43 protein-coding genes, 2 pseudogenes, 1 riboswitch and 2 other annotated features are annotated in these 48,374 nt (G+C 42.2%); of the genes and pseudogenes, 34 read left to right on the top strand and 11 right to left on the bottom strand.

All coding sequences use genetic code 11. From position 1 onward, the window contains the following. Positions 1-204 precede the first annotated feature (204 nt). The 3 genes from AB5Z52_RS04775 to AB5Z52_RS04765 all read left to right on the top strand — a co-directional run bounded on the left by AB5Z52_RS04775 (position 205) and on the right by AB5Z52_RS04765 (position 1,709). On the top strand, positions 205-774 hold the full coding sequence (locus tag AB5Z52_RS04775) for a TetR/AcrR family transcriptional regulator (RefSeq protein WP_005470091.1): 570 nt from the start codon (positions 205-207) through the stop codon (positions 772-774). A gap of 2 nt (positions 775-776) precedes the next feature. Continuing rightward, on the top strand, positions 777-1,235 hold the full coding sequence (locus tag AB5Z52_RS04770; RefSeq protein ID WP_005470093.1) for a low molecular weight protein-tyrosine-phosphatase: 459 nt from the start codon (positions 777-779) through the stop codon (positions 1,233-1,235). A 111-nt stretch (positions 1,236-1,346) separates the two neighbouring features. Further along, complete coding sequence (locus AB5Z52_RS04765; protein WP_368243550.1) at positions 1,347-1,709, top strand: hypothetical protein; 363 nt, start codon at positions 1,347-1,349, stop codon at positions 1,707-1,709. Positions 1,710-1,842: 133 nt separating this feature from the next. Here the strand turns inward: AB5Z52_RS04765 and AB5Z52_RS04760 are convergent, their stop codons facing one another. From AB5Z52_RS04760 to AB5Z52_RS04735, 6 genes are all read right to left on the bottom strand, one after another. Continuing rightward, complete coding sequence (locus AB5Z52_RS04760) at positions 1,843-2,205, bottom strand: iron chaperone (protein ID WP_003128121.1); 363 nt, start codon at positions 2,203-2,205, stop codon at positions 1,843-1,845. Positions 2,206-2,570: 365 nt separating this feature from the next. Further along, on the bottom strand, positions 2,571-4,076 hold the full coding sequence (locus tag AB5Z52_RS04755; RefSeq protein WP_003128122.1) for a helix-turn-helix domain-containing protein: 1,506 nt from the start codon (positions 4,074-4,076) through the stop codon (positions 2,571-2,573). 108 nt (positions 4,077-4,184) lie between these two features. Continuing rightward, positions 4,185-5,546 carry a branched-chain amino acid transport system II carrier protein gene (brnQ, locus tag AB5Z52_RS04750; protein WP_003128124.1) on the bottom strand — a complete coding sequence of 454 codons (1,362 nt, stop codon included), beginning with the start codon at positions 5,544-5,546 and terminating at the stop codon, positions 4,185-4,187. Positions 5,547-5,764: 218 nt separating this feature from the next. Further along, the gene (locus AB5Z52_RS04745; RefSeq protein ID WP_288551674.1) at positions 5,765-6,499 is read right to left on the bottom strand and encodes an amino acid ABC transporter ATP-binding protein; all 735 of its coding nucleotides are present in this window, start codon (positions 6,497-6,499) and stop codon (positions 5,765-5,767) included. Positions 6,500-6,511: 12 nt separating this feature from the next. Beyond that, on the bottom strand, positions 6,512-8,098 hold the full coding sequence (locus AB5Z52_RS04740) for an ABC transporter permease subunit (protein WP_137264623.1): 1,587 nt from the start codon (positions 8,096-8,098) through the stop codon (positions 6,512-6,514). Between the two features lie 109 nt (positions 8,099-8,207). Then, a riboswitch (Lysine riboswitch) is annotated at positions 8,208-8,380 on the bottom strand. 136 nt (positions 8,381-8,516) lie between these two features. Continuing rightward, positions 8,517-8,819, bottom strand: a complete 303-nt coding sequence (locus tag AB5Z52_RS04735) for a hypothetical protein (RefSeq protein ID WP_003128127.1) — start codon at positions 8,817-8,819, stop codon at positions 8,517-8,519. Positions 8,820-9,041: 222 nt separating this feature from the next. Between AB5Z52_RS04735 and AB5Z52_RS04730 the strand changes: the two genes are divergently transcribed. From AB5Z52_RS04730 to AB5Z52_RS04695, 8 genes are all read left to right on the top strand, one after another. Then, positions 9,042-9,740, top strand: a complete 699-nt coding sequence (locus AB5Z52_RS04730; protein ID WP_288551675.1) for an NAD-dependent protein deacylase — start codon at positions 9,042-9,044, stop codon at positions 9,738-9,740. A gap of 27 nt (positions 9,741-9,767) precedes the next feature. Further along, the gene (locus AB5Z52_RS04725; RefSeq protein ID WP_005470101.1) at positions 9,768-10,661 is read left to right on the top strand and encodes a chorismate mutase; all 894 of its coding nucleotides are present in this window, start codon (positions 9,768-9,770) and stop codon (positions 10,659-10,661) included. Further along, entirely contained in the window at positions 10,661-11,179 is a 519-nt protein-coding gene (locus AB5Z52_RS04720; protein WP_003128132.1) for a transcription repressor NadR, read from the top strand. Before AB5Z52_RS04725 ends, AB5Z52_RS04720 begins: the two co-directional genes overlap by 1 nt. A gap of 11 nt (positions 11,180-11,190) precedes the next feature. Then, complete coding sequence (locus tag AB5Z52_RS04715) at positions 11,191-11,712, top strand: isochorismatase family protein (RefSeq protein WP_003128133.1); 522 nt, start codon at positions 11,191-11,193, stop codon at positions 11,710-11,712. Between the two features lie 53 nt (positions 11,713-11,765). Next, positions 11,766-12,014 (top strand) — a binding site (T-box leader). 75 nt (positions 12,015-12,089) lie between these two features. Beyond that, positions 12,090-12,328, top strand: a binding site (T-box leader). 303 nt (positions 12,329-12,631) lie between these two features. After that, positions 12,632-13,708 carry a methionine ABC transporter ATP-binding protein gene (locus AB5Z52_RS04710; protein ID WP_005470105.1) on the top strand — a complete coding sequence of 359 codons (1,077 nt, stop codon included), beginning with the start codon at positions 12,632-12,634 and terminating at the stop codon, positions 13,706-13,708. After that, the gene (locus AB5Z52_RS04705) at positions 13,709-14,389 is read left to right on the top strand and encodes a methionine ABC transporter permease (RefSeq protein ID WP_003128135.1); all 681 of its coding nucleotides are present in this window, start codon (positions 13,709-13,711) and stop codon (positions 14,387-14,389) included. Positions 14,390-14,440: 51 nt separating this feature from the next. Beyond that, positions 14,441-15,274, top strand: a complete 834-nt coding sequence (locus AB5Z52_RS04700; RefSeq protein WP_003128136.1) for a MetQ/NlpA family ABC transporter substrate-binding protein — start codon at positions 14,441-14,443, stop codon at positions 15,272-15,274. Between the two features lie 99 nt (positions 15,275-15,373). Continuing rightward, complete coding sequence (locus AB5Z52_RS04695) at positions 15,374-16,576, top strand: M20 family metallopeptidase (protein WP_288551676.1); 1,203 nt, start codon at positions 15,374-15,376, stop codon at positions 16,574-16,576. Positions 16,577-16,647: 71 nt separating this feature from the next. On the opposite strand, the gene def is transcribed toward AB5Z52_RS04695, so the two are convergent. Continuing rightward, entirely contained in the window at positions 16,648-17,211 is a 564-nt protein-coding gene (def, locus tag AB5Z52_RS04690) for a peptide deformylase (protein WP_003128139.1), read from the bottom strand. 241 nt (positions 17,212-17,452) lie between these two features. Between def and AB5Z52_RS04685 the strand changes: the two genes are divergently transcribed. The 20 genes and pseudogenes from AB5Z52_RS04685 to AB5Z52_RS04590 all read left to right on the top strand — a co-directional run bounded on the left by AB5Z52_RS04685 (position 17,453) and on the right by AB5Z52_RS04590 (position 39,278). Then, a complete protein-coding gene (locus AB5Z52_RS04685; protein WP_005470109.1) occupies positions 17,453-18,526 on the top strand; it encodes a DUF871 domain-containing protein in 1,074 nt (357 codons plus the stop codon). Continuing rightward, positions 18,513-19,415 (top strand): N-acetylmuramic acid 6-phosphate etherase, encoded by a 903-nt coding sequence (murQ, locus tag AB5Z52_RS04680; protein WP_005470111.1) that lies wholly within the window; start codon positions 18,513-18,515, stop codon positions 19,413-19,415. The genes AB5Z52_RS04685 and murQ overlap by 14 nt, the downstream gene beginning before the upstream one ends. Positions 19,416-19,428: 13 nt before the next feature. Further along, on the top strand, positions 19,429-21,396 hold the full coding sequence (locus AB5Z52_RS04675; protein ID WP_003128142.1) for a glucose PTS transporter subunit IIA: 1,968 nt from the start codon (positions 19,429-19,431) through the stop codon (positions 21,394-21,396). Between the two features lie 290 nt (positions 21,397-21,686). Beyond that, positions 21,687-22,667, top strand: coding sequence for an LPXTG cell wall anchor domain-containing protein (locus AB5Z52_RS04670; RefSeq protein ID WP_003128143.1), 981 nt, complete (start codon positions 21,687-21,689; stop codon positions 22,665-22,667). A 279-nt stretch (positions 22,668-22,946) separates the two neighbouring features. Next, a complete protein-coding gene (locus tag AB5Z52_RS04665) occupies positions 22,947-23,636 on the top strand; it encodes a TetR/AcrR family transcriptional regulator (RefSeq protein ID WP_003128144.1) in 690 nt (229 codons plus the stop codon). Further along, positions 23,620-25,347, top strand: a complete 1,728-nt coding sequence (locus tag AB5Z52_RS04660; RefSeq protein ID WP_003128145.1) for an ABC transporter ATP-binding protein — start codon at positions 23,620-23,622, stop codon at positions 25,345-25,347. Before AB5Z52_RS04665 ends, AB5Z52_RS04660 begins: the two co-directional genes overlap by 17 nt. After that, positions 25,344-27,224 carry an ABC transporter ATP-binding protein gene (locus AB5Z52_RS04655; RefSeq protein ID WP_029486297.1) on the top strand — a complete coding sequence of 627 codons (1,881 nt, stop codon included), beginning with the start codon at positions 25,344-25,346 and terminating at the stop codon, positions 27,222-27,224. Before AB5Z52_RS04660 ends, AB5Z52_RS04655 begins: the two co-directional genes overlap by 4 nt. Positions 27,225-27,406: 182 nt before the next feature. After that, positions 27,407-28,555, top strand: coding sequence for an acetylornithine transaminase (locus AB5Z52_RS04650; RefSeq protein WP_003128147.1), 1,149 nt, complete (start codon positions 27,407-27,409; stop codon positions 28,553-28,555). An 82-nt stretch (positions 28,556-28,637) separates the two neighbouring features. Continuing rightward, positions 28,638-29,660, top strand: coding sequence for an N-acetyl-gamma-glutamyl-phosphate reductase (gene argC, locus AB5Z52_RS04645; RefSeq protein WP_003128149.1), 1,023 nt, complete (start codon positions 28,638-28,640; stop codon positions 29,658-29,660). Positions 29,661-29,704: 44 nt separating this feature from the next. Further along, on the top strand, positions 29,705-30,895 hold the full coding sequence (gene argJ, locus AB5Z52_RS04640; protein WP_003128150.1) for a bifunctional glutamate N-acetyltransferase/amino-acid acetyltransferase ArgJ: 1,191 nt from the start codon (positions 29,705-29,707) through the stop codon (positions 30,893-30,895). A 94-nt stretch (positions 30,896-30,989) separates the two neighbouring features. Further along, complete coding sequence (argB, locus tag AB5Z52_RS04635) at positions 30,990-31,748, top strand: acetylglutamate kinase (RefSeq protein WP_003128151.1); 759 nt, start codon at positions 30,990-30,992, stop codon at positions 31,746-31,748. Positions 31,749-31,938: 190 nt separating this feature from the next. Further along, on the top strand, positions 31,939-32,757 hold the full coding sequence (locus AB5Z52_RS04630; RefSeq protein ID WP_003128152.1) for a VOC family protein: 819 nt from the start codon (positions 31,939-31,941) through the stop codon (positions 32,755-32,757). Positions 32,758-32,879: 122 nt separating this feature from the next. Beyond that, positions 32,880-33,884, top strand: coding sequence for a serine hydrolase (locus AB5Z52_RS04625; RefSeq protein ID WP_003128153.1), 1,005 nt, complete (start codon positions 32,880-32,882; stop codon positions 33,882-33,884). A gap of 48 nt (positions 33,885-33,932) precedes the next feature. Next, complete coding sequence (gene manA, locus AB5Z52_RS04620) at positions 33,933-34,886, top strand: mannose-6-phosphate isomerase, class I (RefSeq protein WP_003128154.1); 954 nt, start codon at positions 33,933-33,935, stop codon at positions 34,884-34,886. Positions 34,887-35,060: 174 nt separating this feature from the next. Next, positions 35,061-36,200, top strand: a complete 1,140-nt coding sequence (locus AB5Z52_RS04615; RefSeq protein ID WP_003128155.1) for a cysteine desulfurase family protein — start codon at positions 35,061-35,063, stop codon at positions 36,198-36,200. A 220-nt stretch (positions 36,201-36,420) separates the two neighbouring features. Next, a complete protein-coding gene (locus AB5Z52_RS04610; protein WP_003128156.1) occupies positions 36,421-36,762 on the top strand; it encodes a DUF1831 domain-containing protein in 342 nt (113 codons plus the stop codon). Positions 36,763-37,121: 359 nt separating this feature from the next. Beyond that, positions 37,122-37,725, top strand: a pseudogene (locus AB5Z52_RS04605) (metallophosphoesterase). A gap of 204 nt (positions 37,726-37,929) precedes the next feature. Continuing rightward, complete coding sequence (amaP, locus tag AB5Z52_RS04600) at positions 37,930-38,493, top strand: alkaline shock response membrane anchor protein AmaP (protein WP_137264620.1); 564 nt, start codon at positions 37,930-37,932, stop codon at positions 38,491-38,493. 11 nt (positions 38,494-38,504) lie between these two features. Then, on the top strand, positions 38,505-38,699 hold the full coding sequence (locus tag AB5Z52_RS04595) for a DUF2273 domain-containing protein (RefSeq protein WP_029486300.1): 195 nt from the start codon (positions 38,505-38,507) through the stop codon (positions 38,697-38,699). A 54-nt stretch (positions 38,700-38,753) separates the two neighbouring features. Beyond that, positions 38,754-39,278 (top strand): Asp23/Gls24 family envelope stress response protein, encoded by a 525-nt coding sequence (locus AB5Z52_RS04590; protein WP_003128162.1) that lies wholly within the window; start codon positions 38,754-38,756, stop codon positions 39,276-39,278. 96 nt (positions 39,279-39,374) lie between these two features. Here the strand turns inward: AB5Z52_RS04590 and AB5Z52_RS04585 are convergent, their stop codons facing one another. Then, on the bottom strand, positions 39,375-40,097 hold the full coding sequence (locus AB5Z52_RS04585) for a C39 family peptidase (protein ID WP_288551794.1): 723 nt from the start codon (positions 40,095-40,097) through the stop codon (positions 39,375-39,377). 344 nt (positions 40,098-40,441) lie between these two features. Here AB5Z52_RS04585 and mnmA point away from each other — a divergent pair, with 344 nt between their 5' ends. Then, complete coding sequence (gene mnmA, locus AB5Z52_RS04580) at positions 40,442-41,560, top strand: tRNA 2-thiouridine(34) synthase MnmA (protein WP_003128164.1); 1,119 nt, start codon at positions 40,442-40,444, stop codon at positions 41,558-41,560. A gap of 115 nt (positions 41,561-41,675) precedes the next feature. Here mnmA and AB5Z52_RS04575 read toward each other — a convergent pair whose 3' ends face one another. After that, the gene (locus AB5Z52_RS04575; RefSeq protein WP_005470119.1) at positions 41,676-42,551 is read right to left on the bottom strand and encodes an AAA family ATPase; all 876 of its coding nucleotides are present in this window, start codon (positions 42,549-42,551) and stop codon (positions 41,676-41,678) included. 311 nt (positions 42,552-42,862) lie between these two features. Here AB5Z52_RS04575 and AB5Z52_RS04570 point away from each other — a divergent pair, with 311 nt between their 5' ends. Further along, on the top strand, positions 42,863-43,240 hold the full coding sequence (locus AB5Z52_RS04570; RefSeq protein ID WP_137264619.1) for a DUF1033 family protein: 378 nt from the start codon (positions 42,863-42,865) through the stop codon (positions 43,238-43,240). Continuing rightward, entirely contained in the window at positions 43,173-45,245 is a 2,073-nt protein-coding gene (locus tag AB5Z52_RS04565) for a DNA topoisomerase III (protein WP_005470120.1), read from the top strand. The genes AB5Z52_RS04570 and AB5Z52_RS04565 overlap by 68 nt, the downstream gene beginning before the upstream one ends. Before the next feature lie 130 nt (positions 45,246-45,375). On the opposite strand, the gene AB5Z52_RS04560 is transcribed toward AB5Z52_RS04565, so the two are convergent. Both AB5Z52_RS04560 and AB5Z52_RS04555 read right to left on the bottom strand, forming a co-directional pair. Next, positions 45,376-46,929 (bottom strand): response regulator, encoded by a 1,554-nt coding sequence (locus AB5Z52_RS04560; protein WP_288551793.1) that lies wholly within the window; start codon positions 46,927-46,929, stop codon positions 45,376-45,378. Beyond that, positions 46,907-48,341, bottom strand: a pseudogene (locus AB5Z52_RS04555) (histidine kinase). The gene AB5Z52_RS04560 and the pseudogene AB5Z52_RS04555 overlap by 23 nt, the downstream one beginning before the upstream one ends. Positions 48,342-48,374 lie beyond the last annotated feature (33 nt).

Genomic DNA, 48,374 nt, shown 5'->3' with positions numbered 1-48,374 from the left:
ATTCGTTTTCATAAATCTATTATAAAAGAAAAGACTGTAGACATCATCCATAAAATGGACTTTGTCTACAGTCTGAGAGCTGAAATTGTTTTCAGCTCTTTTTTTGATCCCAGCTAGTGAAATAGCTGGGATTTTTTCTGCAAGAATACTTTTTTAGTTGGAAATTTGGTATGATAAGGAGAGAATTTGAAAAAGAGGTGTACCATGGCAGAAGGGAATCAAACCAAAGCAGTCATTGGTCAAACATTCGTTGAACTTTGTGAGACAAAAGAATTAAACAAAATCAGCATTCAAGAGCTGGCTGAGAAGGCGCAGATCAATCGACAAACCTTTTATTATCATTTCCCGGATAAAAAAGCATTGATTCGTTGGATCTACAAAACAGATGCGCTGATTTATCTAACATCTGAAAACATTTCGCTAGACAATTGGGAAGAAGCAGCTTTGAAAATGTTGAAGGCGATGCGGCAAAACGGAACCTTCTATCGGAAATCTGTTACTTATGACCGGGATATTCTGATGAGTGAGTTTTATCAAATTACGGAGCCTTTATTTCAGCGCTTGTTTGATGAAGTCGATGAAGAGCAACAATTGTCGCAACAAGACATTGCTTTTTACAGCCGTTTCTTTTCTTATGGCTGTAGTGGAATCTTAGAAACTTGGATTCGTGATGATTTTCCGGAAATGCCATTAGAAATCGCGACCCAACTCTTTCGCTTGGCAAAAGATGTGGAATTTTTTTCTTATCAAATTTATCAAAAAGAGGAGCAATAATCATGACGAAAGTTTTATTTGTCTGTTTAGGAAATATTTGTCGTTCACCGATGGCAGAAGGGCTTTTCAAGCAAGCAATAGCAGAACGTCAATTGCCTTGGCAGATCGATTCAGCAGCCACTAGTTCATGGGAAGCGGGTAATCCGCCTCATCAAGGAACTCGTCAACTATTAGCAGATGCGGGGATTTCTTGGCAGAACATGGTTTCCCGCAAGATCACTTCTGAGGATTTTGAAACCTATGACTGGATCATTGGCATGGATCGTAACAATTATGAGGACCTTTCAGCAATGGCTCCAGCAGGTATGCAGCATAAGCTTTACACGTACTTAAGTGTCGTTCCTGGAGAGGGAGAAGATATTCCAGATCCTTATTACACAGGAGATTTCAACCAAACATACCGCTTGATTCAAGCAGGACTGCCCCTTTGGATAGAAAAAATAAAAAATGCTGCCCAATAAAGGGAATGTTCGCTTGTTTTTTCCTCAAAATTTGTTAAAATAAAAGCAATAAACGAGAACGTATGTGCGGTTTTAGAGAAACCCGCTGCTGTTAGCAGAAAGGAAAGACCAATGGAAAAGAAATCATCTCCCATCAGACAGCTGGGCAAGTTGATTGTCATGACTTCGACAACCTTGTTGGATACTTTCTTCAGTGACAATGCCGATAAAAAAAATCAAACTGAAAAGATCAATGAGATTCGGCAAATTTTGCAAAAAGCGGCCAGTGACAAACATCTGGTCGTCTTACAAGTGAAAACCGAGAAGGTTGGCAGTTTTGAAACCATTACCGGTTGGATCGTTGGAAAAACGGTTGCGAAAGAACAAGTCGTTTTGAAACTGCAAAGTGATCGGCAACAAATTCGTATGATCCCTTTAGCCAGCGTTTTAAAGGTCAGCACATTAAAGGTCAAAGCAACGCGGCCCGAAAAGTAAAAAAAGTCTGTGACGTAAGTAAAACAAGAGACCAAAACAGCAGATAGCAGCCATGTAGGCGGAAGAAGCAATCAAGCTGATCTTAGGACGTTGTTTTATTACACTCACAGACTTTTTTGTTACACTTTTTTAGTTAATCGGTAGTTGTTTTCGCTAAAACTTCTTGCAAACGCCAAGCGGTTATTCGAGCAATCAAATCATAAGGAATAGGTTCTGTAAACGAAAAACGGATTGTTCCTTTACTGGTCTTATAAGACTGCCATTCTTTTTCAAAAGCAAGAATGGCAGAGGGTGTTGGATAAAATCCTATGTGCTCTTTTGCACAGGCAAAGTGGACGATATTCTCTGTTTGGAAATAGGTTGGCATCTGATAACGAATCCGCTCTTCGGCATCCGGCAGGACTGTTTTGATCAAATTTCGGACCTCCTGCAATACAGTGGAATGATCCGGAAAGCCAGCAATATACTGATCAACCGTTTCAATGGTGTTTGTCATAAAGCTCCCCTTTTTGTATTGATTGTACTACAGAAAGGAATTTTACAAAAAAAGGAGCCTGTCAGTGGGTGGCTGACAGGCTAGGAGTTAAAAATGAAAAGTGTTAGTTAGGGTTGTTTGTTGGTATGCTTATACTATAGTCGGCAAATGTGAATTTTTTGTGGAGAAAAGCTTGGAAAGTTTTAAAGATTGCTTTCTAGAGAAAAAGAGACAAAAAATTACCCGCCGGTGGGTGGCCGGCGGGAAGGAGTTAAAAATGAAAAAGTGTTAGGGTTGTTTGTTGGTATGCTTATACTATACTAACTAAATATGAATATTCTGTGACAAAAGTTTTCGGAAGTTCTTAAGAAAAGATAACGATTCGGTTACACGTGCTGATTTTTTTCATTGAAGTATTTTTTCAACGTACGATAAAGATCGATGTATTGAGCATCAGCAGCTGCATAATCCCATAGATAAGTTGCCATCGTTGGGTTCATTTTTTTCATCAATTGATTGGAACTAATCACTAAATCATAGGGTTCCTTCAATTGCGGATCATAAGGATCCGCTTGCACAAAGGTCAGATCTTGCAGAAATTGATTCAAGGATTGGACAAGTAAAAAGTTGTCTTCCAAAACGACACCGACATGCAGCCGATTGGCGTAGCGGATCTTATCATAGAATGGTAACAAGACGTGAGTAAACATCGCTGCTAACTGTTCTTGATTGGTGTCATTGATATAGTCTACATTATTGGAAGAGCGATAGTCGGTAAAGAATTGATCGATATGCTGATGCAATTGTTCCTGTGGCAGACCATGTCCCATGGAAAGGGTGAGCAGCCGGTAAATATTAGGAAACGGTTGTCGAAAGACGTAGTTGCCAAAGGTCGCATTGATTAGATTACCAATCAAGATAGGATCATCTAAAAGTTCCTGCTGTCCAGCAAAATAGGTCTGTTTCATTTGGGCAAGGAAATCAAAAACTAACGGATAGATCGGATTCTGTTTAGTCGTATAGAATGTCAATGTTTGTTGCAAGGAAGGATCTTCCTCAGACAAGTAGAAGGGTAGCATTTGGGAGAGCAAATAGATAAAACTTGATTCTCCTTTAAGCTGTTTTTCTGTTAATTCAGTATCGGCAGTCAACGTGGTACGCAAGCGATTGAAATCATAATAGCGATTGTTTTTCATCAAAAAATTATAACGGCGGTCGTATTTTGCAAAATTCGCTTTTCTAATGCGTAAAAGGACCAACGCAGCAAAATATTTTAACTCTAGCTTCCCTAGATAAGAACGAGAGATAGGAAAATAGCTAGCAAACTCATCGACGAAAGCTTCTGCATCAGACTCAGAAACGGCAAAAGGCCATTTGATCCCCCGGACGCCTAACCAAATGATATTGAATAAGGAAAGACGCACTAAGCGCTCGTCGCCAACGAGATTCGATTCTGTATAAGTAAAACGCAATTGAAACTGCTTCAAATGGTTTTTTAGATGTTCGAATTTTCGGGATACTGTTGAACGGCTGACATCATATTTCTTGCAAAAATCCGTAATGGTAGGATTTTCTTCATTCAGCATATAAAGAACATATAAGAATGGTACGCTCTTGTTCAAAAGATAAAACCGGTACTCATCAATCGTTGCCGCAATATTTTGGGGCTGCAGCTTGCCACCACGTCCAAGTATTGACAAGTGATCCGGGGTCAACTCGTGTAAATCTTGATCGATCTCAGTCAACTCAATGAATGTTTGCTGATAGCTCAAGTCCATTTCTTTGGCTAATTGCGCGATTGGATGATTTGGATTTTGTAAAGTAAGCATGCGCCGGAATAATTTAAATTTGATCAACGTTTGCGGATCCATCATAAGTTCTTCGTAAAACATAAATATCCTCCTTTAATGGGTCTATTGTACCTGTTTTTGTTTCAACTGTCAGTCTTTTATCAAAAAAAATGGCCTACCTTTCAAAAATGGTAGGTCATTTTTTTTGAATTAATGATTTTTGACGGATTTCGGTTCTTTTTTGCACCAAGCCCAAACGAGACCTATGATGAAACCGATGATTGCAGGTGCCAGCCAACCCATGCCGATTTTGAAGAACGGCAAGTATTGCTCTGCAAATTTCAATAACTGCTGAACGACAGCAGTGTCTCTAATCAATGCCGGGCAAGCATTTAATCCGTCAATAACGGCTGCCACCAGGGTGAAATAAGTGGTCATACGGTACACACTGGCACGATGCTGGAACAATGGACTAATAATCGCCAACAAAATCAATGTAATGGCCAGCGGATAGACAAACATCAGAACAGGAGTTGAAAACTCAATGATTTTCGTCAGACCGATATTTGCAAAGATCGCTGGTAGAATGCTGGCAACAGCACTGAAAAACAAGTAGCTTCTTGCAGGAAACAATTCTGCAAAGGTTTCGGCAAATGCGGTGATCAATCCGATCGCAGTTTTCAAACAAGCTAAAATGACGATCAATGCTAAGAGCAGACTTCCAGAGCGGCCTAAGTAATGGTTGGCTACTTGTGCTAAAGCGATCCCACCATTGGCACTGATCGCAAATTTTCCTAGGCTCATCGCTCCCATGTAGGAAAGCAATGTGTAGATGATCCCCATCAGAAAGATACTGATAGAGCCAGAAAGAATCGTATCTTTCGCGATTTCGGAAGGTTTCGTGATACCCATGTTACGGATCGCAGTCACAATAATGATGCCAAAGGCTAATGAGGCTAGTGCATCCAACGTATTGTACCCATTTGTGAAGCCGGTGAAGAAGGCGTGTTCTTGGTAAAGCGGAGAAACAGGCGCCTCTTGGATTGTACCCATTGGCTGCGTAAAAGCAAAGACTAAAAGTAAGCCAAGCAATACCAAAAAGAGGGGATTCAAGAATTTTCCTACGTAATCCAATATCTTACTAGGCTTGCGTGAGAACCACCACGCAGCCCCAAAGAATAATAGTGAAAATACGGCCAACAAGGGTGCTTGGAGATCTTGGGAAACAAAGGGTACAAGTCCGATCTCAAAGGAAGTTGTGGCTAACCGAGGGAGTGCAAAAAAAGGACCAATCACTAAATAAAGCAACACAGTGAAAATAATGGCATAACGGCGGTTGATCCGTGAAGCTAATTCGAAGACACCCGTACTTTGGGAAAGACCAAATGCGATAACGCCTAAGAATGGTAACCCAATTCCGGTCACTAAGAAACCTAAATTGGCAAGGGCTACATTACTACCAGCTTCTTGTCCCATATGCACTGGGAAAATCAAATTTCCCGCACCAAAAAATAGACCAAACAACATAGAACCAACATACAAATAGTCTTGAATACGTAACTTTTTCTTCATATCAACTTACTCCTATAGTTCTCTAGTTTTAAAAAAAATAACAAAAAAATGATCAAATAGCAACTCTTAGTTGACCAAGGCCAAAAAAAGAAACCAGGGAACAAGCGACAAGAAGATGATTCGGTAAGGACAAGCAATGCCCTCTTGTAAGACAGGAAGGCACTGACTGTTCGTCTAAATCATTTTGTCTGCAACTTGTACCCTAGTTCAGCACAGGATCAATTAAGTACCCGCGATAGAAATTCTTTCGTCCGCTGTTCTTTTGGATGGATAAAGATTTCTTCTGGTGTGCCTTCTTCAGCGATCACACCTTTGTCCATGAAGATCACTCGGTCAGAGACTTCTTTAGCAAAGCCCATCTCATGGGTCACGATGACCATAGTCAGCCCAGTATGAGCTAACGCATTCATCGTTTTCAAAACTTCTCCGACCATCTCTGGATCAAGAGCTGAAGTTGGTTCATCGAATAACATCACATCAGGATCCATTGACAATGCCCGGGCAATGGCTACCCGTTGCTTTTGTCCACCAGATAATTGAGCCGGTTTTGCTTTGGCGTAGCGGCTCATGCCGACTTTTTCCAAATTCTCCCGAGCAATTTTTTCTGCTTCGGCGCGATTTCTTTTTAGAACAGTGACTTGGCCCGTGACACAATTTTCCAGAACATCCATGTTATTAAAAAGGTTGAAGGACTGGAACACCATCCCTAAATGAGTCCGATAGTTTGGTAAGCTGTATCCTTTTTCTAGGACATTTTCGCCCATATAAATGATTTTTCCACTGGTTGGCTTTTCTAAAAGATTGATACACCGAAGCAGTGTGGATTTCCCTGAACCGGAGGAGCCGATAATCGTTACGACTTCACCTTTATTGACCGAAAGACTAATGTCTTTCAAAACGACATTGTCGCCAAAACTTTTCTTTAAATGATCGATTTCGATAATTGCTGACATCTGTCTTCCTCCTTATTCTGGGTTGATATCTTCTAGTTTGACATAAGAACTAGGACCATCCATTTTGCGTTCAACAAAACGTAAAATTTGAGTCGCAGAGATTGTCAAAACGAGATAGATTGCACCGATGATCGCAAATGTTTGGAAGTATTGATAATTTGTTCCGGCAGCCGATGTTCCTTGGAAGAAAAGATCGGCGACACTGATTACGCTCAACACGGCAGTATCTTTGATATTGATGATGATTTCGTTACCTGTTGCTGGTAAGATATTTCGCATAACTTGTGGCAAGACAACTTTGAACATCGTTTGCCAGTGAGTCATTCCAATTGCTTGTGCTGCTTCAAATTGACCATCATCCACTGCAAAGATCCCGCCACGGACGATTTCAGACATATAGGCTCCTGTATTGATAGAAACGATCAATAATGCCGAAATCGTACGATTCATGGAAACACCAAATGCTAGAGCAGTCCCATAAAAAATGACCATAGCTTGTACCATCATTGGTGTGCCACGGAAAACTTCAATATAGATCGTCAATAATGCATTGATCAATTTTTGGAAAAAGCGACTTACAGGATTTTCAGCAGCTGGCAGCGTCCGAAAGACACCGACTAATAGACCAATCAATAATCCGACGACAGTAGAAACGATCGCAATGAAAAGCGTCAATCCTGCCCCTCGTAAAAATAGAGAACCATAGTCATCGATGATTTTTTTGAAATCGGCCAGCAGACCTTGATTCGCTGAATCTCCGCTGGTGTCCGCAGGCTGCTCTTCGATAGCCGCATCCATGAGTTTCGTGCGTTCACTTTGAGGGATCGTCGCTAGAATCTCGTTGACCTTTTGGACATCGGGGTCACCTTTGCGCATACCAACGGCAACTTGGACATCCTCTGGGTTGGTTTCAAAACCTTGACCTTCGGCAAATTCGATCATCTTCAGATCAGGATTTGCCCCTGTAGCAGTGACGCCTTCAGGACGTTCGCTGACGTACCCGTCAATGATGCCTGAAGCCAACGCGACGCGCATGGAAGAAAAATCTTTCATGGCTTGTTCTTTTTGTACTTCTGGAATTTGATCGATCACTGTGTAATGGAATGTATTTAATTGGGCGGTGATTTTTGCACCTGTCAAATCAGCTAAACTTTTCGCATTTGCGAATTTACCATCTTTTTGAACGACAACGACTAAGTTCGATTCGTAGTAAGGATCGGTAAAATCGATTTGTTCCCGTCGTTCGGCTGTAGGGGACATCCCAGCGATTACCGCATCAATGGTCCCTGATTGTAATGCAGGTGCCAGGCCATCCCATTGTGTTTTGACGATCACTAATTCTTTGCCAAGACCATCAGCGATTTTCTTCGCGATTTGAACGTCATAACCGCCAGCATAGGCAGACCCTTTCTCGCCAGAAATAGGTACCGCTCCATGGGCATCGGTGGTTTGGGTCCAGTTGAAAGGGGCATAACCCGCTTCCATCCCCACTCGAAACTGATCAGCTGGAGTTTGATCATCTGCATGAGCAGTCATCGATACATTGACAAGTGTGAAACAGAGGGCGAAAAATGCCCAAAACCAATTCATTTTCTTCATTTTCTCTTTCCTTTCACGAGTGGCACTACAGACAGGCAAAGGTAACAAAAAAACAGCCGTACTCCATGATTGGAAAACGGCTGTTGACAATTTCGTCGACAAACCTTTCACAAAACATAGCGCAACTTAGCCAAGCTAAGACAGTACGCAAGTTGTTCACTTGCGTCCCAACAAAATAATTCAAGCAAGAATCAGTTTGTTTCGGCGATGTTCCCTAGCTCTGCTTTTGACGTGTTGCTTCACTCAGCAGGATTAATGAACCTCGCGACCTCTACCTAAATGTTAAAGGATACTCGTATTTGATTATGATACTTAATCGAGTGTAGAAGAAAAAGGTGGATTTGTCAATTCTTTTCAACAAAAAAAGCAGTCTCTTTTCTTTGGAAAAGGGAACTGCTTTTCTTTACTTTCGGCTACTTTAAGCAACTTTGGCTTTTGGTTCGCGGCCTAAGACAGCTTGAATAACTGTCAGACCTAGTAATAAGCCTAGAGCTAAATAAATGAGACTTGAGTATTGTGTAACGCCCCAGTCTTGACCTAATGTACGATAAACCAATAGAACGAGTGCTTGAATGATTGCTGTGATGACATTTAAGAAAGCAAACGCCCATAGATTTCCATTTTCTTTACGAGATAAATAGAAAATAGAGAAGTATAAGCTAACTGCCAACCAGCCGAAACTGATGATGATCATTGCCCAATAAATAATAGATGCTACCAATGTATTTCACCTCACTTTGATTCGTGAATAGTTTACCACGTTTTTTGTAGAATGTCATGAAAGAATCAATGAAATGAGCTGAAAATTCCAAGTGAAGATTTCCTTCCTGTTGAGGCTTTTTCAAGGGAAGGTTTGTGAAAAATCGCGGATGATGGTTATAAAAAATGGGGAAATTAGGTATACTATTAAAAAGTAGAACAATCACGGAAGGAGTTCAGCAAAATGTTAGTATCGATTGAAACAGCTGTCGAAAAGATTCAAGCTGCCGAGTCTATCACTTTTTTGACAGGAGCGGGCGTTTCAACCCCTTCCGGTATTCCGGATTACCGCTCTTTGAAAGGGATTTATCATGGCATTGAAGCGCCAGAATATCTGTTGAGTCATACTTGTATGGTCAGAGAGCCGGATAAATTTTATCAATTTGTCAAACATCTCTACCATCCTGAAGCAAAGCCCAATGTGATCCATCAGACGATGGCAGAGTTCGCTCAAGAACGGAACGTTTGGGTAGTCTCGCAAAACATTGATGGCCTCCATCAACAGGCGGGGAGTCAGCAGCGTATTGATTTCCACGGAACCCTTTACCGCTGTTACTGCCGTCAATGCTGTGCAGAAGTTCCTTGGCAAACCTATTTGACAGACTGGCATCATGCCGATTGCGGTGGACAGATTCGTCCAGCGATCGTCTTGTATGAAGAAGGTTTCAGCGAAGAAACAATTACTGCAGCTATCAACGCTGTGGCCAATGCACAGCTAGTGGTCGTGGTAGGCACCTCATTACAAGTCTATCCTTTTGCTGGTTTGTTGCAGTATCAAAATAGCCAGAATTGCTTGATCATCAACCAAACAATGCTTGAACAAAATACGACTCCTCAAGTTTTAGCAAGTGGGGAAACAGTTTTTGCAAAACTCTCACACTAAAATTGAAAAGGAGTATGGAGGCACATTATGACAGAACGTACAGAAAAAGAAAAAATGATTGCTGGTGAATTGTATTTTTCACCAGATCCAGAATTAGTTGCCGATCGCAAATTTGCCAGAGAACAAATGCACTTGATCAATCGGGAATCCGAACCGATGATCAAAGAACAACTGCTAAAAGAGACATTTGGTCAAGTGGCTGGCCGTATCTATATCGAACCGAATGTCCGCTTTGATTACGGCTATAATATTTCAGTTGGAAAAAATTTCTATGCCAATTATGATTGTATCTTTTTAGATGTTTGTCCCATTACCTTTGGTGATAACTGTATGCTAGCACCAAATGTTCGTCTCTTTACAGCTTCTCATCCATTGCATCCAGTCAAGCGTAATAGTGGCCTTGAGTATGGCGCACCAATTACAGTTGGCGACAATGCTTGGATCGGTGGCGGTGCAGTTATCCTTCCAGGTGTTCGCTTAGGCGATAACGTGGTCGTTGGTGCGGGAAGTGTCGTGACTAAATCGTTCCCTGATAACGTGGTGATCGCTGGAAATCCAGCTCGGATCATCAAAACCATTGAATCTGGTGAAACCATCGAAGAGATCGCAAAAGATGTCGCTCCCGCAACTAAAAGCACGACAGAAGTCGTTGCTGCTATCGATCATCAACGGGAGACGATCGATGCGATTGATCGAGAACTGACAGAATTATTAGAAAAACGCATGACAGCAGTCAGTGAAATCGTCCAATGGAAAAAACAGGAACAGACAGCAGTTCTGGATGAATCTCGGGAAGAAGCTGTTTTGAACAATGTTCGCCAGTCCGTTTCCAATAAAGCCTTCGAAGAAACGATTGTCGTAACCTTTGAGTCGATCATGGAACATTCTCGCACTTATCAAAAGAATCAATTGGAGGGATAATGATGGATGGAGCAACACGACGGGAAGCAATCATCAAGCAGTTGCAGACCGCCGAGAAACCGATCAGTGCTAGTAAATTAGCGGGTAAGTTAGGTGTCAGCCGCCAAATCATCGTTGGTGACATTGCCTTGTTGCGAGCAGCAGGAGAGGCTATCGTGGCTACCGCTCGCGGTTACCGCTTAGAAGCTGCAAGTGAGACAGGTCATGTCAGCAAACTTGCTGTGCAACACCGTCCGGAACAAACAGAAGAAGAATTGTTGACATTTGTCTCTTGCGGAATCGAAGTGATTGATGTGATCGTTGAGCATGAGATTTATGGGGAATTAACAGGGAATCTGCGGATCAAAACGGAACAAGATGTCGCAGACTTTATGCGGAAATACCAGCATTCACAAGCCCGCCTGCTTTCTGATTTGACCAATGGGATCCATCTCCATACGTTACGCTACCAAGAAGCAGCAGAGTTAGAGCAAGCAAAGCAATTGTTGGCTGATAAAGGAATCTTATACCAAAACTAAAGGAGAAGTGGATGCAAGATATTCTGATCATCGTTGATTTACAAAAAGGCGTGTGTTCAAACAATGGCACCAAACTGGATCATCTCGATTCGCTGCTGTTGTTTGCCAACCAGCGGATCCAAACTTACCGTCATGCACAACGCCCCGTTTTATTTGTGCAGCATGAGGAAGAAGAACTCGGCTACCAAACAGATGAATGGCTCTTACATCCAGATTTGGCTGTGCAAGCAACCGACTTGTTTTTGCGCAAGACTCATGCGAATAGCTTTTTCAATACCTCCTTACAGTCCTTGTTGACAAAGCACCATGTTCGCAGCATCGAATGGATCGGTGCGCAAACTGAATTTTGTATGGATGGCACGATCAAATTTGCCCATGGATTAGGGTATCAGAATGTGTTGTATCAGCAAGCAACGACTACTTATGCATCCGAAGGCTGGTCAGCTGCTGAAATCATTCATTGGTATGAGCGGATCTGGCAAGATCGCTATGCCCAGATTCTAGCATTGCCAAAAAATTCTGAAAAAAAATAGTTTTCTGATTGACAAGGTATCCTTTTTCCGGTAAAGTACATTTCAACAAGAATAACTATCCGTTGATAAGGAAAGTAATCGTAGATACTTTAAAGAGAGACTCTGGTTGGTGGAAAGAGTTAAGTCTGAAACGTTGAAAAATGGCCTTGGAGGATTGATTGTCGATAAGTAGGCAATCACGGAATCTGCTCTACCGTTAAAAGGAGCACCAATCTCTTGATGGAATTTTCTTGATAGACGTTGGGTTGAGGGAAGGGAAACCTTCTGAACAAAAGGTGGTAACACGAGTGATCGTCCTTTTATCAGCAGATGCTGGTAAAAGGACTTTTTTTGTTTTCATCGATCTTTGAAAATAAAAAGCGGCATAAAAAAATAGAGTCAACACGATGAATTGGTAAGTACAAAAGGAATGTTCCTAAACAGAGAGCTTCGGTAGCTGAAAAGAAGCAGGAAACGAATTTTGGAAAATGGCCAAGGAGTGATTCGTCCCGAGCAATGATGCAAGGCGGCGACGGCAGCATCCGTTATCTTGCTAGAGTATGATCGTACTCGAAGAGGAGCTATATGTGAATATAGCTTAAACTGAGGTGGTAACACGCAAAAAGGCGTCCTCAAGCAAGCCATAACTGGCTTGCTTGAGGACGCCTTTTTGCTGTGAATCACTGCGATTGGTCAAAGACCCGAGCAGATGATGAACAGTACTAGGCGACCGGAGGGAGCGTAGTAACCTCACCCCGAATCACTGCGATTGGTCAAAGACCATGCAAGTTCTTCTTAGCGTCAGCTTAGAAGCAACTGTAGGCGAAGCATAGAGTAGACGAGCAGATGATGAGCAGTAGTAGGTGACCGGAGGAAGCGTAGTTGATCATCCCCAAAAAATCAACTAGTTAATCAATCGGCGATAATAAGGAGGAAAAAAATGATTTCATTAAAGGATGTATCGGTGACATTTACACAACCAAACAAGGAGACGATCCAAGCGGTCAAAAATGTGTCACTAGAAGTAGATAAAGGCGATGTTTATGGGATCGTCGGCTATTCCGGCGCGGGTAAAAGTACCCTGGTACGCGTAATCAATTTATTGCAGCGGCCAACGTCAGGGAGTGTCGTAGTCAATCAGACTGAATTGACCGCATTACCGGCTAAAGCATTAAGAGAAAAAAGGAAAACGATCGGAATGATCTTTCAGCATTTCAATTTGATGGATAGCCGGAATGTCTTTGACAACGTGGATTTTTCCTTGAAATATGCAGGAATCTCCAAACAGGAACGTCGTCAAAAAGTGACAGAATTGCTGTCCTTGGTTGGACTGGAAGAAAAGGCAAGGTCGTTTCCTAGTCAACTTTCAGGGGGACAAAAGCAGCGAGTCGCCATCGCACGAGCATTAGCCAACGACCCAGAGATCTTGCTCTGCGATGAGGCGACTAGCGCACTTGATCCTAAGACAACATTACAGATACTTGCATTATTGAAAAAACTCAATCGTAAATTAGGGTTGACGATCGTCATTATCACTCATGAGATGCAAGTGGTGAAAGAAATCTGTAATAAAGTCGCTGTAATGGAAAATGGCGAGATCATTGAACAAGGAAAGAGTGTTCAAATTTTTAGCCAGCCGGCAAAACCGCTGACAAAAGACTTTATTCGGACTGCTACTCATATTGATCAAGCGCTGGAAACGATTCTCGGCAGTGCGAAATTCTCCTCATTGGCTGCCAACGAATGGCTGGTGGAACTGTCTTATGTTGGGGATCAGACCAATGAACCATTGATCGCACAATTGTTTAGTCGTTATCAAGTTACGACGAATATCCTCTACGGAAACGTAGAGATTCTGCAAGATGTTCCCATCGGTAGTTTGATCGTTAGTTTATCAGGGGAATATGGGCAGCGTAAACGAGCATTAGATTTTCTCGCGGATCAAGGTGTTTACACGAATATCATTAAGCAAAATCACGCGGAACCATTGAATAACGTGATTGAAGGAGGATTTTAGATGAGCACTTTTTTTGAACGGTATTTTCCCAATGTCGTTGCTATCTCTGATGAATTTGTAGAAGCAACGATCCAAACATTATACATGACCTTTTGGACAGCACTGATTGCAGGGATTTTAGGAATCATTTTGGGCATTGTTCTTGTCGTGACCCGACCAGGAGGTATTTTGGAAAGCCGCGGATTATTTGAACTTTTGGATAAAATCATCAACATCGTACGTTCCATTCCTTTTATTATCCTATTGGCTTTGTTAGGAACGACGACTCGTTTGATCGTAGGAACAACGATTGGGGAAACAGCTGCTTTGGTTCCATTGATTGCAGGGATCATTCCTTTCTTTGCTCGTCAAATCGAAATTGCCCTATTAGAAGTTGATCCTGGGGTTATTGAAGCGGCAGAAGCAATGGGAACCAGTCCATTGGGAATTATTGTGCGGGTCTATTTACCCGAAGGGTTGGCTGGGATCATTCGCGTCTCTGCTTTAACGATCATCAATGTGATTGGACTGACCGCAATGGCTGGTGCAGTTGGTGCTGGCGGTTTAGGAAACTTGGCGATCACCCGCGGCTATAATCGTTTCCAAAACGACGTCACCATCATGGCGACACTGATCATTTTAATTTTGGTCTTTTTTAGTCAATTTGTCAGCAATCTGTTGGTTAAAAAAGTCAGCCACTAAAAAGGACAAAAAAAACAAATAAAATTAAGTAGAAACTATTGGAGGAAGAAAATGAAAAAATTACTTAAAGCAATCGTGGTAGGTGCGGCATTATTATTTATTACTGGGTGCAGCAATAGCAATGCTGGAACAAAAGAGAAAGAAGTAACCGTCAAACTTGGAGTGATCGGTGCCGACACGGATGTTTGGGATGATGTCAAAGATCGTTTGAAAGATGAAGGTATCAACTTAGAATATGTTCAATTTTCTGATTATAATCAACCGAATGCGGCGTTGGCAGATGGTTCTATCGATATAAATTCTTTTCAACACCAGTTCTTTTTAGACAATTACAATAAAGAGTTTGGAACGGATCTTGTTTCTATCGGCAATACAGTCAATGCGCCGCTAGGGATTTATTCAGACAAGGTGAAAGATATCAAGGAATTGAAAGAAGGCGCGACAGTAGCAATTCCAAATGACGTCACCAATGGCGGCCGTGCGTTGTTGTTACTACAAAGCGCTGGCTTGATCAAAGTTGATGAAGCAGCAGGCCAGACGCCGACCGTTTCGGATATCACTGAAAACAATCAAAAGTTGAAAATCTCTGAGTTAGATGCTGCCCAAACTGCCCGCGCATTATCAGATGTTGATATTTCAGTAATCAATAGCGGAATGGCTGTGGATGCTGGCTTTGTTCCGACAGAAGATGCGATCTTCTTAGAGCCTGTAGATGAAACGGCTCGCCCATACGTGAACATCATTGCTGCGCGTAAAGAAGATCAAGACAACGAAGTGTATCAAAAAGTTGTTGCTGCTTATCAAACGGACGAAACAAAGAAAGTTATCGAAGAAACATCGAAAGGTTCTAGCGTTCCAGCCTGGGAGACATTTGGCGCGAAGTAAAGAAGAGTATAGCAAGAATGCCTACCTTTCTGAGGCAGGAGCTGTGAGACCACTGACTATTCATACTTATTTATCCATATTAAAGGGAGAGAAAATCATATGACAACAACTGTAAAAACTTCTATTAAAGAATTTATCGCACAACGCTTACCGGAATACCAAGAACTAGCTTTGGATATTCATGATCATCCAGAAGTCAGCAACTATGAATTTTATTCTGCAGATGCGCTGATTGCCCAATTAGAAAAAGAAGGATTCACCGTGGAAAAAGAAGTGGCTGGTCATCGTACAGGGTTCGATGCCCGTTATCAAAGCGGCAAACCTGGACCAACATTAGCTTTTTTGGCAGAATATGATGCGCTGCCCGGCATCGGTCATGCCTGTGGGCACAATCTCTTTGGAACTTATTCTGTATTGGCTGCTAGTGCGTTGCAACCTTATGTAGATGAACTAGGAGGAGAAATCCGCGTTTATGGTACTCCTGGTGAAGAGGGGGGCGAAAATGGCTCAGCAAAGGGCAGTTTTGTGCGTGAAGGATTTTTTGAGGATGTCGATGCTGCATTGTGCGTGCATCCAGCTTATCGCTATGGCAAAACCACCGCATCTTTGGCTAATGATCCTGTCGATATCAAATTTTATGGTCGGGCATCCCATGCGGCAGCGGCACCAGAGAAAGGCATTAATGCGTTAGAGGCATTGATCCAAGTTTTTAATGGGATCAATGGGTTGCGTCTTCATTTGCCGAAAGATGTCAACATTCATGGCGTGATCACTGATGGTGGTGTGGCAGCGAATGTTGTTCCAGAATATGCAGCTGGACGTTTTTATTTACGAGCAGTCAATCGGGCGACACTAGATGAAGTCTATGAGAAAGTGGAGAATATCGTTAAAGGAGCAGCTTTAGCAACAGGAACGACTTATGAATTTGGACTCTTCCAGAATTCAGTCGACGATGTGATCGTAACACCAAGTTTTGATGAACTATTCTTTGCCCATACTCAGGAAGTTGGCGTTCCCCAAGCAGAGATCGATGTGGAAACAAAAGCAAGTTTAGGCTCTTCAGATGTAGGAAACGTCAGCCAAGTGATCCCCACGATCCAGCCAACTGTCTCAATTTCGGATGAATACATTGCTGGTCACTCCGAGGAATTTAAAGCGGCTGCTCGAAGTACCAAAGGACTGAACTCGATTGCGATCGCAGCGGAATTACTCGCATTGACTGCATTAGATCTTTATCAAAAGCCAGAATTGTTGTCTCAAATCAAAGCGGACCATCAAGCCAGCTTGGCAAAGGGAAATTAATCCTAATGAATGACGACTAAAGTAAACAAGAGCGCATTCCCACTTGGGAGTGCGCTCTTGTTTACTAATCGTTAATCGATCACTAAAATTCCTTCTTTTAATGAGAAAGGATTTTTTTCATTGATGTGATCATAGAACATGACACCATTCAAATGGTCGATTTCATGTTGCACGACGATAGCTGCATAGTTCTTCAAACGAACTTTTTGCTTCTTGCCTTGCATGTCATAATAGCTGATCGTGATTCGGGCGTGACGTACGACATAGCCTGGTACTTCCCGGTCTACAGACAGACAGCCTTCGCCTTCACCTAAACATGCCTCTTGTACGGAGTGGCTTAAGATTTTAGGATTGTACAACACATCTTTAAATTCAGGTTCTGGATTTTCAGGATCGCTACTAGGAACTAAAACAGCAGTGATTCTTTTAGAAATATCTAGTTGAGGTGCTGCTAAACCGACTCCGCCTCGTAAATTCAATTCTTCGGCTTTCACTGGGTCTTGGCTATTTTCTAGAAACTCCATCATGTCTTTCCCTAATTGAATGTCCGCTTCACTTAATGGAAAGGGGACTTCTTTTGCTACTTCCCGCAAAGTTGGGTTGCCTTCGCGAATAATATCATCCATTGTAATCATTGATGATGTGATTCCTCCTACTATGTAAAAATTACGCGCTCGTTGACTCCTTATAAAGTGTACCACAACTAATGGCCGAACCGCATTAGAAAGTTTAAGGGACAACTTTTTCTTAAAAAATACACCGTTATGAAATTATATTTCTTTTTATAATTATATATTACGAAATATAGTTGCAAAAACAAACAGGCCGTTGTATAATCATTTTGTAGAAAACGGTACCAGCAAGGAGGAATCAACAATGTTTGGGTTTTCAGTATTTATGAATGCCGATTTGACTACCACAGACATCGATGCCATCGAAGAAATGGCGCTTCAAGGTTTTTCTGGGATTTTTACATCCATGCATATACCAGAAGATGATGCCGCCAGTTATCGCCAACGATTGACAACACTTGGTGAAATAGCAAAAAAGAATCGGTTGTCATTAATGGTAGATATTTCAGGAGAGGCATTGGCTAAAGCAGGATTTTCCTATAAAGAGTTAAATGAACTGACGGATCGGGGAGTCACTGGGCTGCGAATGGATTACGCGATCGACAATCAGACCATTGCTCAATTATCTCGTAAAATAACTATTAGTTTAAATGCGAGTACATTGACTGAAAAAGATATTAACGAGTTGAACACCTATCAGGCAGATTTTTCTAATCTAGAGGCGTGGCACAATTACTATCCGCGTCCGGAGACGGGATTAGACAAAGAATGGTTTCAGGCCAAAAATCAGTGGTTGAAACAACAAGGTTTTCTTGTACAGGCCTTTGTTGCTGGGGATGCGAATAAAAGAGGTCCTCTTTACCAAGGATTGCCGACACTGGAAGCGCATCGCAGCATGAGCCCCTTCGCAGCAGCACTGGAGTTGTTGAGGGATTGTGCCGTTGATGCTGTCTACATTGGTGATGGTATCGTGACCCCTGCTTCTTTGAAGCAATTCAGTTCTTATCTAGCCGATCAGACCGTCCTTCTTCGCATAAAGGATATTGGTTCTGCCTATTATCAACATATTTTAGGAGAGCATGAGAACCGGCAAGATGAGGCAAGAGATGTGATTCGCAGTGCAAATGCCCGATTTGCTGAAGTCCCATTGATTTCCCCAGAAACTGCTCAAAAACGGGTTGTCGGAGCTGTGACTATCGATAATCAAGATTACTTGCGCTATATGGGGGAAATCCAAATTTGTAAGCGAATCCTGCCCGCAGATGACAAAGTCAATGTCGCTGCGCAAGTGATTGAAGAAGATCTCCCCTTGCTCCAACAAATCAAAGCAGGAATGCGATTCAAAATAGAAAGAGATGAGAGAAATGACAATGATTAATTTAGAAAACTTAACGACTGAAAGACGAAATCAAGCAACATTTGGCTTGGATGAAATGACTGTGGCAGAGGCTTGTCAGAAAATGAATGCCGAAGACCAGAAAGTTGCTCAATCCGTTGAAAAGGAATTGCCAAGCATTGAAAAAGTAATTCAGCAAACGATTCAATCTTTCAAAAAAGGGGGACGATTGATCTATCTCGGTGCTGGTACCAGCGGACGACTAGGAGTTTTAGATGCCGCTGAATGTGTCCCTACTTTTGGGGTCTCACCGGATATGGTGATCGGTTTGATTGCTGGCGGTGAAGAAGCAATGACTGTAGCGGTTGAGGGGGCAGAAGATTCTGTTGAATTAGGGCGTCAAGACTTGATTGACCTGAAGCTGACGGAAAATGATATGGTCATTGGGATCGCAGCCAGCGGCCGCACACCTTATGTCATTGGAGCACTAGACTATGCAAATGAAATCGGGGCTACCACAGGAACGATCGCCTGCAACAAACAAGCAGAAATTTCAAAACATGCCAGCTTCCCGATCGAAGTGGATTGCGGACCAGAATTTCTGACAGGTTCTACCCGATTGAAATCAGGGACTGCTCAAAAATTGATTTTGAACATGATTTCCACGATTTCGATGGTAGGCATCGGAAAAGTGTACAATAATTTAATGGTCGATGTTAAACCAACGAACGACAAACTCGTTGAACGGGCCAAGAGAATCATCATGCAAGCCACCGAAGCAGATTATGAAACGGCGGCAGACTACTTTGAAAAAGCCGATCAAAATGTGAAGTTAGCGATCGTTATGCTGCTTACCAATAGTGAAAAAGAAGAAGCTGCTGCAAAGCTGGTACAATCAGAAGGGTTCGTTAAAGGAACGTTAGAAGGATAGGAGGAAAAAATCAATGGCAAAAGAAGAACTGACAGTTACACAACTAGCAGAAAAAATATTTCAAGAATCAGGCGGTATCGAGAATGTTGCCTCTGTCACTCATTGTATGACTCGAGTACGGATGACGGTTCGAGATCACAACAAGGTCAGCAAGCAAGGGTTACAAAACATTCCCGGAGTCTTAGGAGTAGTGGACGATGAACAACTGCAAGTGATCATCGGTCCTGGAAAAGTCAATAAAGTAGCAAATGCCATGGCGGCACAAGCGGGTGTTGATCTAGGGCAAGAAATTCCTGTGGCAGCCACCAGTGGAAAAGAGGCTGTGAATGCGAAAGCAGCAGAAATGAAAGCTGCTCAAAAAGCGAAACAAAAACAATCACCAATCAAGTCATTATTGAAAGATATTTCGAATATTTTTGTCCCAATGATCCCAGCGTTTGTCGGTGCTGGTCTCGTTGCTGGTATTGCTTCTGTTATGACGAACTTGATCACTGCAGGAAAAATCGATGGCGACACGTGGAATTATTATGTCATGATTTTAAATATCTTAAAAAACGGGATGTTTTCTTATTTAGTGATCTTCACAGGTGTCAATGCAGCTCAAGTATTTAAAGCGAACCCAACGCTAGGTGGTGTCATTGGGTCGGTCGTCTTATTGACTGGAATGAATCCAGAAGCCCCAATCACCAACCTCTTTACAGGAGATCCTCTGGCAGTTGGACAAGGAGGGATCATCGGTGTGATCTTTGCAGTCTGGTTGCTGGCTAAACTGGAAACTGTTTTGCACCGAGTGATTCCTGAAGCCATTGATATCATCGTTACCCCAACTTTGTGTTTGTTAGCGATCGGTTTGGCAGAGATCTTTTTGATCATGCCATTAGCTGGGTTTATTTCAGACAGTTTGGTTGGCTCAATCAATTGGGTATTAAATGTCGGCGGCGCATTCTCAGGTTTTGTTCTCGGAGCAACCTTCTTGCCAATGGTCATGTTTGGTCTACATCAAATCTTGACACCGATCCACATTCAAATGATCGAAGCAACTGGCAGCACACAGTTATTGCCAATCTTAGCAATGGCTGGCGCTGGTCAAGTAGGGGCGGCATTAGCCCTGTGGATTCGTCTGCGAAAAGATAAAGAACTTTCTGAAATGATCAAAGGCGCTTTGCCAGTAGGGATTTTAGGTATTGGAGAACCATTGATCTACGGTGTAACACTGCCATTAGGCCGACCATTTATTACGGCATGTATCGGAGGCGGAATCGGTGGGGCGGTTATCGGCGCATTGTCGAATATCGGCGCTACCGCCATTGGACCTTCTGGAGTAGCTTTGATTCCGTTGATTGCGAACGGTCATTGGTTAGGCTATGTCTTTGGTTTATTAGCAGGATATGCAGGTGGCTTTGTGGCTACTTACTTCTTTGGGATTCCTAAAGACCGTTTAGCTGCTGTCAATGCTGTTGATGAAGAAGTACCGGCGGCTACTTCAACGACGGCTACAACACCAGCAACGTCTGCAGCACCTGAAACTATTGAACTATATGCAGTTGCTGAAGGAACCGTTCATGCGATTACAGAGTCAAAGGATCCTGTTTTTTCTCAAAAAATGATGGGTGACGGATATTATGTAGCTCCTGCAAATGGAAAAATCTATGCACCAGCTGCAGGAACTGTAACAACGATCTTCCCAACCAAACATGCCATTGGAATCACGACACCAAATGGACTTGAGATTCTGCTGCATATGGGTGTCGATACCGTTGAGCTACAAGGCAAGCCTTTCAATATCCTCGTCCAAGAAGGGCAACAAGTGACTGCCGCTACACAAGTTGCTGAAGTTGATCTGGCAGAATTGGCAGCTAGCAATAAAGCAACTGATATGCTTGTTGTACTCACCAATATGGAACAAGTTATCTCAGAAACCATGACTGCTAAAGGAACAGTCACAAGTGCTAGTCCTGTGATGACTGTACAAGTCAAATAGTTAAAAAACAGCTAGATTCGAATGGTACAATTTTTTCTACCCATGTGTCATTCGGTGATTAAGAACGCTTCGTCCCGTACTGCTGAATGATGATCTCGTTAATGCTTCTGTTAATGTGAATCATCTGAAGTGGTTCGGGATTTTTTGTTAGGGAAGAAGCGGAGTGCATCGGAAGACATTGAATATCTTTTAAATTTCTTAAGGAAGTGCCTTTTTACATTGCGAATAATTTACTATTGTGTTACATTCGTGTTACAAAGAAATCCTGAGAATCCTGAGGAGGTAAAGGAATGAAAAAGAGTATCTGGTTCATGAGCTGTCTATTATTTTTACCAATTACTGCCATTGCAGAGGAAACAACGGAATCATCAGAAACGATTCAATCTACGCAATCAACTGAAGAAATCATTTCGACAGAAGCGACGGTTTCGAATACTGAAATGGAATCAACCGCTGACACTGCACAAAGTAGTGAATCCGTGACGACACAGCCCGAGGATGTGGTAGAAGCCATTGTCGCTCAAACAGGCGTTCAAGCAAGTCCTGAGTCAGAAACCATTACAGAACAAAGTGATTTGCGCTCTGCTTTTACTAGAGGCATCACTGATGGAAGTGTGACAGCTTTCACGCAAGATGAGTTGGATCAATTGACCGATCAGCAATTAAAAGATGCAGAGACACTAGCATTACGATATAGCCAAGATGTGATGGGAATGGATATCGGCTATTTTGCTCGGATCGTTCGCGCTCTTTTTATCGATCATCTCTTATCTTGGGAGAAGATTGAACCGCAGCTAGCCTTTGATCCAAGCAGCTACTCTTCTTTTGCAGCGTTGATTCCAGAACTGGATCGCTTAAAAACATATCTGCAAGTTGTTTACCCAACAAATGGTGTTTATATTTCCCCGGAACAGCCAATTTCAGATGAATGGTTGACATCGATTTTGTCACACTTAGATGAAGAAGTAGCTACCAGTGGTTCAGAAACATTGTTTCCAGGTCGGATTGGCTGGATCATTTACGCTGTGAATCAAGGTCATTATCTCCCAGCAGCTTCTGAAGTAACGGGGAATACCGAATCTTCTGATACGTCTGCTGCCAACACTTCGTCGGAACAAACAACAACTAGCAAAACAGAAGTAGCTAGTGCTACTTCGGACAGTCGAGCATTGCCAAAAACGGGAGAGACCGTCAATTGGTTTTTGCCAGTCGTTGGAGTCGTTTTGTTAGTCGGAGTAGGCTGTGTCCTGTGGGTTAGAAAGAAAAAATAGATGTTATTTAAAATCGAAAAACGGCTGTTGTGCAGTGGCTTCCTTTCTTAAGGAATAGCCGCTGCTTTTTTTGTTTTCAGAAAAAGACAATGAATCTATTTTCAATGAAATGAAATCACTAAGCGAATTTCCTTTTTATAAAGAAAATGACTTTCATAAAATATTCAAACTTTTTTACTTGCATTCTCTCATGAGGGGTGTATAATGACACAGTGTCATATGACAACCTGTCATAATAATTGTTGTCATTTATCATTTGAACTGAAAGGAGAGATGACGATGCCAACGGATACGTTTTTCCATTTGCCATTAGATAAGCAAAAACGCATTTTAAGCGCTGCTAAGAAAGAATTTTCTCGGGTCCCATTGAAGGATGCTTCGATTGCCAATATCATCAAAGACGCAGAAATCCCTCGGGGAAGTTTTTATCAGTATTTTGAAAATAAGGAAGACTTATACTACTACTATTTTCATACGTTGAAAAAAAACAGTCAGCGGGATTTGATTCGTTCCATTCAACACGAAAAGGGCGATCTGTTTGCTGGCTTTGAATGGTATTTTTCTCGGATGATCGAAGAAGTGTTAGAAGGAAAAAATGCAAAATTTTATCGCAATCTCTTCATGAGTATGGATTATCGTTCTTTGCGAAAAGTGATGCCGGATATCCACAAAAAACCACTCTACGGCTCTCACAAAGAGCATCAAGAAGCGAGACAGAAGTGGGAAGAAGAATTTTTTGCTGAGATCGACAAAGACTTATTACGGGTCAAGGATGATCATGAATTGAAAATGCTCGTCCAACTGTTGATGCACACCGTTTTTTCTACGATTGCTGAAGCATACCGAGAGTTAGCAGAAAATCATGCCTATGATCCTTCGCTAGCAACGACTGATTTCAATAACAAAATCAGCTGGCTAAGAGATGGCGCACAAAAAGAAAGAGGGGAAAAGAATGACAAAGTTGATTAAACGAGTTTCACTCGTTTCGGCACTGATGGCCGTTGCCTTTATGGTTGTACAAGTAATAGCAGATCTCTATTTACCGACATTAACGTCGAATATCATTAATAATGGCGTTGCAACTGGAGACATTGATTATATCTGGCGTACCGGCTTTTTAATGATCGGTTTTTCACTGATCAGTATTCTGGCTGCATTAGGCAATACATTCTTTGCTACTAGAGAATCACAAAAATTGGGGCAAAAATTACGGACAGATATTTATGAAAAAGTAGAAAATTTCTCCGCACGTTCTTTTGATAAATTCGGAACTGCCTCTTTGATCACTCGTACGACTAATGACGTCAACCAAATTCAAATGGTGGCACAAATGTTCTTGCGGATGATGATCAATGCACCAATCACTTTGATCGGAGCAAGCTTCTTGGCCTATCAAAAAGACGCTCAGTTAACCAAAATCTTTTTAGTCGTTATTCCAATTATGATCGTTTTGGTTGGTGGAATCATGTATTTTGCTGTGCCACTTTTCAAAAGCATGCAGAAAAAAACTGACCGTCTGAATTTGGTCTTCCGTGAAGGATTGACTGGAGTGCGGGTCATTCGAGCTTTCGATAAGACCGGGTATGAAGCCAATCGCTTTGATGAAGCCAATAAAGACTATACCCACACGGCCATCAAAGTAAATACTATCGTGGCACTTATGATGCCTTTGATGACATTGATTATGAGTGGGACCAATATTGCCATCACTTGGTTTGGTGGACATTATATTGCTGAAATGACATTAGAAGTTGGGAATCTGATTGCATTCATGACGTATGCCATGCAAATCTTGATCAGTTTTATGATGCTGTCAATGATCTTTGTGATGGTCCCAAGAGCACAAGCCTCTGCAGATCGGATCAATGAAGTATTAGACGAAGAAGAAGAGATCGTTGATGATAAAGCACCTAAGATGATTCAATTAAAAGGTGATCAAGCCACACTTGCTTTTGATCACGTCAACTATCGTTACCACGGTGCAGAAAAATTAGCACTGCAAGACATTGATTTTCAAGCAAAATCGGGTGATTTTGTGGCAATCATTGGTGGTACGGGTTCTGGGAAGACGACATTGGTCAATTTGCTGCCTCGGCTCTATGATATCGAATCAGGAGCGATCCGCATCAATGGAGTGAATATCGCTGAAGTAACACAGCATAATTTGCGGGACTCAGTTGGTTTCGTCCCACAAAAAGCGGTTTTATTTACTGGTACGATTCGAGAAAACATGAAATACGGTAGACCAGATGCGACAGATGAAGAAATCTGGAAAGCACTGGAAATCGCACAAGCCAAAGAGTTTGTTTCAGAATTGAGCGAAGGCTTAGACAGTCATGTAGAACAAGGCGGCGGAAATTTCTCCGGCGGCCAACGTCAACGGTTAGCGATCGCTCGGGCATTAGTGAAACAAGCCGATGTGTATGTGTTTGATGATTCTTTCTCAGCGCTGGACTTTAAGACAGATGCACAGCTGCGAGCGGCATTGAAAAAAGACATGAAGAACAGCATTATGGTTGTAGTCGCACAACGGGTAAGTACAGTAATGGATGCAGACACGATCCTTGTCCTTGACGAAGGTCAATTGGTGGGTAAAGGAACCCATGAAGAATTGATGGCCTCAAACCAAACGTATCAAGAAATCGTATCATCTCAATTGAGAGAGGAGGATGTGGCATGAGTGAACGGAAAAACCAAGCACCTCGCGGCGGTGGACCGATGGGTGGCGGTCCAGGGCGCAACATTGGAGCGAAAGGACCAAAAGCAAAAAATTTCTGGGGAACGGTAAAACGACTTTTCGGTTATATGTCGAAACGTTCTATCGCAATCATTTCGGTATTTGTTTTAGCGATTGCCGCCGTAATCTTCCAGATTCAAACACCAAAGATCTTAGGGGAAGCAACAACCGAAATCTTTAAAGGTGTTATGATTGGTGCAGAGCAAATGAAAGCTGGAAAAACTGTCACCGAATTTCCGATCGATTTTGATAAAGTAGGACAAATCATTATGATCGCTATCGGTATGTATGTTATTTCTGCTATTTTCAATTTCTTGCAACAATTCATCATGACCCGTGTATCACAACGGACCGTCTATGAACTGCGTCGTGATTTAGAAGAAAAAATGAATCGCTTGCCGATTTCTTACTATGATACCCATTCAAACGGAGATATCATGTCACGGGCAATCAATGATATGGATAATATCGCCAGCACCCTCCAACAAAACTTGACCCAATTTATTACCAGTTTTGTTACTTTAGTCGGAGTGTTGTGGATGATGCTAACGATTAGCTGGCAGTTGACATTGGTTGCATTAGCAACGGTGCCGCTAAGCTTGATCGTCGTAATGATCGTCGCACCAAAATCACAAAAATTCTTTGCTGCGCAACAAAAGAGCTTGGGATTACTGAATAATCAGGTTGAAGAAACCTATGGCGGCCATACCGTTGTCAAAACCTTTAACCATGAAGCGGCTGATCAAAAAGTATTTGAAGAAGAAAACGATCGTCTGTATAGTGCTGGTTGGAAAGCACAATTCATTTCCGCAATCATTATGCCATTGATGAACTTCATCAAGAACTTGGGCTATGTCTTTGTCGCAGTTCTGGGTGGGATCAAAGTAGCGAATGGGAACATGACTTTGGGGGATGTGCAAGCATTCTTGCAATACACGAACCAATTCTCACAACCGATCACTCAAATTGCTAGTTTATTGAATACGATCCAATCAACTGTTGCATCAGCAGAACGGGTCTTTGAGGTCTTGGATGAAGAAGAAATGTCAGATGAACCTTCTGGATTACCCGTGGAAGAAAGCGACTATAAAGTTCGTTTTGACCATGTTCAATTCGGTTATACACCAGACAACTTATTGATGACCGATTTTAATCTAGACGTCAAAGCTGGGGAAATGGTAGCTATCGTTGGACCTACCGGTGCCGGTAAAACGACATTGATTAATCTGTTGGAACGATTCTATGATGTTTCCGGCGGTAGTATTCGCTACGACGGTCGGGACACAAGAGATCTGACCCGTGATGAGCTTCGTAGCAACATATCAATGGTTCTACAAGATACATGGCTATTTACAGGATCAATCTATGACAATATCCATTACGGCAATGACAAAGCGACGAAAGAACAAGTAATCGAAGCCGCTAAAGCTGCTCACGTGGATGACTTTGTTCGCAAGCTGCCGGACGGATATGATACGGTCCTCAATGAAGAAGCTAGCAATATCTCTCAAGGACAACGACAATTGATTACGATCGCGCGCGCCTTCTTAGCTGATCCAGATGTGTTGATCTTGGATGAAGCAACATCTAGTGTGGATACTCGGACCGAGATTCTCATCCAAAAAGCCATGAACAAATTGTTGGAAAATCGGACAAGTTTTGTCGTTGCTCACCGCTTATCTACCATTCGGGATGCCGACAATATTATTGTGATGAATCATGGTTCGATTGTCGAAACCGGAAACCATGACACATTGATGGCTAAGAATGGTTTTTATGCGGACTTGTATAACAGCCAATTTTCAGAAGATGCGGCCTGATACAAGAAGACAACGATTTTATTCAATCGATTTTTGTGAATATAAACAAGAATGAAGAGAAGCGTTAAGCTTCTCTTTTTTTTGTTGGAATGAATATTTTCGTTATAAAATAAATAAATATTGCAATTTATTCGCTAAAAATGTATATTAATACATAAATATTCATAGGAGGTCGTTGATGGATGAGTCAGTTGTTTCCCAATTATACACGTTTGCCATTAGAGATTGCTGCAGGAAAGGGCAGCTATGTAACAGATACTCAAGGTCGGAGATATTTAGATTTTACAAGCGGTATTGGGGTCGCCAACCTTGGCTATGGGCAGCCTGAAATCCAGCAGGCAATGCTGCAGCAAGCGGACAAATTATGGCATGCGCCCAACCTCTACACCAATTCGTTACAAGAGACAGTCGCGCAAAAACTAACAAAAGGTCCATATCTTGCCTATTTTTGCAATAGTGGGGCTGAAGCAAATGAAGCAGCCTTAAAACTAGCTCGAAAAGCAACGGGTCGGACAAAGATTTTAACTTTTGAGGGCTCGTTTCACGGACGAACATTTGGTGCCATGACAGCAACGGCTCAAGAAAGCATCCATCAGGATTTTGGTCCGCTCGTACCAGATTTTGAGTATTTGCCCTTCAATGAATTTTCCCCGCTGCAAGCAGCGTTGGATGAGGAAACAGCTGCGGTGATGATGGAACTGGTCCAAGGAGAAGGCGGCGTGATCCCAGCTGAAAAAGAATGGGTCCAAAAGGTGGCCGCGTTATGTCAAGAAGCAGGTGCACTGCTGATCATAGACGAAATTCAAACAGGAATGGGACGCACGGGGAGTTTTTATGCTTTTGAGCAATATGGGATCGAACCTGATATTTTTACATTAGCAAAAGGGTTGGGCAATGGGCTGCCGGTTGGTGCCATGCTAGGAAAAACTGATTTACAGCAGGGGTTTGGCCCTGGAAGTCACGGTTCAACTTTTGGTGGTAATTTGTTAGCGATGGCTGCAGCAAATGCCGTATGTACGGTCCTAACCGATTCCCCTGTGTTAGTAAATGTTGCTGCCAGACATCAGCAGCTTATGGCAGGCTTAACGGATCTGGCACAGATCGTGGCTATTCGAGGGCAGGGCCTAATGATTGGCTTAGAGTTGAAGGATAGCACTGCTCTCCAACAGGCGATGACAGAATTGCGTCAAGCAGGGTTACTGGTGTTGAAAGCTGGAACGAATGTCCTGCGTCTGCTGCCAGCATTGACCATAACGGAAGCAGAAATGGCTGAAGGACTCGCTGTTCTACGTCATGTTTTAGGAACGAAAGAAGAAACCACTGAAAGGTGAGAATGAAGAAAGAAGAGCTGCTTTGGTTGTTGAAAGGTTGTTGAAAAAGAATTTGAGAACAAGTGAAAAAGGGGTGTAGTAAGTGAAAGCAGCAATCGTCGGGTTTACCGGCTATACAGGATTGGAATTGGTTCGTTTGATCCACTTGCATCCTGTCTTGGAGATAGGAACGTTACATAGTCATTCAGTCCAAGAAAATTCAGTCAATGTTTATCCCCATCTGCAGCAACTGGTCAACCAAAGGATTTACCCGTTTGATCCGCTGCAGATTATGCAAGAAAATGAATTGGTCTTTTTTGCGACACCGGCTGGTATTAGCAAAGATTTGGTCTCGCCATTTGTCGAACAAGACTTTCCTGTGATGGATTTATCCGGAGATCTGCGTTTGAAAGAAGCAGGTGTTTATCAGCAATGGTATCAGCAGACGCCAGCTGCGGATCGTTTATTGCATGCTGCAACATATGCATTGCCAGAGTTTCAGACGTCCCACGGAAATTTAATGGCCAATCCAGGCTGCTATGCCACTGCCGCAATTTTAGCCGCTGCGCCTTTAGTCAGAAGAAAATGGTTGGCAGGCATTCCCATTTTTGACGGCAAATCTGGGCTTTCTGGTGCGGGGAAAAAACTGTCAGATACCAGTCATTTTGTGACAATTTCAGAAAATATGCAGACATATAAATTGAATCAGCATCAGCATATCCCAGAAATTGTCCAGCAGTTTCAACAATGGGATCCAGAATTGACGGCCATCCAATTTTCCACTAGTTTGATTCCGGTTAACAGAGGGATCATGATGACCCTTTATGTGCCTGTAGCGCCAGAAAGAACAGCGGAAGATATTTATCAGAGGTATCAAGAAGACTATCAAGAACAACCATTTATTCGCTTGCAGCCGTTAGGAAAGCTGCCAGAACTGCGGCAGGTGACAGGAACCAACTTTTGTGACATTGGGTTGGTCTTAAATCCGATGACCCACATCGTGACAGTCATTGCGGTGATCGATAATTTAGTAAAAGGGGCTGCCGGACAAGCAATCCAGAACGTCAATAAATGGGCTGGGCTGGAGGAAACAGCTGGATTACGACAGATCCCTTGGTATCCTTAACGATACTTGGGAATTCGATTAGTTCAGAATAAGGAGCGTGTAACATGAAAGAAATTATAGGGACAATTGTTTCACCAAAAGGTTTTTATGCAGATGGCATCCATTGTGGGGTGAAAAAAAGAAAAGCCGATCTTGGCTGGTTGTTCTCTGAAGTTCCGGCAAGTGCCGCCGCAGTTTTCACAACCAATCAAGTACAAGCGGCCCCCGTCCTAGTAACAAGAGAACAGTTGAAAACAGGAAAGCTTCGGGGAGTGATCGTGAATTCCGGGAATGCGAATGCTTGTACTGGAGAACAAGGAATAGCAGATGCCAGAGAAATGATCGCTTTGGCTGCAGCACAAGCCGGAGTGGCCTCAGAAGAGGTGGCGGTGGCATCTACGGGAATCATTGGTCGACCACTACCGATGGCAACGATTGCTGCTGGGATTCGTCAATTAAGTCATTCTGGCAGTCCTACCGGATTTCAGAAGGCCATTTTAACGACAGACCTTGTTGAAAAAAATCAAGTGATTCAGACGGAGATTGCGGGCCACACTGTCACCATGGCAGGTTGCGCCAAAGGCTCAGGGATGATTCATCCAAACATGGCGACAATGTTGGCATTCGTCACTACCGATGTCGCTATTGCACCGTCCCTTCTGCAGTCATTGCTGCGAAAACTCACGGAAGTCACTTTTAATCAAATCACAGTAGATGGCGATACCTCCACCAATGACATGGTATTGGTGCTGGCAAATGGGCAAGCGGGCAATCCGCCGATTGAAGAAAATACATTTGCTTATAAGCAATTTCAAAAAATGCTACAGACAGTCTTAACGACATTGGCCAAAGCCATCGCTAAAGACGGTGAAGGAGCGACAAAACTGATTGAAGCTGAAACAAAAGGGGCTCCCACCGACTTAGCTGCCCGCATGATCAGTAAAACGATCGTAGGTTCACCACTCGTGAAAACAGCAATCTATGGAAAAGACCCCAATTGGGGCCGGATCCTTTGTGCAATTGGGTATAGCGGACAAAGAATCGATCCTGCCAATGTGGCGATCGAATTAGCGGCGATCCCGGTTTTTGCAGGAGGATCCCCCCTTGACTACGATGAAACACTGATGGAAGAACGCTTGACAGCCTCAGAAGTAAAAATCAATGTCATTTTACAAGAAGGGGCCGGTCGCGGGAAAGCTTGGGGCTGTGATCTTACGTATGATTATGTCAAAATCAATGCACTCTATCATACGTAATGCCTATCTCATGGAGGTATCAAACGAATAGAATCGGAATCATTGGCTGTAAGAATCAAAAAATCGCCACAAGATCCAACAGGAGGAAGAACATATGGAAATCATTGTCATCAAGATGGGTGGTGTTGCTTCAGATAATCTGACCCCCGTTTTTTTTGAACAAGTCGCACAATGGCAAGCTCTAGGAAAGAAAATCGTGATTGTTCATGGTGGCGGCCATTATATCTCGGAAATGCTGCAGAAATTGTCACTGCCGATTCAGATCAAAGAAGGCTTGAGGGTAACGGATGCGCAAACTCTTGAGATCACTCGCATGGTTTTGCTGGGACAAGTCCAGCCAATGATCACGACTTATTTTCAGCAAGCTGGATTTCAGGCAATCGGCTTAAATGCTGGCTGTGATCAGTTGATCCAAGGGGAAATGATCAATCACGCCACACTTGGCTATGTTGGGAAGGCTAAGACTATTAATCAGCAGTTGCTTCAGCTGCTGATCAAAGGCAATCATATACCGATCCTTGCCCCACTTGGGATCACAGCCGAAGGCCAGTGGCTGAATATCAATGCGGACGAAGTCGCTTGTAAAGTTGCCAGCAGTCTGAGAGCAGAACGATTGATTCTGCTGACAGATGTACCGGGAATCAAGAAAGACTCCCAGTGGCTGCAGCAAGTCTCATTGACTGACATAAAAACATTGATCAATGAGAAGGTGATCACTGGCGGGATGTTGCCAAAGTTAGTCAGTGCTAAAAAAGCGCTTATGAGCGGAGTAGCAACTGTCAGTATCACCGACCGATTAGAAAAAAACGGTACTCAGATCAGAAGAATGAAAGAAACAGCCTTCCTTCAATGAATAAAGGTAGATTTAACCACAAAAAAAGAAGTTCAGTGACCTTTTTTGTCGTTAAATCTATTTTTTTGTCAAAAAAAAAATGCTTGATAATGGTAGAATGATAAAGGATTTCATTTGCTAGTATAACGGTTTATCAGTACAATAAGGACAAATGCATAGATAAACGCATACATATATAGGGGGAGAAATAATGACAGATTTTGTATTGGGGAAGAGCACAAAGTTGCGGACAATCGCGATTCGAGTAAAAGATCGGGATAAAGCGATTGCTTTTTATCGTGATGTTCTAGGTTTTGATTTGAAACGGGAAGAAAACGAATTAGCCATTTTGGGTTTCAAAGGTGCAGAAGGTGAAGTCATCTGGCTAGAAGAAAGTCCACGGGCCAATGATCATTTTGGGGAAATCAAAAAAATGCAACGGATCCGCTTGACCGTCGCTTCCTTAGAAGAACTGGCAGCAATTTGTAAAAAAGCGAAAGAACAGTCTGCGACTTTTGAAGAATCTATTTTTGAAGGAAGTCAAATCGCAGTTGTTTTGGCTGATCCTGAAGAAAACCGAATCGAAGTTTTTTACGAAGGCACTCAAGAAACAGATTTGCCAAAAACGCTTGAAGCATTGATCGAAGCTGCACCAAGTGAGGTAGTCCTGTTATCAAGCAAAGCTCGCTTCAACCAAATTCATCTGAATGTCAGTGATGTAGCGAAAGAACGCGACTTTTTGGAAGAGCTGTTAGGTTTGACGACCAAAGAAGCAGATGGTTTCTTACATTTGAATGAAGATGATTTTCAAGTTGGTTTGATCGAAGGCCAAGGCGGAACCATCGATTTACCGACACATGAGGTATTGGGATTGGACTTTTTGAAGATCGCTATTGATAAAGAAGACTTATTGACTTTGGAAGCTCATTTGACTGACAGCAAGCAAGAATTCTTTATTGATAAAAAGAAAAACTTACTGACTACCTACGATACCATCGGGATCGAATGGTGGTTCGTTGCAAATAAATAATGCGATTCACCACTAAGATGCAGAAGAATTTCTCTGGAAATCTCTTCTGTATTTTTTTGTGCAATTAGGGCCTGACTGGTATAATCAAAACAGTTTAGAGGCGCACGAAAGGAGGAACTGGTATGTATCCAGAAACGATTCGGCTAATCGCTGAAAAGCAACAGGAGGGCGTCTTACCGGGAGTTGTTTATCGATTCATCCATGGAGAGCAAATGGAGACTCATTGTTTAGGCTACGCGGCTCGGCAGCCCCAAATAGAATCACTTACGACGGAACACCTATTTGATGTGGCTTCTTTGACGAAAGTGGTTTGTACGACGACGGTGATTCTCAAACTATGGGAACAGGGAGTCCTAGCAATCGATGACCCTCTGGTCCGCTATTTGCCTGCTTTTACTGATCAGAAAGTAACGTTACGACATCTTTTAACCCACACCTCCGATATCCAGACTTGGATTCCTCGCCGCGATCAATTGTCTGCTGAAGAGCTGCGTCACGCGTATCTTCGAGTCCAAAGCGGACCACAGCTTGACAAGCAAGTCCAGTACACGGATACGGGCACGATTCTTCTAGGCTTCATGTTGGAGGAACTTTTTGGCTGTTCTGTCACCGAGATCTTCCAGCAGGAGGTTCTGCAACCGCTAGAAATGACCAACAGTGGGTTTCCTCCTTTGCCGGCAGCAAGCAAGGTAGCAGCCACTCAGCGCCAAGAAGATGGGACTGTTCTGAAAGGAATCACCCATGATCCCAAAGCACGAGTTTTGGGCAAACATGCCGGAAACGCAGGGCTGTTTTCAACCATTGATGATTTGACTCAATTTGTACAAATGATGTTGAAGAAAGGTCAGACAGCGACGCAATCTTTTCTTTCAGCAGATATACTGGAAAGACTATATCTAGACCATACGCCATCTGAAACAGGACATCGCTCAATCGGCTGGGACTTGAAAGGTACGCCTGTACACCTCTATCATACAGGGTATACAGGGACCTTCCTTTTGATTGGTTCTGATGGCAAAGCATTTATTTTTCTTTCGAATCGCGTACATCCAGAGGATCACAGAGACAGCTATCTGAAACATCGGGATCAAATTGTACAAAGTTATTTAAAAGAATCCGTTCGTTGAAGTTTTTCGTGCTATAATATTAGCGAATCAATAGAGAGGGGATCAACTATGGAACCATTATTTATGAAACCTGTTTTTCAAGAAAAAATTTGGGGCGGTAGCCGTTTACATTCTGTTTTCGGTTTTGATCTGCCAAATGATAAGATCGGTGAAGACTGGGCGATCAGTGCACATCCTCATGGTGTCAGCGTGATTGAAAACGGCCCATTTAAAGGGAAGACATTAGCAGACTTATGGCGGGATCACCAAGAATTGTTTGGTCATTCGGAGGCGCCGGTATTTCCTTTGCTGATCAAAATCTTGGATGCAGAAGACGATCTATCTGTGCAAGTGCATCCAGACGATGCGTACGGCATGGAACATGAAGGTGAACTAGGCAAGACAGAATGCTGGTACATCATTGATGCAGAACCTGGGGCAGAGATCATTTATGGCCACCACGCACAAACCAAAGAAGAATTAAAAGCAATGATCGAAGACGGCCGTTGGGATGATCTATTAACGAAAGTTCCTGTTAAAAAAGGCGACTTTTTCTATGTGCCAAGCGGAACGATCCATGCAATCGGTAAAGGCATCATGATTTTGGAAACACAACAAAGTTCAGATACCACTTATCGGGTTTATGACTATGATCGGACAGACGATCAAGGCAAGACCAGAGAACTGCATATCCAACAATCTGTTGATGTGACGACTGTGCCCGCTAAAGCACCAGAACTGTCGATTCGTGAAATCAAGCAAGGATCTTCGGCAATCGTGACGTATCTGGAAACCGAATTTTTCAATGTTTATGAATGGGAAGTTCGTGGCAAATTGAATCTGGAACAACAAGCAGACTATACTCTGATGACCGTGATTGACGGATATGGTCAACTTGTGATCGATGGTCATTCCTATGAATTGAAGATGGGAACAAGCTGTATTCTGCCTAATCCAATCAAAAAATGGACATTACAGGGAGAACTGACGGTGATCGCCTCTGAACCTGGTGAGAACGCATAAGTGATTACTTTTTCTAAAAAAATACATTGAAGAACCAAATCATTCGCAGCAAGCAGAAGAAAACCTGCTTGCTGTTTTTTGCTATTCTTTTAAACTACCGGAAAATCAATCGTTAGGGATAGACGGTTGGTTTAGATTTGTTATAATGGCTTTAATAAAGGATAGGTGAAACGAATGGTTTATTTAGATCATGCAGCAACGACGCCGATGCACCCGGCTGTCATTCGAGCCATGAATGACACAATGACGACATTTTTTGGCAATCCTTCCAGTATCCATAGGTACGGTCGGGATGCCCATACCAAGCTAGAAGAAGCGCGACAAGTAATCGCCGATCAGTTAGGTGTCAAAGCCCACGAGATCATTTTTAATAGTGGCGGAACGGAAAGCGACAACACAGCGATCCTCGGCACCGCGTATGCAAAACAAGCAGTAGGAAAACACATCATTACTACGACGATCGAACATCCAGCAGTCATCGAAAGCATGAAGTTTTTGGAGAAGCAAGGGTTCGAGATCACTTACTTACCTGTCGATAAAAAAGGACAGCTCTTATCAGAACAAGTAGCAGCGGCACTACGTCCAGATACGATCCTCGTTTCAATTATGTTCGCCAATAATGAAACGGGCAATATTTTGCCGATCCAAGAAATTGGCGAACTGCTAAAAGAACACGCCGCTGTTTTTCATACGGACGCCGTACAAGCTTACGGCAAGCTGCCCATTGATCCTGCTGCGTATGGCATCGATTTGTTGAGTATTTCAGCACATAAGATCAACGGACCTAAAGGCGTTGGTTTCTTGTACAAACGAGACGGCTTGTCACTACCCACTCTCTTACACGGTGGTGAGCAAGAAGAAAAGCGCCGTGCCGGTACAGAAAATTTGGCAGGGATCGTAGGTATGGCAAAAGCTGTTTCCTTGCTGACTCCAGAAGTACAGCGTGCGTACAGTGAGACGTATCAGCAATTTGCTAAGCAAGTTTTTTCTGTTTTGGAAGAGCAAAGCGTTGACTACCGTTTAAATGGAGATCCTGATAGCAAGCTGCCTCACATCATCAATCTGCAATTTCCTGGTGTTACTAGTGATCTACTGTTGATGAAATTGGATCTAAAAGGCATTGCGATCTCGACGGGTTCAGCTTGTACCGCAGGGAACGTGGAACCTTCTCATGTTTTAGAAGCAATGTATGGCAAAGAGCATCCCGCTGTGGGAGAATCTGTGCGGATCAGTTTTGGTCTTGGTAACACAGAAGAAGAGGTCCATAGTTTTGCAGAATTACTTGCTCGAACCGTTTTAGGAACGAAGAAGTAGTACCCATAGTTTCGTGTTTTTAGAGGAATCGAAGGGGCTGCTCCTAGATAAGCGAAAAGAGAGCAGAAAGCAAAAAAAAACTGGCACTCATGCAACCATTCATGATAATCTGAAGAAAGAAATACCGGATAGCAAAGAGACTTTCTCTAGAAAAAAGCACTTGTATTTTTTCTAGAGAAGCTTTTTCGGAAATCAAAACGTCGAACGAGGTGGAAAGCAAATGGCATTTGAAACAACAACAACTGTCTTAGGTGCAGAGACCCGCTACCAATTAGCACCAGAAGCAAAAAAGTATACACTGCGGGACAATGGATTTACTGAAACAAACAGTGGCAATTTCCAACTGATCCGCGGGTTGGAAGCAACTCCGCAAAGTAAAGAAGGCTTTAAATTAAAAATCACCGTCGCAAAGGACATCAAAACGTTTAAGATGTCGATTACGACAGCCAATGGATTGAAAGCAGTCAACATCTTTAAAGACCCGCAACACAAAATGCTGCAAGAAAAATTTTATTTCTTGATGGATGGGTTTATTAGTCGCGGATTATTCATCAAAGCGTAAACCATCGCGAACAAAATGATCCGTTATTTAGGAAAAGCAACCAAAAGATTTTCGTTTCAAAAGTGTATCTGGAAGACAATCATGAACAAATTATTCCGTGGACAATGTTGGATCGTCCACAGTAGCGAGTGTGGAGGCTAGCGCTAATCCACTACGTTAGCGGTTCCACACTATCAATGTGGATGTTGTTGTGACTTGTCCCTTGCTCTTTGGCAGAAATGAAATCGTTCGGTTGTTTTTTTGTTACAGTTGAAGGAAAGATCGTGACTTCAATCATGGCTTTTGTTTGCTGTTTTCTTTTTAGGCTAAGCGTATACTGACAGATATGTAAAACATTTACCCTGAGAAAGGAAGAGAAGATGCGCTATTTTACATCAGATACTCATTATTTTCACGAAAAACTATTAGGTTCGAATGATTTTGCCCCACGTCCGTTTACGTCTGTCTCAGAGATGCATGAAGTCATGGTCGCTAATTGGAATCAGGTGGTTCAAGCACAAGATACGGTCTACCATCTAGGAGATATTGCACTCCATCCCGAACATGAAGCGGGGTTTGCAGAGCTTTTAGCGCTATTAGTACGGCTGCAAGGAAAGATCGCTTTTATCAAAGGCAACCATGATACGCGCACTCTTTCGTTATCTAGCAAAGCACGATCCCGGAATTTCCGGAGAGCCGAAGTTTTCTTTTGCGGATGTCGGTCTGTTGTTAAAATTTGATCATCACCAGTATTATTTGAGTCATTATCCGATGCTATTGGGAATGACAAAGAATAGCCGTAACCTTCATGGGCATATCCATCATCATAGTTTGCCTATCGCTGAGAATATCAATGTCGGTGTCGATGCGCCGGAATTAGCATTCCTTCCTCAACCTTGGCCGTTTGGACGACCAATTTCCGAAAACCAATTAGAAAGGATCTTTCAAGCCAAACAAGCAGAAATACACCAAACGTTTCATTGAGAAATAACAAGGAAAACAGTCGGTTAAAGAATTATAGTCATATATCTTTTTAACAATAGTTATAATAGCAAGACAAAATTTCTGCTTCTAGTAAGCTGAACATTGGTCATAGAATGAAAAAATAATCGGTTTCAAGGTTTATCATTTGAAGGATATTTAAGAAATGTGTATGCTTTAAATAGAAAGTAGTAAAGGAGGTTGCCTATGCGTAAGATTTCTAAAGTGATCATGATCATTGGGTTACTGTTATTGTTGCTCGTCTTTTTCTTTGGCATGATTGAGAATCAGCAAGCGGTAGATTTACCATTCTACTTGATTCCACTGCGTGAGTATCCGTGGGTCGGAGCTTCCATGAGCATGTTTTTGTTTTGGACATGTGTCGGCTTTGCACTGCTGACGATCATTGGTATTTTCGTTGTCTTGTTCTTTCCAAAGCGTTCGGATCGTTTGGTTATCCAGCAAAAATCCGGGGAATTGGTGATTCAAAAGAAAGCCATGGAACATTTTGTTTTAAAGAATGTCCAACAAGCTGATTTTATCCATTCGCCATCAGTGAAGGTCAAGATTATCAAGAATAAAGTCCGAGTCATGATCGATGGAGAAATGAAACAGACCGCAGCCATCCCGCAACAACAAGAAGCATTGGTTGGTGAGATCAGCAGTAAGCTTCAAACGCTATTCGGTGTCACTCATGATATACAAACAGAAGTTGTCTTGAAAGACGCTGAAGAAACAAGAGAACATCACACACAACCCCGTGTCGTTTAGGAGGAGAAATGATGAACAAATGGTTCGAACAAAATAAGATCCCGGTTATCTTTGCTGCATTAGGACTGATACTAGCAATTCTCTTTCTGACAGTCGGCTTTTTGAAAACATTGCTACTACTGATTTTTACAGCACTAGGAGGTTACCTTGGCTTCTACCTCAAAGAGATCGGTTTCTTTGATCAATTTCAAAAGCCGCGGCGTTAGTGATCGGTAACATTTATTATTATAATTTTTATGAAGATATAGGAGGAATGTACAATGGAAAATCAAGTAAAACCAACAACTACTGCAGGTGTTAAAGGAGAATTGACTTACGAAGATAAAGTAATTCAAAAGATTGTCGGGATTGCGCTAGAATCCGTAGATGGACTATTAACGGTTGATGGTGGGTTCTTCTCAAATATCGCAGGAAAATTAGTGAATACGGATGATGTTACTTCCGGTATCAACGTTGAAGTTGGTAAAAAACAAGTAGCCGTAGATTTAGATATCGTAGCAGAATACGGTAGCGACATGACTGCCATTTACGACCAAATCAAAGAAGTCGTTTCAACACAAGTCAACAAAATGACAAACTTGGAAGTTATCGAAGTGAACGTTAATGTAGCAGATGTTAAAACTCGTGAACAATTCGAAAAAGATTCAGAAACTGTTCAAGACAAAGTTAGCAGTGCTGCAGAAACAACTGGAGAATTTGCTTCAAAACAAACACGTAAAGCCAAAGGCGCATTCAACAAAACTGCCAGCCGTATCCAAGAAAACAACGAACCACGAGTTCAATAATTACGGCAAATATAAAAACAGGCTAGCTAATCGGCTAGTCTGTTTTTTTTGATGGTTCTCAGTCAACAGTGCAAGTCTGTAAGTTGCTTTTGAAAATCAAAGCCAAAAGCACCAATAATTCAATCCTTCAGCAGCAAGCAGTTCATTAGAGAAAGTTTTTTTGTAGTGGTTTTTATCTGGTGAATCATTTGGATCAAGCACTTGAATCCCCCCTTCTCTATTCAAAGCCAATACCATCAAATGGCCTGTGGTAGTAAATGTTCCCGGCTGTACGGAGACAATGACGGGAAATCCTTGCTGAATCATCTTGTAAGCTTCCTCGAAAGAATTTCCCAGATCTAAGAATTGATAGCCAAAATGTTCGGCAAACTGAGGAAAGATTTGCCAGCTAGTTCCTTGATCAGCAAGATAAAATTGGTTGCCTGCCCAGTTGAGAATATTGTCTGGTTCTGGTGCCTGATTTCGCCAAAAAGAATCAATCATTGCTAAAGATGCGATGGCACAACCATTATCGGCAAAGGTATTTTGCTGTTCCCCAGAGCCGTAACGTTTCATCCCCCAACGTTCGTCTCTTTGCAAAATCAAAGGGACTTGTTGGGACTTCGGCAGCACTTCTTGCAGCACTTGATTGGCTTGCTCTGAAAATTTCTTTGGCAATAATACGATATCTTGTGAGTCGGAATGCTTTACTCTTTCAAAGACTAATTGTCGTAAAAGGAAAGAACCGGCGACAATGATCAGTAAGACAAGAATACTTTTTTTGACGGAATTTTTTGGCTTTTTTCTATTTCTGCAGTCAGTCGTTGCGTGATTGTTCATGTTCTGTTACCCCTTTTGTCATTATCTAAGAGGAGTATAGCTGATCCTTGCAACAGACATTTCTGTATTTTATGAAGAAATTCATACGATTTTATGATAGTTTCTTTTTGCTTGAAAGCAGGCTAGCATTAGGCTTAAGCAGCAGCTGTCGGAGGAACTATTTATGTGGGAAAGGTTTTTTTGAATTTAAAGAAGTATCTAAGTTTTTTACAGGAAAAGCTAAACCGATGAAACTCTCCGTGAATTTTTTGCCAATCTGTTGTATAATGCAAATTACTGAAAAGTTGCGACCTTCAAATCGTAGATGATTTCAGAATCTATAATTGAAATGATGGTGAAAAATCATGTCTAACGAAAACACCCGTGTGGTGGTTGGAATGAGTGGCGGGGTGGACTCGTCGGTAACAGCACTTTTGCTGAAAGAACAAGGGTATGATGTTGTCGGGATCTTTATGAAAAATTGGGACGATACCGATGAAAATGGTGTATGTACTGCAACGGAAGATTACAAAGATGTGGCTAAAGTAGCAGCTCAAATCGGCATTCCCTATTATTCAGTCAATTTCGAAAAAGAATATTGGGACCGCGTTTTCGAATATTTCTTAGCTGAATATCGAGCTGGACGTACACCAAACCCAGATGTTATGTGTAACAAAGAAATCAAATTCAAGGCCTTTTTAGATTATGCCATGGATCTTGGTGCTGATTATGTGGCAACTGGACACTATGCTCAAGTCGAAACGGATGAAAATGGGGTTACCCATATGCTGCGCGGAGTGGATAGCAACAAAGACCAAACGTATTTCTTGAGCCAACTGTCGCAAGCACAATTGAGTAAAACCATGTTCCCTTTAGGCGGCATGGAAAAATCTGAAGTACGGGCCATTGCTGAACGAGCTGGTTTAGCAACAGCTAAGAAAAAAGATTCTACAGGTGTTTGCTTTATCGGTGAAAAGAATTTCAAACAATTTCTAAGCAATTACTTGCCAGCAAAAAAAGGCAACATGGTCACATTAGATGGTGAAGTCAAAGGACAACATGATGGTCTGATGTACTATACCATCGGCCAACGTCAAGGATTGGGAATCGGTGGCGGCGGCACTTCACAAGAACCGTGGTTTGTTGTCGGCAAAGATTTAGCAACAAACACATTGTATGTGGGACAAGGATTCCACCATCCAGCATTGTATGCGGATCGGTTGGAAGCAAGTCAAATCCACTTTACGACAGACACGGATCGTCCAAGTGAATTCAAGTGCACAGCCAAATTCCGTTATCGTCAACAAGATGTCGGCGTCTCTGTCCGCTTGCTAGATAATGACCGTGCCGAAGTGATCTTCGATGAACCCGTTCGGGCAATCACCCCAGGACAAGCAGTGGTCTTTTATGATGGCATGGAATGTCTTGGCGGTGGCTTGATCGATGCCGCTTACCAAGAAGCAAAAGAATTGCAATATGTCTAAACGATTCGAACGATTGTAGCAGTGATAATTGAAACGATCCGAATGATCAGTGATGCCTGTATGGATTTGCAGGCATGATCTTTCGGATCGTTTTCTATGTGATTCTAGGAGATTCTTATTGATCGGTACGTCTTTTTTCATCTTCAAAAGCTTCTTGATGCATTTGGAAAAAGCGGTAGTAGGTCTGAACATTTTCCAACTGTGTCCAGCGACGCACATCCACCGGCTTTTGATCCAAATCGTAGATCTTTGCTTCTTTGATGGAGAGGACAAAAGGGCTGTGGGTAGCGATGACAAATTGACAATGTTCGTAGCGGGTCATGTCTTCGATAAATGCGACTAACTCAATTTGTCGTTGGGCCGACAGTGAATTTTCTGGTTCGTCTAAAAGATACAGTCCATTAGGCACGATTTTTTCTTGGAAAAAGCTTGCCGCGTTTTCTCCGTTTGAGAATTCACGGACATTATCCATCAGATTTTTACGTGTGAATTTCGATTGTGTATTGGAACGTGCGAGGTTGATTTTTTTTAATCTCTCATAGTCTTCAAAGCCTTTAAAACGAAAATTTGCATATTTGGCTTCAAAATATTCGTCGAAGATTTCTTCTCGGCGGCGATCAATGCCTTGATTCAAATTGCGAATGTCGAGCATATAGTCGAATACGTCATCGCTGGTCAAAATTTGCTTGATTTTAGGTTCGTTGGTAACTATGCAATGGCATTGATCAAGGTAATCTTCAAAGAAGTTGGAACGATTATAAGCGGCGGACCGTTGCGCGCCGATCTTCTCAGCAAGGACGTTCAGTGCGGTGGTTTTTCCTGAACCGTTGCCTCCGTAAAGGATAGTGATTGGTTCAAAATCGATTTGAGAAAAGGCGTTCTTTGACAAGACTTGATAGGGGTAATAGGAATCATAGACAGTTCGCATAATCCCCGCAAAAAATGACCCTTCGGATTCACGATCAGGAAAAGTAATTTGATTAAGGTACATCAACGCGCCAACTCCTAACAGATTTTTTGTTTAGTGTAACATAATTGTTCTTGCCATAAAAAAATTTTCCAAGTAAAATAATTTCACCTATGTAGAGTTGTTATCTTTTCTTGTTATATTCACATTCCCTGTGTTCTATGCTAGACTAAGGGTAACATCATTTTGATGTCATCTTAAGAGACAGTATAAAAACATAAAAAAACGATGATTTTTTGAATTTTTTAAAGGGTGCTTAATTGTTGAGACTTATTCCTTGCAACTTTTGGTAAAAGTGACTAATATGGGAAAGGAATCTTGAGAGGAGCGATGGGATGTATCAAGTAATAGTCATGTATGGTGATAACGAGCCATGGTGGTTTTTTGAAGGATGGCAGGCAGATATTCAAGAGGCGTTCACATTTGCATCTTTTGCGGAAGCACAGTCATTTTACGAAGAAAAATGGCACGAGATTCGGAAAGAGTATTCGTACATAAATGCAAAAACCAACTTTATGACGGCTTTTTGGAATGAAGGCGAAGAACGCTGGTGTGAAGAATGCGACGATTATCTCCAACAATATATTGGGTTGGCACTACTTAAAGAATACCAACAAGTCGTCGATGAAAGCAGGAAAGATTTTTATGAAACAACTAATTCTAGCGGAAAAGCCAAGCGTTGCCAAAGACCTCAGCAAAGTATTGGGTTGTAATCAAAAAAATAAAAATTATTATGAAGGACCCAAGGTAATCGTTACTTGGGCCCTTGGTCATTTATTAGGTCTAAAAATGCCCGAAGATTTAAACAAAGAATGGGCCTCGTGGCAGATGGAAACATTACCGATGGTTCCCAAAACGATCGGGATCAAACCATTGCCTAAGACGGGGCATCAGTTGAAAGCAATCAAACAACTGGCACATCGCAAAGATGTGTCGGAAGTCGTGATCGCTACCGATGCAGGACGAGAAGGCGAGTTGGTGGCCCGATGGATCTTAGAGTGGGTCCGCTGTGACAAACCTGTCAAGCGGCTTTGGATTTCCTCTCAGACCCCTAAGGCTATCAAAGAAGGGTTCTCAAAGTTGCAGCCGGCGAAGCAGTATGATAACTTGTATCATTCTGCCATTGCTCGGGCAAAAGCAGACTGGCTAGTCGGCTTGAATGTGACCCGTGCCTTAACAGTGAAATATCAGGATAATTTAAGCGCTGGCCGAGTTCAAACACCAACGCTTGCTTTGGTTCGCGCACAAGAGAAACAGATTGAAGGTTTCCGCCCCCAAACCTATTATGTCATCAACTTAGAAGTGGGCGACAGTAAAGCAAAGCGGCAACAAAGCAATCCTTATCAATTGAAAGACCGTAGCGAAGCCGAAGCACTGGTTCAAAAGATGAGTCAGCAAAATGGCCGTGTTGCGTCTATTGAAGAGAAGATCAAAACCGAAGCGGCTCCTTTACCCTATGATTTGACGGAGATTCAGCGAGAAGCCAATCATCGCTATGACTTTTCTGCCAAAAAAACGTTGTCATTGGTCCAAAGCTTGTATGAAACCCATAAAATCGTCACGTATCCGCGGACTGATTCAAAATACTTAACCAGTGACATGAAAGCAACGATGAAAGAACGGTTGCAAGCAGTGGCCGATTTTGCTCCTGAAGTCAAAAGCTATTTGAAAAATGGCGGTCAAGTTCAGCAGCAAGCTGTGTTTAATGATAAGAAAGTTACGGATCACCATGCCTTGTTGCCTACAGAGCAACGGGCACGTTATGAAAAATTGAGTAATGACGAACAGCGAATCTATCAAATGATCGTTGAACGTTTTTTGATGCTTTTTGCCAAACCGCATAAGAAGCAGCAGCAAAAAGTTACAGTCAAATTTGGTAATGAAGTGTTTGTCTTTACCCATAACACTGTGATCGAGGCAGGCTGGAAAAAGTCAAAAGAAGAAGCAACCACTGTTTCTTGGCAGGAACAAATGAGTGTCAAACCAACATTCAGTATTCAAAAGGAACTAACGACGCCGCCGAAACCATTGAATGAAGGTACGCTCTTAGGCAAAATGGAAAAACATAGCTTAGGAACGCCTGCAACGAGAGCTGAGATCATTGAGAAATTGATCAAGTCAGAGTTGATGGAGCGAACACCTAGCGGTTTACAAGTTTCGCCAAAAGGCAAGCAGTTGTTGGTGCTAGTCAACCCATCTTTAGTCACTCCGGAATTGACGGAGAAATGGGAAAAGGAATTAGAACTGATCGCTAAAGGAAAATACTCGGAACAAAAATTCCTTGCTCAGATAGAAAAACATACCAAGCAATTAGTCAAAGAAATCAAGCAAAGCGAAAGCAAATATCAAGACTTTTCCTTAACGCAAAAACGATGTCCTGAATGCGGGGAACCATTAAGGGAAAAGAGTACCCGAGATGGCAAGATCTATGTTTGTTCAAGTCAAACCTGTAAGTATCGTCGTCGTAAAGATCCTAAAGTGTCTAACCATCGCTGTCCACAATGTCATCGAAAGATGGAGATCATTGAAGGAAAGAATGGTGCTTTCTTCCGTTGCAAGTTCGATGGGATCACCGAGAAAATGGCAGATAAGAAAGAGCGTAACAAAAAATTGACCAAACATGAAGAACGCCGGTTGATGCAAAAGATCAATCAGGAAGAACCGCAAGAAAGTCCATTGGCTGCAGCATTAAAAGCGGCGATGGAGAAAAAAGAATGACGAACGGCTGAAGGCAAGACGCCAGTATTGATTTTGTTCGTTCAACGATTTTGCTTCTTGCATTATTTGCTAGCCTAAAAAACCAGTCCAGCCTTATGTATAAGGTTGGGCTGGTTTTTTTGAACTTCTGTCAATGGTGGATCTGACGATACTCTTTGGGTGAAATCTGTTCTTTTTTCTTGAATAGGAAAGAGAAGTAATTTGGATCATTGTAACCAATATCAAAGGCGATCTCGGAAAGGCGCAAATTTGTTGTGATCAGTAGTTTTTTTGCCAATGAAAGCCGCTGTTCTGTGAGGTATTCAATGAATGTGGCATCGGTTGCTTGCGAGAAAATCGTACTGAAATGGGCGGGGCTCAAGTTGACTTTTTCTGCAACGACATTCAACGAAATATTTGGATCAGAAAAATTTTTGTCAATAAACTGTTTTGCCTGACTGATCACACTTTGATACTTTGCCATTGCCGGATTGATTTGCTGCTTGACTAAGTATGTAAGCAGTGCAGTCACTTTGTCTTGGTAGTTGTGTGGCTCACTTGTCAGTTGGGATAAATAGTCTAAATCCGCAGTTTGAGCTAGCAAGTCCTTTTGTTCTTTGCCTTCACGCTTTTTTACCAGCGCAATCAATGCTACCAGAACAAAAAAACGATACATTTGGGTTCTTTCTGCAGTTCCTTGAGCGGACATGATTTCATTGACTAAGTCATTGATCGCCTCTGGCTCAGTCTGGGAGATTCGTTCGGCAAGGTCGATTTTGAAAGGATTCGTAGGAGATAATTCTCCTTCTTTCATATCATCCTCATAGCTAATGATCTTTTCCTTGCGGATGCCGCCATACGTTTTCAACATCCCGTTGGCTTTGTGATAGGAAGTTGGAATGTCCGAAAACCGCTCAACTACCGGTCCGATGGCAACTGCCACTTCCTCACTTGAGTCATGGGTGAGCGCTTGTGCCATTTGGTAGGCTTTCTCGAGTACAGCATCTTTGTTGAAATCAAAAAGCAGGAATTTGATGAAGCGACTGGAAATGCTGGAGAATAAGACTGTTTCATCGGAACCATAAGTAGAAGTCAACTGCTTACTGAAGCGGGTATAATCCGAAAAATTCTGATTGTATGGTGTCTTGGCCAACAAGACACAAAATTGTTTACCAGAAAAGGAACGCTTTAGCTCGGTCGCTTGCTGGAAAGCTTCTGAAATTGTGATTTTACTTGCGAAAAGAGTATTCAAAAAGAGATTCTTTCTGACCTCCATTCGCAGGAGTTCATCATCTTGTGAGAGATAGTGTTGTTCTTGGGACTGTTGGTCCAATGCAGCAATGACTTTAATCAATGTCTGTTCAAGGTCCTCATTTTTGATCGGTTTCAACAAATAGTCATCAGCTTGCAATTGTAGCGCTGTTTTTGCGTAATCAAAATCATCGAAGCCGCTAATAAAAATAATTCGAACAAGTGGCAATAATTTTTTGGCCTCTTTGGCAAAGGTCAGTCCATCCATAAAAGGCATTTTGATGTCCGTCAAAATGATATCTGGACGAATGTCAAGAATCGATGCAAGTGCCAACTCGCCATCTGCCGCTTCATTACTATAAATAATGGGGTATTTTTCAGCTAGAGAAATAATCTGATGCCGCAAGTTATCACGGATCAGGTGTTCATCTTCAACTATGAAGACTTTGTACATTAGTGGGCTCCTCCTTTTTTAGGAACGATGATCGAAATCGTTGTTCCTTGTGATTCAATACTCGCGATATCAAATTGTACGTCACTACCGTAATTTAGTAATAGACGACGATAAACATTATAAAGACCATACCCATTTTCTGGATCGGGATCTGTATTTTCTTTCAGATTATGCTGGATGGCCATTAATCGTTCGTGGGAAATGCCAATACCGTTATCACGGACAGACATCTGGATTGTCTGTTCATATTCCTGAATCGTGATGGTGATTTTTCCTACTCGGCGTACAAACTTGGTGCCATGATAGACGGCATTTTCAACTAAAGGCTGTAGGATCATCTTTAAAACTAGTAGGTCTTGGGAAGTGGTCTGCTGGTTGATTTCATAGGTCAGCATCTCCCCATAACGGATCTTTAGGATCGTTAAATAGTCAGCAACATGGCGCAACTCTTTTGAAAGAGGGATCCAGTCGTGCCTTTTGCTTAGTGAAATCCGAAAAAAATCGGAGAGGGCGTACGTCATTTCAGTTGCTTGTTCATATCGTTCTACTTCGATCAAAGAGACGATCGCATCCAAACTATTGTAAATAAAGTGAGGCGTGATCTGTGCTTGCAACACACGAACTTCACTTTGAGCCAAATGGTATTGTTTCAAAGCATTCTCTTCTAATAAACGGGTTAAATCATCCGCCATTTTATTCAAACTGCTCGTCAATGTGCGCAATTCCGGTGTATCAGGCAGGACTGCTCGAAAGCCGAGATGCCCTTGGGCAAGTTCATCAGATAATTCGACTAGACGATCCAATGGATTTTGGAGATTTTCGCGAACAAAGCGGCGATTTTTAGAAATAAAGTAAATAATCAAAAGAATCAAAAGCAATTGAAAAGCGATCAATAACAAGACAGATTGAATCAAATCTTGATTGGTTTGACTTGCCAAACTAATCTCTACACGAACAAATTCCTGCAGGATTTCAGATAATAATTCAATCACAGAATCCACCTGGACCATCACATATTGATTTTTTTCTAGTGGTTCATCGTTAGCAATATTTTCGATGAGCTTGTTTTGGTAGGTTTCTAATGAATCCAGTGTACGTAAGGCAACAGCCAACGTGTTCTTTTCTTTGGCTGTATTCGTATTTGTTTGGATATGGTCAAGATCCGCGCGCAATTCTTCAATGACGTTGTTGACTTGAACATCCGCCACGCTCTTTTGGCCAAAGACAAGATCCCACATTTCTTCTAAAACAATTGCATCCACTTTACCCGAGAGCTGATTGGCTTCTTCAATATTGTTGATCGTATTTTGATAAATAAAAATTTGGCGGGAATAAAAGATACTACTGATCAATAAAGGAAGAAAAGCGACTAAGATCATCAATTTATTGGTTTGTTGGAAGATGCCCTTTATACTTCAGACTGTAGACAAAAGCTGTTCCAAACT

The sequence above is a fragment of the Enterococcus sp. RTP21361st1_A6_RTP21361_211029 genome (assembly GCF_040910045.1).
GTDB lineage: Bacteria > Bacillota > Bacilli > Lactobacillales > Enterococcaceae > Enterococcus_D > Enterococcus_D gallinarum.
The sequence above is the reverse complement of the archived record's forward strand: the minus strand, read 5'-3'. Positions and strand labels throughout refer to the sequence as shown.

Bases quoted from the DNA above. Each gene is read 5' to 3' on its own strand.
- AB5Z52_RS04710 (WP_005470105.1), top strand. From the start codon at position 12,632: ATGATTTCATTAAAGGATGTATCGGTGACATTTACACAACCAAACAAG.
- def (WP_003128139.1), bottom strand. From the start codon at position 17,211: ATGATTACAATGGATGATATTATTCGCGAAGGCAACCCAACTTTGCGG.
- AB5Z52_RS04725 (WP_005470101.1), top strand. From the start codon at position 9,768: ATGACAGAACGTACAGAAAAAGAAAAAATGATTGCTGGTGAATTGTAT.
- AB5Z52_RS04590 (WP_003128162.1), top strand. From the start codon at position 38,754: ATGGAAAATCAAGTAAAACCAACAACTACTGCAGGTGTTAAAGGAGAA.
- AB5Z52_RS04670 (WP_003128143.1), top strand. From the start codon at position 21,687: ATGAAAAAGAGTATCTGGTTCATGAGCTGTCTATTATTTTTACCAATT.
- amaP (WP_137264620.1), top strand. From the start codon at position 37,930: ATGCGTAAGATTTCTAAAGTGATCATGATCATTGGGTTACTGTTATTG.
- AB5Z52_RS04760 (WP_003128121.1), bottom strand. From the start codon at position 2,205: ATGACAAACACCATTGAAACGGTTGATCAGTATATTGCTGGCTTTCCG.
- AB5Z52_RS04685 (WP_005470109.1), top strand. From the start codon at position 17,453: ATGTTTGGGTTTTCAGTATTTATGAATGCCGATTTGACTACCACAGAC.
- AB5Z52_RS04775 (WP_005470091.1), top strand. From the start codon at position 205: ATGGCAGAAGGGAATCAAACCAAAGCAGTCATTGGTCAAACATTCGTT.
- AB5Z52_RS04655 (WP_029486297.1), top strand. From the start codon at position 25,344: ATGAGTGAACGGAAAAACCAAGCACCTCGCGGCGGTGGACCGATGGGT.
- brnQ (WP_003128124.1), bottom strand. From the start codon at position 5,546: ATGAAGAAAAAGTTACGTATTCAAGACTATTTGTATGTTGGTTCTATG.
- AB5Z52_RS04625 (WP_003128153.1), top strand. From the start codon at position 32,880: ATGTATCCAGAAACGATTCGGCTAATCGCTGAAAAGCAACAGGAGGGC.
- AB5Z52_RS04755 (WP_003128122.1), bottom strand. From the start codon at position 4,076: ATGTTTTACGAAGAACTTATGATGGATCCGCAAACGTTGATCAAATTT.
- AB5Z52_RS04745 (WP_288551674.1), bottom strand. From the start codon at position 6,499: ATGTCAGCAATTATCGAAATCGATCATTTAAAGAAAAGTTTTGGCGAC.
- AB5Z52_RS04560 (WP_288551793.1), bottom strand. From the start codon at position 46,929: ATGTACAAAGTCTTCATAGTTGAAGATGAACACCTGATCCGTGATAAC.
- AB5Z52_RS04715 (WP_003128133.1), top strand. From the start codon at position 11,191: ATGCAAGATATTCTGATCATCGTTGATTTACAAAAAGGCGTGTGTTCA.
- AB5Z52_RS04705 (WP_003128135.1), top strand. From the start codon at position 13,709: ATGAGCACTTTTTTTGAACGGTATTTTCCCAATGTCGTTGCTATCTCT.
- AB5Z52_RS04610 (WP_003128156.1), top strand. From the start codon at position 36,421: ATGGCATTTGAAACAACAACAACTGTCTTAGGTGCAGAGACCCGCTAC.
- AB5Z52_RS04740 (WP_137264623.1), bottom strand. From the start codon at position 8,098: ATGAAGAAAATGAATTGGTTTTGGGCATTTTTCGCCCTCTGTTTCACA.
- argJ (WP_003128150.1), top strand. From the start codon at position 29,705: ATGAAAGAAATTATAGGGACAATTGTTTCACCAAAAGGTTTTTATGCA.
- AB5Z52_RS04585 (WP_288551794.1), bottom strand. From the start codon at position 40,097: ATGAACAATCACGCAACGACTGACTGCAGAAATAGAAAAAAGCCAAAA.
- AB5Z52_RS04675 (WP_003128142.1), top strand. From the start codon at position 19,429: ATGGCAAAAGAAGAACTGACAGTTACACAACTAGCAGAAAAAATATTT.
- argB (WP_003128151.1), top strand. From the start codon at position 30,990: ATGGAAATCATTGTCATCAAGATGGGTGGTGTTGCTTCAGATAATCTG.
- AB5Z52_RS04695 (WP_288551676.1), top strand. From the start codon at position 15,374: ATGACAACAACTGTAAAAACTTCTATTAAAGAATTTATCGCACAACGC.
- AB5Z52_RS04730 (WP_288551675.1), top strand. From the start codon at position 9,042: ATGTTAGTATCGATTGAAACAGCTGTCGAAAAGATTCAAGCTGCCGAG.
- AB5Z52_RS04650 (WP_003128147.1), top strand. From the start codon at position 27,407: ATGAGTCAGTTGTTTCCCAATTATACACGTTTGCCATTAGAGATTGCT.
- mnmA (WP_003128164.1), top strand. From the start codon at position 40,442: ATGTCTAACGAAAACACCCGTGTGGTGGTTGGAATGAGTGGCGGGGTG.
- AB5Z52_RS04630 (WP_003128152.1), top strand. From the start codon at position 31,939: ATGACAGATTTTGTATTGGGGAAGAGCACAAAGTTGCGGACAATCGCG.
- AB5Z52_RS04720 (WP_003128132.1), top strand. From the start codon at position 10,661: ATGATGGATGGAGCAACACGACGGGAAGCAATCATCAAGCAGTTGCAG.
- manA (WP_003128154.1), top strand. From the start codon at position 33,933: ATGGAACCATTATTTATGAAACCTGTTTTTCAAGAAAAAATTTGGGGC.
- AB5Z52_RS04660 (WP_003128145.1), top strand. From the start codon at position 23,620: ATGACAAAGTTGATTAAACGAGTTTCACTCGTTTCGGCACTGATGGCC.
- AB5Z52_RS04565 (WP_005470120.1), top strand. From the start codon at position 43,173: ATGAAACAACTAATTCTAGCGGAAAAGCCAAGCGTTGCCAAAGACCTC.
- AB5Z52_RS04595 (WP_029486300.1), top strand. From the start codon at position 38,505: ATGAACAAATGGTTCGAACAAAATAAGATCCCGGTTATCTTTGCTGCA.
- AB5Z52_RS04575 (WP_005470119.1), bottom strand. From the start codon at position 42,551: ATGTACCTTAATCAAATTACTTTTCCTGATCGTGAATCCGAAGGGTCA.
- AB5Z52_RS04700 (WP_003128136.1), top strand. From the start codon at position 14,441: ATGAAAAAATTACTTAAAGCAATCGTGGTAGGTGCGGCATTATTATTT.
- AB5Z52_RS04570 (WP_137264619.1), top strand. From the start codon at position 42,863: ATGTATCAAGTAATAGTCATGTATGGTGATAACGAGCCATGGTGGTTT.
- AB5Z52_RS04765 (WP_368243550.1), top strand. From the start codon at position 1,347: ATGGAAAAGAAATCATCTCCCATCAGACAGCTGGGCAAGTTGATTGTC.
- murQ (WP_005470111.1), top strand. From the start codon at position 18,513: ATGACAATGATTAATTTAGAAAACTTAACGACTGAAAGACGAAATCAA.
- AB5Z52_RS04615 (WP_003128155.1), top strand. From the start codon at position 35,061: ATGGTTTATTTAGATCATGCAGCAACGACGCCGATGCACCCGGCTGTC.
- AB5Z52_RS04665 (WP_003128144.1), top strand. From the start codon at position 22,947: ATGCCAACGGATACGTTTTTCCATTTGCCATTAGATAAGCAAAAACGC.
- AB5Z52_RS04770 (WP_005470093.1), top strand. From the start codon at position 777: ATGACGAAAGTTTTATTTGTCTGTTTAGGAAATATTTGTCGTTCACCG.